The organism is Enterobacter sp. 03-F-07-AD-ECC (assembly GCF_047530935.1).
In the GTDB taxonomy this organism is placed as follows: Bacteria; Pseudomonadota; Gammaproteobacteria; order Enterobacterales; family Enterobacteriaceae; genus Enterobacter; species Enterobacter cloacae.
In genome coordinates this window covers 229,291-286,961 of record NZ_JBLKBZ010000006.1, presented here as the reverse complement: position 1 = coordinate 286,961, position 57,671 = coordinate 229,291, and the positions used below count along the sequence as shown (strand labels likewise).

Annotated in this window: 43 protein-coding genes and 2 pseudogenes (2 of these 45 only partly in view); 23 read left to right on the top strand and 22 right to left on the bottom strand. The window is 56.5% G+C overall.

Annotated elements, in window-relative coordinates; translation table 11 throughout:
• From ACMWKA_RS12390 to ACMWKA_RS12380, 3 genes and pseudogenes are all read left to right on the top strand, one after another.
• A pseudogene (locus tag ACMWKA_RS12390) lies at positions 1–12,711 on the top strand (Ig-like domain-containing protein) (its annotated part extends 4,947 nt beyond the left edge of the window); the annotation flags it as partial.
• Between the two features lie 71 nt (positions 12,712–12,782).
• A complete protein-coding gene (locus tag ACMWKA_RS12385) occupies positions 12,783–14,963 on the top strand; it encodes a type I secretion system permease/ATPase (protein WP_414760290.1) in 2,181 nt (726 codons plus the stop codon).
• Positions 14,960–16,135 carry an HlyD family type I secretion periplasmic adaptor subunit gene (locus tag ACMWKA_RS12380; RefSeq protein ID WP_028027873.1) on the top strand — a complete coding sequence of 392 codons (1,176 nt, stop codon included), beginning with the start codon at positions 14,960–14,962 and terminating at the stop codon, positions 16,133–16,135. The genes ACMWKA_RS12385 and ACMWKA_RS12380 overlap by 4 nt, the downstream gene beginning before the upstream one ends.
• 40 nt (positions 16,136–16,175) lie before the next feature.
• Here ACMWKA_RS12380 and ACMWKA_RS12375 read toward each other — a convergent pair whose 3' ends face one another.
• A complete protein-coding gene (locus ACMWKA_RS12375) occupies positions 16,176–17,060 on the bottom strand; it encodes a MarR family transcriptional regulator (RefSeq protein ID WP_414760289.1) in 885 nt (294 codons plus the stop codon).
• Between the two features lie 327 nt (positions 17,061–17,387).
• Between ACMWKA_RS12375 and ACMWKA_RS12370 the strand changes: the two genes are divergently transcribed.
• Positions 17,388–18,851: an EAL domain-containing protein gene (locus ACMWKA_RS12370; protein WP_414760288.1), complete on the top strand. Its 1,464-nt coding sequence runs from the start codon at positions 17,388–17,390 to the stop codon at positions 18,849–18,851.
• A 28-nt stretch (positions 18,852–18,879) separates the two neighbouring features.
• On the opposite strand, the gene ACMWKA_RS12365 is transcribed toward ACMWKA_RS12370, so the two are convergent.
• From ACMWKA_RS12365 to ACMWKA_RS12355, 3 genes are all read right to left on the bottom strand, one after another.
• Positions 18,880–19,152, bottom strand: coding sequence for a DUF883 family protein (locus ACMWKA_RS12365; RefSeq protein ID WP_013096686.1), 273 nt, complete (start codon positions 19,150–19,152; stop codon positions 18,880–18,882).
• A 106-nt stretch (positions 19,153–19,258) separates the two neighbouring features.
• Positions 19,259–19,927: an epoxyqueuosine reductase QueH gene (locus ACMWKA_RS12360; RefSeq protein WP_058651353.1), complete on the bottom strand. Its 669-nt coding sequence runs from the start codon at positions 19,925–19,927 to the stop codon at positions 19,259–19,261.
• A gap of 83 nt (positions 19,928–20,010) precedes the next feature.
• On the bottom strand, positions 20,011–20,487 hold the full coding sequence (locus ACMWKA_RS12355; protein WP_029883812.1) for a GNAT family N-acetyltransferase: 477 nt from the start codon (positions 20,485–20,487) through the stop codon (positions 20,011–20,013).
• 82 nt (positions 20,488–20,569) lie between these two features.
• Here ACMWKA_RS12355 and ACMWKA_RS12350 point away from each other — a divergent pair, with 82 nt between their 5' ends.
• Positions 20,570–21,496 carry a LysR family transcriptional regulator gene (locus tag ACMWKA_RS12350; RefSeq protein ID WP_414760287.1) on the top strand — a complete coding sequence of 309 codons (927 nt, stop codon included), beginning with the start codon at positions 20,570–20,572 and terminating at the stop codon, positions 21,494–21,496.
• A 168-nt stretch (positions 21,497–21,664) separates the two neighbouring features.
• Here ACMWKA_RS12350 and iraM read toward each other — a convergent pair whose 3' ends face one another.
• Positions 21,665–22,033 (bottom strand): anti-adapter protein IraM, encoded by a 369-nt coding sequence (gene iraM / locus ACMWKA_RS12345; protein ID WP_414760296.1) that lies wholly within the window; start codon positions 22,031–22,033, stop codon positions 21,665–21,667.
• A gap of 575 nt (positions 22,034–22,608) precedes the next feature.
• Between iraM and ACMWKA_RS12340 the strand changes: the two genes are divergently transcribed.
• The 3 genes from ACMWKA_RS12340 to ACMWKA_RS12330 all read left to right on the top strand — a co-directional run bounded on the left by ACMWKA_RS12340 (position 22,609) and on the right by ACMWKA_RS12330 (position 25,886).
• A complete protein-coding gene (locus ACMWKA_RS12340; protein ID WP_013096678.1) occupies positions 22,609–22,884 on the top strand; it encodes a metal/formaldehyde-sensitive transcriptional repressor in 276 nt (91 codons plus the stop codon).
• Between the two features lie 31 nt (positions 22,885–22,915).
• Entirely contained in the window at positions 22,916–24,034 is a 1,119-nt protein-coding gene (locus tag ACMWKA_RS12335; protein ID WP_023619503.1) for an S-(hydroxymethyl)glutathione dehydrogenase/class III alcohol dehydrogenase, read from the top strand.
• A 160-nt stretch (positions 24,035–24,194) separates the two neighbouring features.
• Entirely contained in the window at positions 24,195–25,886 is a 1,692-nt protein-coding gene (locus ACMWKA_RS12330; protein WP_414760286.1) for a methyl-accepting chemotaxis protein, read from the top strand.
• Between the two features lie 81 nt (positions 25,887–25,967).
• Here ACMWKA_RS12330 and ACMWKA_RS12325 read toward each other — a convergent pair.
• From ACMWKA_RS12325 to ACMWKA_RS12310, 4 genes and pseudogenes are all read right to left on the bottom strand, one after another.
• Positions 25,968–28,352, bottom strand: a pseudogene (locus ACMWKA_RS12325) (glucose/quinate/shikimate family membrane-bound PQQ-dependent dehydrogenase).
• Positions 28,353–28,618: 266 nt separating this feature from the next.
• Positions 28,619–29,542 carry a LysR substrate-binding domain-containing protein gene (locus ACMWKA_RS12320; RefSeq protein ID WP_014831860.1) on the bottom strand — a complete coding sequence of 308 codons (924 nt, stop codon included), beginning with the start codon at positions 29,540–29,542 and terminating at the stop codon, positions 28,619–28,621.
• A 165-nt stretch (positions 29,543–29,707) separates the two neighbouring features.
• Complete coding sequence (locus ACMWKA_RS12315) at positions 29,708–30,592, bottom strand: SDR family oxidoreductase (protein WP_013096673.1); 885 nt, start codon at positions 30,590–30,592, stop codon at positions 29,708–29,710.
• 62 nt (positions 30,593–30,654) lie between these two features.
• On the bottom strand, positions 30,655–31,044 hold the full coding sequence (locus ACMWKA_RS12310) for a YdeI family stress tolerance OB fold protein (protein ID WP_414760285.1): 390 nt from the start codon (positions 31,042–31,044) through the stop codon (positions 30,655–30,657).
• A 138-nt stretch (positions 31,045–31,182) separates the two neighbouring features.
• Here ACMWKA_RS12310 and ACMWKA_RS12305 point away from each other — a divergent pair, with 138 nt between their 5' ends.
• The 4 genes from ACMWKA_RS12305 to ACMWKA_RS12290 are packed head-to-tail and all read left to right on the top strand — an operon-like array spanning position 31,183 to position 33,664.
• Positions 31,183–31,686 (top strand): hypothetical protein, encoded by a 504-nt coding sequence (locus ACMWKA_RS12305; protein WP_161657185.1) that lies wholly within the window; start codon positions 31,183–31,185, stop codon positions 31,684–31,686.
• Positions 31,687–31,695: 9 nt separating this feature from the next.
• Entirely contained in the window at positions 31,696–32,142 is a 447-nt protein-coding gene (locus ACMWKA_RS12300) for a DUF421 domain-containing protein (RefSeq protein ID WP_013096670.1), read from the top strand.
• An 11-nt stretch (positions 32,143–32,153) separates the two neighbouring features.
• Positions 32,154–32,660: a 2-oxo-tetronate isomerase gene (locus ACMWKA_RS12295; RefSeq protein WP_414760295.1), complete on the top strand. Its 507-nt coding sequence runs from the start codon at positions 32,154–32,156 to the stop codon at positions 32,658–32,660.
• 17 nt (positions 32,661–32,677) lie between these two features.
• A complete protein-coding gene (locus ACMWKA_RS12290; protein WP_414760284.1) occupies positions 32,678–33,664 on the top strand; it encodes an SDR family oxidoreductase in 987 nt (328 codons plus the stop codon).
• Here ACMWKA_RS12290 and ACMWKA_RS12285 read toward each other — a convergent pair whose 3' ends face one another.
• The 8 genes from ACMWKA_RS12285 to ACMWKA_RS12250 all read right to left on the bottom strand — a co-directional run bounded on the left by ACMWKA_RS12285 (position 33,665) and on the right by ACMWKA_RS12250 (position 40,196).
• The gene (locus tag ACMWKA_RS12285; RefSeq protein ID WP_038980610.1) at positions 33,665–35,290 is read right to left on the bottom strand and encodes an alpha-amylase family protein; all 1,626 of its coding nucleotides are present in this window, start codon (positions 35,288–35,290) and stop codon (positions 33,665–33,667) included.
• 8 nt (positions 35,291–35,298) lie between these two features.
• Positions 35,299–36,309 (bottom strand): cytochrome d ubiquinol oxidase subunit II, encoded by a 1,011-nt coding sequence (gene cydB / locus ACMWKA_RS12280; protein ID WP_045293996.1) that lies wholly within the window; start codon positions 36,307–36,309, stop codon positions 35,299–35,301.
• Positions 36,309–37,712, bottom strand: coding sequence for a cytochrome ubiquinol oxidase subunit I (locus ACMWKA_RS12275; RefSeq protein WP_013096665.1), 1,404 nt, complete (start codon positions 37,710–37,712; stop codon positions 36,309–36,311). The genes cydB and ACMWKA_RS12275 overlap by 1 nt, the downstream gene beginning before the upstream one ends.
• 67 nt (positions 37,713–37,779) lie before the next feature.
• Entirely contained in the window at positions 37,780–38,652 is an 873-nt protein-coding gene (locus tag ACMWKA_RS12270; protein WP_020688584.1) for a manganese catalase family protein, read from the bottom strand.
• A gap of 15 nt (positions 38,653–38,667) precedes the next feature.
• Positions 38,668–39,174: a ferritin-like domain-containing protein gene (locus tag ACMWKA_RS12265; protein WP_013096663.1), complete on the bottom strand. Its 507-nt coding sequence runs from the start codon at positions 39,172–39,174 to the stop codon at positions 38,668–38,670.
• Between the two features lie 25 nt (positions 39,175–39,199).
• Complete coding sequence (locus ACMWKA_RS12260; protein WP_013096662.1) at positions 39,200–39,403, bottom strand: hypothetical protein; 204 nt, start codon at positions 39,401–39,403, stop codon at positions 39,200–39,202.
• A gap of 23 nt (positions 39,404–39,426) precedes the next feature.
• Complete coding sequence (locus tag ACMWKA_RS12255) at positions 39,427–39,921, bottom strand: ferritin-like domain-containing protein (protein ID WP_014831873.1); 495 nt, start codon at positions 39,919–39,921, stop codon at positions 39,427–39,429.
• An 89-nt stretch (positions 39,922–40,010) separates the two neighbouring features.
• Positions 40,011–40,196 carry a general stress protein gene (locus ACMWKA_RS12250; protein ID WP_004150795.1) on the bottom strand — a complete coding sequence of 62 codons (186 nt, stop codon included), beginning with the start codon at positions 40,194–40,196 and terminating at the stop codon, positions 40,011–40,013.
• A gap of 528 nt (positions 40,197–40,724) precedes the next feature.
• On the opposite strand from ACMWKA_RS12250, the gene ACMWKA_RS12245 reads away from it, so the two are divergent.
• Positions 40,725–42,068 carry a VOC family protein gene (locus ACMWKA_RS12245; RefSeq protein ID WP_020688588.1) on the top strand — a complete coding sequence of 448 codons (1,344 nt, stop codon included), beginning with the start codon at positions 40,725–40,727 and terminating at the stop codon, positions 42,066–42,068.
• A gap of 42 nt (positions 42,069–42,110) precedes the next feature.
• Positions 42,111–43,616, top strand: a complete 1,506-nt coding sequence (locus tag ACMWKA_RS12240; RefSeq protein ID WP_251109255.1) for a carboxylesterase/lipase family protein — start codon at positions 42,111–42,113, stop codon at positions 43,614–43,616.
• Here the strand turns inward: ACMWKA_RS12240 and ACMWKA_RS12235 are convergent.
• The gene (locus ACMWKA_RS12235; protein ID WP_020688590.1) at positions 43,603–44,445 is read right to left on the bottom strand and encodes a LysR family transcriptional regulator; all 843 of its coding nucleotides are present in this window, start codon (positions 44,443–44,445) and stop codon (positions 43,603–43,605) included. The genes ACMWKA_RS12240 and ACMWKA_RS12235 overlap by 14 nt on opposite strands.
• Positions 44,446–44,558: 113 nt before the next feature.
• On the opposite strand from ACMWKA_RS12235, the gene ACMWKA_RS12230 reads away from it, so the two are divergent.
• The 4 genes from ACMWKA_RS12230 to rimL all read left to right on the top strand — a co-directional run bounded on the left by ACMWKA_RS12230 (position 44,559) and on the right by rimL (position 49,005).
• Positions 44,559–45,728, top strand: coding sequence for a pyridoxal phosphate-dependent aminotransferase (locus ACMWKA_RS12230; RefSeq protein WP_040020829.1), 1,170 nt, complete (start codon positions 44,559–44,561; stop codon positions 45,726–45,728).
• 10 nt (positions 45,729–45,738) lie between these two features.
• Entirely contained in the window at positions 45,739–46,512 is a 774-nt protein-coding gene (locus ACMWKA_RS12225; protein ID WP_014831878.1) for an ABC transporter substrate-binding protein, read from the top strand.
• A gap of 243 nt (positions 46,513–46,755) precedes the next feature.
• Complete coding sequence (locus ACMWKA_RS12220; RefSeq protein ID WP_013096654.1) at positions 46,756–48,411, top strand: glucan biosynthesis protein D; 1,656 nt, start codon at positions 46,756–46,758, stop codon at positions 48,409–48,411.
• Between the two features lie 45 nt (positions 48,412–48,456).
• Positions 48,457–49,005 carry a 50S ribosomal protein L7/L12-serine acetyltransferase gene (gene rimL / locus ACMWKA_RS12215; protein WP_047024790.1) on the top strand — a complete coding sequence of 183 codons (549 nt, stop codon included), beginning with the start codon at positions 48,457–48,459 and terminating at the stop codon, positions 49,003–49,005.
• Here rimL and ydcK read toward each other — a convergent pair.
• On the bottom strand, positions 49,000–49,980 hold the full coding sequence (ydcK, locus tag ACMWKA_RS12210; RefSeq protein WP_414760283.1) for a YdcK family protein: 981 nt from the start codon (positions 49,978–49,980) through the stop codon (positions 49,000–49,002). The genes rimL and ydcK overlap by 6 nt on opposite strands.
• A gap of 122 nt (positions 49,981–50,102) precedes the next feature.
• On the opposite strand from ydcK, the gene tehA reads away from it, so the two are divergent.
• Both tehA and tehB read left to right on the top strand, forming a co-directional pair.
• A complete protein-coding gene (tehA, locus tag ACMWKA_RS12205) occupies positions 50,103–51,104 on the top strand; it encodes a dicarboxylate transporter/tellurite-resistance protein TehA (protein WP_029883797.1) in 1,002 nt (333 codons plus the stop codon).
• Positions 51,104–51,697 (top strand): tellurite resistance methyltransferase TehB, encoded by a 594-nt coding sequence (gene tehB, locus ACMWKA_RS12200; RefSeq protein ID WP_013096650.1) that lies wholly within the window; start codon positions 51,104–51,106, stop codon positions 51,695–51,697. The genes tehA and tehB overlap by 1 nt, the downstream gene beginning before the upstream one ends.
• Here tehB and pepT read toward each other — a convergent pair.
• Positions 51,694–52,923 carry a peptidase T gene (pepT, locus tag ACMWKA_RS12195; RefSeq protein WP_414760282.1) on the bottom strand — a complete coding sequence of 410 codons (1,230 nt, stop codon included), beginning with the start codon at positions 52,921–52,923 and terminating at the stop codon, positions 51,694–51,696. The genes tehB and pepT overlap by 4 nt on opposite strands.
• A 110-nt stretch (positions 52,924–53,033) precedes the next feature.
• On the opposite strand from pepT, the gene ACMWKA_RS12190 reads away from it, so the two are divergent.
• Together ACMWKA_RS12190 and ACMWKA_RS12185 are read left to right on the top strand one after the other, a co-directional pair.
• Positions 53,034–54,629 (top strand): ABC transporter substrate-binding protein, encoded by a 1,596-nt coding sequence (locus tag ACMWKA_RS12190; RefSeq protein ID WP_058678515.1) that lies wholly within the window; start codon positions 53,034–53,036, stop codon positions 54,627–54,629.
• 134 nt (positions 54,630–54,763) lie between these two features.
• On the top strand, positions 54,764–55,438 hold the full coding sequence (locus ACMWKA_RS12185) for a DUF3313 domain-containing protein (protein ID WP_013096647.1): 675 nt from the start codon (positions 54,764–54,766) through the stop codon (positions 55,436–55,438).
• Positions 55,439–55,470: 32 nt separating this feature from the next.
• On the opposite strand, the gene ACMWKA_RS12180 is transcribed toward ACMWKA_RS12185, so the two are convergent.
• Entirely contained in the window at positions 55,471–56,367 is an 897-nt protein-coding gene (locus ACMWKA_RS12180) for a DMT family transporter (protein ID WP_414760281.1), read from the bottom strand.
• Between the two features lie 175 nt (positions 56,368–56,542).
• Here ACMWKA_RS12180 and ACMWKA_RS12175 point away from each other — a divergent pair, with 175 nt between their 5' ends.
• Complete coding sequence (locus ACMWKA_RS12175; protein WP_013096645.1) at positions 56,543–57,415, top strand: helix-turn-helix domain-containing protein; 873 nt, start codon at positions 56,543–56,545, stop codon at positions 57,413–57,415.
• On the opposite strand, the gene ACMWKA_RS12170 is transcribed toward ACMWKA_RS12175, so the two are convergent.
• A protein-coding gene (locus ACMWKA_RS12170; protein WP_414760294.1) for a benzoate/H(+) symporter BenE family transporter crosses the window boundary here: on the bottom strand, positions 57,395–57,671 show its 3' end. Its footprint extends 983 nt past the window's final position; the window shows 277 of its 1,260 coding nt (coding positions 984–1,260); the start codon falls outside the window, past its right edge — the gene reads right to left on this strand; the stop codon is at positions 57,395–57,397. The two genes, ACMWKA_RS12175 and ACMWKA_RS12170, sit on opposite strands and share 21 nt — an antisense overlap.

The window sequence follows — 57,671 nt, the reverse complement described above, 5'->3', positions numbered from 1 at the left end:
CTGACCGCGCCGGTTATCGCCATCAACACCCTTGCGGGCGATGACGTGATTAACGCGATCGAAAAGGGCGACGATCTGCTGCTCTCCGGCACCAGCAATCAGCCGGACGGCACCGCCATCACCGTAACCCTGAACGGTATCAGTTATACCGCCACCACCGACGCCAGCGGCAACTGGAGCGTGACCGTTCCGGCAGCCAACGTCGCTGCACTGGGCGAAGCGAGCTACACCGTGACGGCGAGCGTGACCGATACGGCAGGCAACAGCGCGAGCGCAAGCCATAACGTGCTGGTGGACAGCGCGCTGCCGGTTGTCACCATTAATGCGGTTGCCACCGACGACGTCATTAACGCTGCGGAAGTGGCGTCTGGCCAGACGCTGAGCGGGAAAGTGAGCGGTGCCGCGAGCGGTGACACTGTCACGATTTCCATTGGCGGCAACAACTATACGACAACCGTTCAGGACGATTTAAGCTGGTCGGTGAATGTGCCGTCTGACGTGTTAACCGCCATTGGCAACGGGGACCTGACCGTGACGGCCAGCGTCACCAACGGCCACGGCAACACCGGTTATGGCGAGCGTGACATCACCATTGATGCCAACCTGCCGGGCCTGCGCGTGGACACCGTGGCGGGCGACGATGTGATTAACAGCATCGAGCACGGGCAGAACCTGATTATCACCGGTACCAGCGAGGGGCTGAGCGCTGGCTCGGCGTTGACGGTCACCGTCAACGGTAAAACCTACGCGGCCACGGTGCTGGCAGACGGCACCTGGACGGCAGCGATCCCTGCCGCAGACGTCAGCGCGCTGAATGCGGGCACGGTCACCGTGACCGTTGACGGCCAGAGCAGCGCCGGTAACCCGGTGACTATCAGCCATGACGTGACTGTGGATCTGGCGGCGGTGGCTATCAGTATTGACGCCATCGCCACCGACGACGTGATCAATGCGGCAGAAAAAGGCGCGGATCTGGTGCTCTCCGGCTCCACCACTAACGTGGAAGAAAACCAGACGGTTTACATCACCTTCGGCGGTAAGTCTTACACCGCCACCGTAGATGCCAGCGGTAACTGGACGGCCACCGTACCATCGGCTGATTTGGGTAGCTTGAAAGATGGCGACGCCAGCGTGCAGGTGAGCGTCACCAACGTCAATGGTAACAGCGCGTCGGCAGGCCGCGAATACAGCGTGGACGCTACCGCGCCGACGGTTTCCATTGAGATTGTCAGCGATAACAACATCATCAACGCGCTTGAAGCGCAGCAGGATCTGGACATCAACGGCGTGACCAACGCCGAAGCGGGCCAGACCGTCACCGTGACCCTGAACGGCGTGGATTACACCACCATCGTACAGGCCAACGGCAGCTGGAGCGTCACCGTGCCGTCTGCGGACCTGAGCAGCATGGTGGACGGCAACTACACCATCAGTGCCGCCGTCTCCGATAAAGCGGGCAACCCGGCCTCTGCGGATCGCGACGTGCTGGTGGATATCACGGTTCCGCAGTTGACCATTAACACCGTGTCCGACGACGACGTGATCAACAGCGCCGAGCATGCGCAGGCCCTGATGGTGACCGGTTCCGTGACCGGCGCCGAAGCGGGCGATGTGGTTACCGTCACCATTAACAACAAATCGTATACCGCCACCGTGGATGCCTCAGGCAACTGGAGCGTGGGGGTACCTGCGGCGGACGTCAGCGCGCTGACCGCGGGCGATTACACCATCACCGCCGCGTTGACCGATAAAGCCGGTAACAGCAATAGCGCGACCCATGACGTGGAGGTGAACCTGACCGCCCCGGTGCTGACCATCTATACCGTGTCCGGTGATGATGTGATCAACAGCACCGAGAAAACGCAGGATCTGACCATTACCGGTACGGCCACCGGCCTGACGGCAGGTGCGGTTGTTACCGTGATGCTCAACGGCAAAGCGTATAGCGCGACGGTGGATGATAACGGTCTCTGGAGCACCACCGTTCCGGCGAGCGAGGTGGGGCAACTGGGTGAAGCGCTTTACAGCGTCACCGCGTCAGCCACGGACAGCGTTGGCAACAGTGCCAGTACCTCGCACACTGTGAACGTGGAATCCGTTCTGCCGGGCGTGATCATCAATACCGTCGCGGGTGACGACGTCATTAACGCGGCGGAGCTGGCAACCGGGCAGACCCTCAGCGGTACCGTGGTGAATGCCGAAGCGGGCAATACCGTGACCGTGACGTTGGGCGGCAACACGTACACGGCCACGGTGCAGAGCGATCTCACCTGGTCTGTCAACGTGCCGGAATCCGATCTGACGGCGCTGGGCAACGGCGAACTGACGGTGAGCGCCAGCGTGACCAACAATGTGGGCAACAGCGGCTCCGCTGAGCGCGATATTGCCATCGACGCCAATCTGCCGGGCCTGCGTGTGGACACCGTGGCGGGCGATGACGTGATCAACACCATCGAGCACGGACAGAACCTGATTATCACCGGCTCCAGCGACGGTCTGACGCCGGGTACGGGGTTAACCGTCACCGTGAACGGCAAAACCTACCCGGCGACGGTGCTGGCCGACGGCTCCTGGAGCGCAGCGGTTCCGGCGGCGGACGTCGGGGCGCTGGCTGCAGGCACGGTCACCGTGACCGTTGAAGGTCAGAGCAGCGCGGGTAACCCGGTCTCCATCAGCCACGATGTCACGGTGGATCTGGCAAGCGTCGCCATCAGCATTGACGCCATTGCCACCGACGACGTGATTAATGCGGCCGAGAAGGGCGCGGATCTGGTGCTCTCCGGCAACACCTCGAACGTGGAAGCGAACCAGACCGTCACGATTACCTTCGGCGGCAAGAGCTACACTGCCACCGTGGGGACAGACGGTAAATGGACCGCCACCGTGCCAGCGGCGGATCTTGCCGGTCTGAAAGACGGCGACGCCAGCGTGCAGGTGAGCGTTACCAACGTCAACGGCAACAGCGCGTCCGCAGGCCGCGAGTACAGCGTGGATGCCACCGCGCCATCCGTGACCATCAACACCCTGGCGACGGACGACATTCTTAATGCGGCAGAAGCACAGGCCGACCTGACCGTCTCCGGCACCAGTACCGCGGAAGCGGGCCAGACGGTGACCGTGAGCCTGAACGGCAAGGACTACACCGCAACGGTCGGTTCAGACGGTCACTGGACGCTGAACGTCCCGGCGGCGGATTTGGCAGGTTTAGCCGACGGCAGCGTGACCGTTACCGCATCGGTCAGCGACAAGGCGGGTAACCCGGCGTCGGTTGATCATAATCTGACGGTGGACATGACCGTGCCTCAGGTGACCATCAGCACCATCGCGGGCGATGACGTCATTAACATCGCAGAACACGGCCAGGCACAAATCATCAGCGGCATTGCCACCGGCGCGGCGGCGGGTGATAAGGTCACCGTGACGATTGGCGGCCAGAGCTACACCACCGTGCTGGACGCGGCGGGTAACTGGAGCGTGGGGGTACCGGCCAGCGTCATTTCCGGCCTCAGCGACGGCAGCGTGACCGTGACTGCGTCCGTCACTGACGCGGCGGGCAATACCGGCACCGGCACCCATAGCGTGACCGTCGATACCGGTCTGCCTTCGGTTAATTTCAACACTATCAGCGATGACAACATCCTGAATGCGGTGGAGAAAGGCCAGGATCTGAACGTCAGCGGCACCAGCGCCAACCTGGCAGAAGGCACCGTGGTGACCGTGACCCTGAACGGTAAAAACTACACGGCCACCACGGCGGCAGACGGTACCTGGAGCCTGACGGTTCCGGCCGCCGATCTGGCGGGTCTGGGTCAGGCGAACTACACCCTGAACGCGATCGCCACCAACGGCGTGGGCAACAGCGTGAGCAATACGGCGAACCTGCTGGTCGACACTGCGCTGCCAACCGTCACCATCAACACCGTGGCGGGCGACAACGTGATTAACGCGGCGGAAGTGGCGGCAGGCCAGACCATCAGCGGCAGCGTGGCGAATGCCGAAGCGGGCAACACCGTAACCGTGACGATTGGCGGCAACAGCTACACCGCGACGGTGCAGAGCGATCTGAGCTGGTCCGTAAGCGTGCCGTCCGACGTTCTGACCGCGCTCGGCAACGGCAGTCTGAGCGTGAGCGCGACCGTCACCAACGGCCACGGCAACACCGGTACGGGCGAACGTGACATCACCATCGACGCTAACCTGCCGGGCCTGCGTGTGGACACCGTGGCGGGCGATGATGTGATCAACACCATTGAGCACAACCAGAACCTGATTATCACCGGCTCCAGCGACGGGCTGACCCCAGGCACCGCACTGACCGTGACCGTCAACGGGAAAGACTATTCCGCAACGGTGCTGGCGGACGGCACCTGGAGCGCGGCGGTCCCGGCGGCGGACGTGAGCACGTGGCCGGAAGGCACCGTGAAGATCAGCGTCACCGGCGACAGTACGGCGGGTAACCCAATTACCATCAGCCATGATGTCACCGTGGATCTGGCAACGGTGGCCATCAGCATTGACACCATTGCCTCCGACGACGTGATTAACGCGGCGGAGAAGGGCGCGGATCTGGTGCTCTCTGGCGCCACCACCAACGTGGAAGCCGGGCAGACCGTCATCCTGAGCATGGGCGGTAAAATCTATACTGCGCAGGTCGATGCCGATGGCAACTGGATCGCTACCGTGCCAGCGGCGGATCTTGCCGGTCTGAAAGACGGCGACGCCAGCGTGCAGGTGAGCGTTACCAACGTCAATGGCAACAGCGCGTCGGCGGGTCGCGAGTACAGCGTGGATGCCACCGCGCCGTCCGTGACCATCAACACCCTGGCGACGGACGACATTCTTAATGCGGCAGAAGCACAGGCCGACCTGACCGTCTCCGGCACCAGTACCGCGGAAGCGGGCCAGACGGTGACCGTGAGCCTGAACGGCAAGGACTACACCGCAACGGTCGGTTCAGACGGTAACTGGACGCTGAACGTCCCGGCGGCGGATTTGGCAGGTTTAGCCGACGGCAGCGTGACCGTCACCGCATCGGTCAGCGACAAGGCGGGTAACCCGGCGTCGGTTGATCACAATCTGACGGTGGACGTGACCGTGCCTCAGGTGACCATCAGCACCATCGCGGGCGATGACGTCATTAACATCGCAGAACACGGCCAGGCACAAATCATCAGCGGCATTGCCACCGGCGCGGCGGCGGGCGATAAGGTCACCGTAACGATTGGCGGCCAGAGCTACACCACCGTGCTGGACGCGGCAGGCAACTGGAGCGTGGGCGTACCGGCCAGCGTCATTTCCGGCCTCAGCGACGGCAGCGTGACCGTGACTGCGTCAGTCACTGACGCGGCGGGCAATACCGGCACCGGCACCCATAGTGTGACCGTCGATACCGGTCTGCCTTCGGTTAATTTCAACACTATCAGCGATGACAACATCCTGAACGCGGTGGAGAAAGGCCAGGATCTGAACGTCAGCGGCACCAGCGCCAACCTGGCAGAAGGCACCGTGGTGACCGTGACCCTGAACGGTAAAAACTACACGGCCACCACGGCGGCAGACGGTACCTGGAGCCTGACGGTTCCGGCCGCCGATCTGGCCGGTCTGGGTCAGGCGAATTACACCCTGAATGCGACCGCCACCAACGGCGTGGGCAACAGCGTAAGCAATACGGCGAACCTGCTGGTCGACACTGCGCTGCCAACCGTCACCATCAACACCGTGGCGGGCGACAACGTGATTAACGCGGCGGAAGTGGCGGCAGGCCAGACCATCAGCGGCAGCGTGGCGAATGCCGAAGCGGGCAACACCGTAACCGTGACGATTGGCGGCAACAGCTACACCGCGACGGTGCAGAGTGATCTGAGCTGGTCCGTGAGCGTGCCGGAGTCGGTCCTGACCGCGCTGGGCAACGGCGATTTAACGGTATCAGCGACCGTCACCAACGGCCACGGCAACACCGGTACGGGCGAACGCGATATCACCATCGACGCCAACCTGCCGGGTCTGCGTGTGGACACCGTGGCGGGCGACGATGTGATCAATAGCATCGAACATGGTCAGAACCTGATCGTCACCGGCTCCAGCGACGGGCTGGCGGCGGGCACAACGCTCACCGTGGCCCTGAATGGCAAAACCTATGCGGCTTCCGTGCTGGTAGATGGTACCTGGAGCGCGGCGATCCCGGCCGCAGACGTCGGGGCGCTGGCTGCTGGTACGGTCACCGTCACCGTTGCAGGCCAGAGCGCAGCAGGCAACCCGGTGACCATCAGCCATGACGTCACGGTCGATCTGACCGCGGTCGCCATCAGCATTGACACCATCGCCACCGACGACGTGATTAACGCGGCGGAGAAAGGTGCGGATCTGGTGCTCTCCGGTAGCACCAGCAACGTGGAAGAAAACCAGACCGTTACCATCACCTTTGGCGGCAAGTCTTACACCGCCACCGTCGATGCCGACGGCAACTGGACCGCCACCGTGCCGTCCGCGGACCTCGCGGGCCTGAAAGACGGCGATGCCAGCGTGCAGGTGAGCGTCACCAACGCGCACGGGAACAGTGCGTCCGCAGGGCGTGAGTACAGCGTGGATGCCACCGCGCCAGGCGTCACCATTGATACGGTTGCTGGCGATAATGTCATAAACGGCAGCGAAGCATCCGCTGGTGTGACTGTCTCCGGCACGACCACGGCAGAAGCCGGGCAGACGGTTACCGTGACGCTGGGCGGCAACAGCTATACCGCCCAGGTACAACCGGATGGCACCTGGAGCGTCAACGTACCTTCTGCCGATCTGTCCGCACTGGCTGATAATGGCTATACGGTGCAGGTGAGCGTCAGCGATACGGCGGGTAACCCGGGCAGCGCGAACAAAGCGATTACGCTGGATACCACACCGCCGACCGTCAGCTTTAACGTGGTGGCGGGCGATGATGTCATCAACAGCGTGGAACATGCGCAGGCGCAGATCGTCAGCGGCACGTCCACCGGCGCGAACGTGGGCGATAAGGTCGTCATCACCTTGGGTTCAAACCAGTACACCACCACCGTTGATGCCAGCGGTAACTGGAGCGTGGGCGTACCGGCGAGCGTGATTTCTGCGCTCAATGACGGCACCGTGACCCTCAGCGCAACCATCACCGACAGCGCGGGCAACAGCAGCACCCAGACCCACGACGTGGTGGTCAATACCGCCTCCGTGGCGCTGACGGTTAATACCCTCAGCGGCGATGACATGATCAACGCAGCAGAAGCCGCTACGTCTCTGGTGATTAACGGCTCCAGTGCCCAGTTTGCCAGCGGCACGGTGGTGACCGTGACCCTGAACGGCAAGAGCTATACGGCCACCATTCAGAGCGACGGCAGCTGGAGCACCACCGTACCGGCAGCCGATGTGGGTGCGCTGGCCGATGGCGCGAACTATCAGGTAGCGGTTTCGGCGCAGGACAGCGCGGGCAACAGCGCTTCGGCAACGCACAGCATCAGCGTGGACACCACTGCGCCGGTGGTGAGCATTGCAACGCTGTCGGGCGATGACGTGCTGAACGCAGCGGAAGCGCAGCAGCCGCTGACCGTGCACGGCTCCTCCAGTGCAGAGGCGGGCCAGACCGTCACCGTGACGCTGGGCGACAAAACCTACACTGCCACCGTGGCGAATGACGGCACCTGGACGCTGGATGTTCCGGCCACTGACCTGGCTGCACTCAGCCAGGGCGCGCTGACGGTGACCGCGTCGGTCAATGACAACGCCGGTAATCACGGCCAGACCACGCACACCTTAACGGTGGACACCGTCGCGCCGGCCGTCACCATCAGCACCGTGGCCGATGACGATATTGTCAACAACGCCGAGCAGCTGGCCGGCCAGACCATCCGCGGCACCACTACGGCGGAACAGGGCCAGACAGTGACCGTCTCCTTTAACGGCCACAGCTATCAGGCGACCGTCGCGGCAGACGGTACGTGGTCGGTCTTCGTACCGGGCCGAGATTTCCTTGGCCTGAGCGACGGGGATTACACCCTTACCGCCTCGGTGAGCGATAAGGCGGGCAACCCGGGCAGCGCCACGCACGACGTGACGCTGAACGGCGATGTACCGACGATCGTTATTAACACCTTTGCCCAGGACGACATCGTCAGCGCCGCCGAACACGGTACGCCGCTGGTGATCAGCGGTACTACCGACGCGCCAGCGGGCCAGACGGTGACGGTGACCCTGAACGGCAAGTCCTATACGACGACCGTGCAGAATGACGGCAGCTGGAGCTATACGCTCGGCAGCGCAGATGTTTCCGCGCTGGCAGACGGCGGCGCGTATGTCATTAACGCGCAGGTGAGCAACACCATCGGCAACAGCGCCAGCGACAACCACACCGTTACCGTGGATCTGACTGCGCCGTCGATGGGGATCAGCATTGATTCCCTGCAAAACGACACCGGTCTGAGCGCGAGTGATTTCATCACCAACGACAGCCAGATTATCCTCAACGGTTCCCTGACCGCGCAGCTCGGCAACAACGAGAAGGCGCAGATCAGCCTGGACGGCGGGGCCACGTGGAGTGATCTGAGCGTCACTGGCACGACCTGGCGCTACACCGATAGCCGCACTCTGACGGACGATACGTACCAGTACCAGGTGCGGGTGATCGATAACGCGGGCAACGTGGGGGCAACGGACAGCCAGGACGTGGTGATTGATCTGACCGCGCCTGTGGCAACGAGCATTACGGTTGACTCCATCTCCCAGGATACCGGTCTGTCCGACAGCGACTTTATTACCAGCGATACGCAGATCAGCCTGAAAGGGACGCTGGGCGCGGCGCTGGGCAGCGGTGACCACGTCCAGATCAGCCTCGACGGCGGCCAGAACTGGACCGATGTTAGCGTCAGCGGTTTGAGCTGGACCTATGTGGATGGCCGTACGCTGGCCGACGGGGATTACAACTACCAGCTGCGCGTCATTGATGATGCGGGGAATATCAGCGCTACCGTAAGCCAGGTAGTGACCATCGATACCGTTGTGCCGGACGCCAGCAAAACGATCGCCATCGACAGCATCAGCGATGACACTGGCCTGAGCAGCAGCGACTTTATCACCAGCGATACCTCGCTGACGCTGCACGGCTCGCTCGGCGCGACGCTGGCCGACGGGGAATATGCCCAGATCAGTATCGACGGCGGCGTGACCTGGCAGAACGTGATTGTCACCGGCAACAGCTGGTACTACGTGGATGGCCGCACGCTGGCTAACCAGACCTACGACTACTACGTTCGCGTGGTGGATGCCGCGGGTAACGTGGGTGCCAGTGCTCATCAGCAGGTCACCGTTGACACGGTGGCCCCGGATGCGGCGATTACGGTGAGCGTGGATAACATCACCGTGGATACCGGCTTCGACAATAACGACTTCCTGACCAGCTCGACATCCTACACCCTGCACGGCACGCTCGGTGCTGAACTGGGGGCGGGTGAGTACGTTCAGGTGAGCATGGATGGCGGCACCACCTGGGTCTACGCCACCGTGAGCGGCACGCAGTGGAGCTATAACGACACGCGCACGCTGACCGACGATAGCTACAGTTACCAGGTACGTGTTGTCGACCAGGCGGGGAACGTCGGGGCTACCACGTCGCAGGTGGTAACGGTGGATACGCAGGCGCCGCAGTACGGCGTCACTATCGACAGCATCAGCGACGATACCGGACAGTCCGGCAGTGATTTCATCACCATGGACACCACGCTGACCATTAACGGTTCGCTCGGTAGCGCGCTGGCTGGCGACGAGCGCGTGCAGATCAGCCTCGACGGCGGGAATACGTGGGTTGACACCACGGTCACCAACCAGCGCTGGAGCTACACCGATACCCGCGATCTGGATGACGGGGATTATACCTACCAGGTGCGGATTATCGACCAGGCGGGTAACGTTGGCTCCACCGCGTCGCAGGTGGTGACGGTCGATACTACGCCGCCAACCACCGTGGGTACCGTGGTGAGCTACACCGACGGTGAAGGCGAGCGTCAGGGCACTTACGGTACGTCGGTGGCGACGGATGATACCTCACCGCTGATCAACGGCACGCTGAACCGCGCCCCGGACGACGGCGAAATTGTGCAGCTCTATCGCGACGGCATTCTGCTTGGTCAGGTAACCATGAACGGCAGCGCCAGCTGGTCCTTCCAGGACAACGGCCTGAGCGATGGCAACCACACCTACATTGTGCGCGTCACCGATAAAGCCGGTAACTACACGGAATCGGACGGGTTTGTGCTGAACGTCGATACCAGCGTGCCGACCACCACGGCGGCAATTACCGCCCAGACCACCTCCGATACCACGCCGATTGTCAGCGGTACGGTATCCGCAGACCTGGTGAACGGTGAATACCTGGTGGTGACGGTGAACGGGAAAACCTACACCTCCCAGACCGGCGGTGCGGTAGTGGTCGACCCGGATCACAACACCTGGTATCTGCAGATCCCGGACAGCGATGCGCTGGGCGTGGCGAGCTATAACGTCACCGCTCAGGTGAAGAGCAGTGCGGGCAACGGTAATACCACCGGTATTGCCAACGGCAGCCTGGTGATTGATACCACCACCGTGAATACCGACTGGGCGACCACGGCGGGGAACAGCAATAACTCGACCATGACCGTCGGCACGAACAGCAGCGGCCTGTGGAATATCATTGCTAACGGCCAGTCTTACTCCAGCAGCGATAGCTCCACTTATGCGGGTAATGCGCTGACCAACACGCGTTCCTACTACGTGGTCAGCCAGACGGCCGCAGACTTTGACCGAAACGGCACACAGGATGTGTTCGGTACTGAAACCGGCTACGCAGGCTCCACGCAGGTCATGTGGACCTACGATGGCAGCACCTATAACGCCAGCCAGCTGGCGATGGGGACCACCATCTGGTACGGCGGCGTGGTGGCGTACGACAAAAACGGGGATGGTTATCTGGATCTGGCATACGGCGATGCGGGTGCGGACTCCATAACCTATCTGATTAACAACAATGGCGTGCTGACACCAGACGGTACCAACGGCGGGGCAGGCTTCTGGGGACAATTCACCACCATGCGTGAAATCTCCGGCGTCGACCTGAACAACGACGGCACCGTAGACATTGTGCAGCACACCAACCGCAGCGGCGCGTACTCGTTAACCGTGATGAACAACAACGGCAACGGCACGCTCTCCATTGGCCAGAACCTGACCAACGTGTTTGTCGCGAACGCCTCGAATACCACCACGGCAGCCTCCATGACGTGGGCGGACTTCAACGGCGATGGCTACATGGATCTGTACCTGGGCAGCAGCTACAACAACACCGGCGGGGTGATCTACTACAACAACGGTGCAGGGCAGCTGTCCACGACCAAGAGCGCGGTAGAAGCTTCTAACGCCACGGCGGGGTATCTGTCGGTGGCGGTGGACTGGAACGGTGACGGGCAGATGGACATCATCAAGCTCAGCACCTACGGCGCGTCACAAACCGCAACCCTGTTCACCAACAACGGTTACGGTTCCACCTGGACCTCGAGCCAGTTGGCGTCTGGGCTTGCCAACGTCACCGGCGTGGCCGCGGTGGATTACAACTGGGACGGCGCACAGGATCTGCTGGTGTCGCAGCAAAACGGTAAGGTGGTGCTGGTGCAAAACAGCAAAACCATTGCCGACGGCACCGCGATGCACCTGCACATTGTCGACAGTGAGGGTATCAACGCTTACTACGGCAACACGGTCAATCTGTATAACGCCGCGGGTGTGCTGGTGGCCTCGCAGATCATCAACGCCCAGTCCGGTATCGGCTCGAACGATACCTCTGCGCTGGTGAGTTTCTACGGGCTGGATCCGAATGAGACCTACTCGGCCGAGATCGTCAAGATCACTAACGGCGTGTCGGATAACGTCACCTGGAGCGGCCTGGAGGCGGGCAACGGTAAGGAGGGCTACGTGCTCACTGCCGAAGCGGCCACCGGCGGCCACAGCGGAACGATTACCGGCACCGGGTATAACGACACCTTTATCGCAGAGGACGGCACCTATACCTATAACGGTTCCGGCGGCTGGAATATCCATTCCGACTATGACACCTGGAGCAACACCGGTGGGATGGACGTGGTGGATTACCGTAACGCGACGTCCGGCATTACCGTTGATTTACGTCTCTCCACGGCGCAGGACACCGGGTTTGGCACCACGCGGTTGTTGAACATTGAAGGGATCAACGGCTCGGACTTCGACGATGTCATTACCGGCAACAGCGGTGATAACCAGTTCGAGGGCCGGGGCGGAAACGACACCTTCAATATCGGCAGCGGCGGCCACGACACGTTGCTCTATAAGCTCATCAACGCGTCGGATGCCACGGGTGGTAACGGTCACGATGTGGTGAACGGCTTTACCGTCGGCACCTGGGAAGGCACGGCGGATACGGACCGTATCGACCTGCGCGATCTGCTCTCCGACAGCGGCTATACCGGCACGGGCTCGGCGAGCTATGTGAACGGGGTGGCAACGCTGGACAGCAGCGCGGGGAACATCACCGATTACATCCGCGTGGTGCAAAACGGCAGCAATACCGAAATCCAGGTTGACCTCGACGGTACGGGCGGTCAGTTCTCGCCTACCACGCTGGTGACCCTGAACGGCGTCCAGACGGATCTGGCGACGCTGCTGGCCAATCATCAACTGTTAATTGCGTAAAACCCTGCCGCGGGGAGCGATCCCCGCGGCCTTTTGCGTTTCTTTAGACGACTTGCGTTAACCCGGAGATTATGAAGACACATCCACAGTACGAACCCTGGTTGCAGGGCATGCTCATCATCGCGAAGCACTATCGGCTGGATTTTTCGGCGGAGCATGTTCGGGTCACGATTAACCATGAAAGCCAGTCCCCGCGCCAGCTGGTGCTGGAGGAGATGGCGCGCCAGCTTGGGCTTGGGATGCGTAAGGTGGAAGCAGACGCCGTCTCCCTCGACCCGTGGCGTTTACCGCTGCTGGCGGAGTTCACTGGCGGACAGATCGCGGTTATTAACCGCATGGACAACGACGGCAACGTCAGCCTGCAGTTCAGCGGCGATGGCGGGCTGGAGACAACATTAACGCTGGAAGCGCTCGGCGCACGGCTGAAAACACTGCTGGTGTTGCGCCCGCTCGAATCCACGCCGGATGCCCGCGTGGATGATTACATCAAACCCTATGAGAAAAACTGGTTCTGGCAGCTGGCGCTGAAAGACTGGCGACGCTACAGCGACATCATGCTGGTGGCGCTGGTCGCGAACGTGCTGGCGCTCTCCGGCATGGTCTTCTCCATGCAGGTGTACGACAGGGTGGTGCCCTCGCAGTCTGAAGCCACGCTGTGGGTGCTGTTTGGCGGCGTCATGCTCGCCATCGTGTTCGAATTCATTATGCGTATGCTGCGCGTGCATATTTCGGATGTGGTGGGTAAGCGGGCGGATCTGCGGATCTCCGAGCGGGTGTTTGCTCACGCGCTGCGGATCAAAAACGGCGCCCGCTCTAAATCGACCGGGTCGTTTATCGCCCAGATCCGCGAGCTGGAGTCGGTGCGCGAGCTGATTACCTCCACCACCATTGCGGCGATTTCCGATCTGCCGTTCTTCCTGCTGTTTGTGTTCATTCTGTGGATGATTGGCGGTCCGCTGGTGCTGGTGGTTCTGCTTGCCGTGCCGCTGCTGCTGATCCCGGGCCTGCTGGTACAGCGCCCGCTGGGAAAACTCTCCAGCGAAGGGATGCGCGAATCCGCCATTCGTAACGCCACCCTGGTGGAGGCGGTACAGGGCATTGAGGACATCAAGCTGATGCGCGCCGAACAGCGTTTTCAGAATCAGTGGAACAACACCAACGATGTGGCGGCCACCGTCGGAATGAAACAGCGCTGGCTGACCGGACTGCTCCTGACCTGGACCCAGGAGGTACAGTCGATTGTTTACGCGGTAGTGTTGCTGGTGGGGTGCTATCTGGTCATCAGCGGCGACATGACGACCGGTGCGCTGGTGGGGACCTCGATTCTGGCCTCGCGCACCATCGCGCCGCTCTCACAGATTTCGGGCGTGCTGTCCCGCTGGCAGTCGGCGAAGGTGGCGAGAAAGGGTCTGGACGACCTGATGCAGCGCCCGATTGACGATCCTCAGCAGGGTAAAAAGGTGCATAAAGCCCATCTGCGCGGGAACTATACCCTCGACGACGTGGGATTCTGGTACGACGACGAGGAAAAACTGACCGTGCTGCACATCAGCAAATTGCAGATCCGCGCCGGCGAAAGGGTGGCGGTGCTGGGGCGCAACGGCTCCGGCAAAAGTACCTTGCTGCAGCTTCTGGCCGGGATGCAGGAACCGCAGCAGGGAAGCATTCTGCTGGATGACATTGCCTTAAATCATCTCGACACCGCCGATGTGCGCCGGGATATGCAGCTGCTCAGCCAGCAGGCGCGGCTGTTCTTTGGCTCTGTGCGCGACAATATCCTGATGGGTAACCCGCTTGCCACCGACGAGGAGATCCATCAGGCGCTGGTTAACAGCGGTGCGCTGGAGTTCATGCGTAAGCAGAAAATGGGGCTGAACTACCTCATCAATGAAGGGGGGGCCGGGTTATCCGGCGGCCAGCGACAGGCGCTGTTGCTGGCGCGCGCCCTGATCACGTCGCCCAATATTCTTCTGCTGGACGAGCCTACCGCCTGGCTGGATGAGATGAGCGAAAAGCAGTTCATTCAGCACTTACAGCAATGGCTGGGCAAGCGCCGGACGCTGGTGGTGGCAACACACCGGCTGCCGATTCTGGATCTGGTTGACCGCATCATCGTGCTGGAAAACGGCAAGGTGGTGATGGATGGCCCGCGCGACGCGATCCTGCGTCAGCACGGTATGGCGCCGCAAAAGGGAGCGCAGCGTACCGTGACCATGAAACCGGCGGCCGTGGCCGAGGAGGGAATGGCATGAATGATCTATCCCGCTATAACAGCCGCCTGAAAGAGCCGCGCCTGCCGCGCTCAACGTGGGTGGCCTGGTCGCTGTTCGCGCTGCTTGCGGCGTTTATCGCCTGGGCGAGTCTGTTCCAGCTTGATGAAGTCACCACCGGCAACGGCAAAGTGATCCCGTCTTCTCACGAGCAGGTCATTCAGTCGCTTGAGGGGGGCATTATCCATAGCCTGCTGGTGCGCGAAGGTGACATCGTTGAACGTGGGCAGCGGCTGGCTCAGCTTGACCGCACCAAAACAGAATCCAGCGTGCTGGAGAGTGAGTCTCGTCTGAATGCCGCGTTGGCCACGGCTGCACGCCTGAAAGCGGAAGTCAACGACACGGAACTGACGTTTCCGGAAGAGCTGGATGACGACGTTGAACTGGTCAAACAGGAAACGGCGCTCTTCCAGTCCCGTCGCGAAAGCCTGGAAAAAGGGCTGGCCGGTTTGCGTCAGGGGGCTGAACTGGTCCAGCGCGAGCTGTCGTTAACCCGTCCGCTGGTCACTCAGGGGGCGGCGAGCAAGGTGGAGGTGTTACGTCTGGAGCGGCAAAAAAACGAGCTTGAGAACAAAATCACCGAAATGAAAAACCAGTATTACGTGCGCGCCCGTGAAGAGCTGGCGAAAGCGAATGCGGAGATTGAAGCCCAGCGCTCGGTCATGAAAGGGCGCGAGGATTCCCTGACCCGTTTGACCTTCAACGCGCCGGTGCGCGGGATTGTGAAGGACATCGACGTCACCACCGTCGGCGGCGTTATCCCCCCCAATGGGAAACTGATGAGCCTGGTGCCTCTTGACGATCAGATGGTGGTTGAAGCGAAAATTTCACCGCGTGATGTGGCGTTTATCCACCCCGGACAAAAAGCGCTGGTGAAAATCACCGCCTATGACTACTCGATTTATGGCGGACTGACGGGTGAGGTGACCATGATTTCACCCGATACCCTTCAGGATGAGGTCAAAAGAGACGTGTACTACTACCGCGTCTATATCCGTACTGACAGTAACCACTTGACCAATAAACAGGGCAAGGAATTTCCGGTATTCCCGGGGATGATTGCGACGGTGGATATTAAAACGGGCAGTAAATCCATTCTGGATTATCTGCTGAAACCACTCAATAAGGCGAAAGAGGCGTTGCGGGAACGCTGACGAACAGAAAAGGGCGCTCGGGAAACCGAACGCCCCAGGATTATACCGGGGAGGTTACGTCACCCCCCTGGCGTCGCTCCTTCGGAACCACGTTGATGTAATGCGTGACATAGGCAAAATATAACCCGGCATAATTTTCGACGAGCTGCATAAATGCAGGATAAATGGTCATGCGGCCATCCCCTCTGTCTTTAAGATAACCTGCTTCTTGCGCGGATTTAATAATGCGCGCCACGTGGATACGTGAGACAAAAAACGCTTTCGCCAGCGTGCCGGGCGAATAATCAATTATCGCGCCATGTGCGGTTTTGTTTTTAATAGCCTGCAAATATAAATACAGCATAATCATTCGCCCTCCATCTTTATCAATAAATAACCCCACTTCCGGTAACACGGCTTTGAAGGTTAATCCGCGAAACAGATACTCAGCCGCCCGGCGGAAAAAGTTATTTCTCAGAATATCGTTATCTAACAGGTTAAGGTCGATGTTAAATGTCGGGTAAAGAATACTGACGGGTATAAATGCGCCGCTCATGTAACGTTTTAGTTCATCCAGTCCTTTTTGCGTGGGGACGATGCGCGTCTTTCGGCGATCCTCCATACAGCGCCAGGTCTTAATCCGCCCGGTAGTTCTTAGTAAGGTGATGATAGCAATAACGCTGTTGGGACTGGCGATTTTGTATCGCGAACATAATGCTTTTATCTCTGAAACAGATTCGGCCTGATTGCCGAATATAAAACAACACATGGCAAGAATAATATTGAACCGTGATTCCTGGAGCATTGTTTTGTAGAACAAGGGTTGTTTTTTATAGATGCTGTCATTGATTTTGTAGTGTTCTATTATTGCCTCGCTAAACCGCGGGTTGTTCTTAATAACATCCCTTCGATGTAGCAAGGCCCTGGATGAGATATGATTATCCATAGCATTTTCTCTTTTTGAGCAAGCCGACGTAATGAAGTGTCCAGACTTCTTTTTCGGAATTTTCATTATACCTTGCGGGGAAAACATTTTCCGTCGTTATTTGCAAAGATTGTTATATTTGCACAGCATATGGATCCAGGCGGTGATTAACGCAAAGATGTTGCAGGGCGAGACGTTGATAACGGTTTATTAACCTACGGGGGTAAGATAAAATTAACCTGTTACGCAGGTTATATTCAGGCTTGTGACATTTCCGCATGTTTTTAGTCTCGATGTGCTGGTCATTATTGACCAGGGCAACGGTGTTTTTGTACCCAGGAGCGCATTATGATTCAAAACAATTCTCACAATAATCATGATTGTCATGCACAGGAATTTGTTATTTCAGCCTGCAGTTTTACGTTCCAGGGGTACCGTCTGTTACTGAAAGAGCAGGGAGGGGTGGCGTCACAGGTGCGTTTTGAGGATGACATCGCAAATCGGGAAGATGTCTACACTATTATCAAAAATCAGGACGCTAAAATTACGGTCTTTCTCGGGGAAGAGATCGTGGATCTTTTGCAGAGCCTCAGGCACCTTGCCGATCTTCTTAACACGCTTCCCGTCATCCGCCCGGTCACTCTGTATGGCAATATACCTGACAGTTGGCTGTACGGGACTTTGCGTAGTTTATTGAATAACAATCAAAAATTATCTCTGATCCGCATCGCCAACAGCGGCGATATTATTGCGCGTGTCCAGAAAAAAAACGACGCATGCAGGGACAGATCTCGTTCATTGCAGGATCATCATGCGGACTGTAGCTTTAAAGATCGTCAAAAAGGGCTCACAAACAGAGAACTTGATGTCTTATTAAATTTCTACCGGGGCATGTCGGTAAATAAACAGTGCAAAAAATTTGGGCTGACGAATAAAACGGTATATACACATCGCAAGGCCGGTTTAAGAAAGTTGCAATTAATCCAGTTGTGGTATAAAAATTCTCAGGGTTTTTCTGTACCAGGGAGTGGGGAACGGCAGGGAAAAATAGAATCACTGTCCAGTACTGAGGTGGATGTCTTTAATGCGCTGCTTAAAATGGAGATATTTCCTGCGTATCAAATCATCACCGATGAAAATAAAAAAGGTGTTGGGTTTGAGATTTTATTACGCTGGAACAAGAACGGTAAAATTATCAAGCCTGCCAATTTTCTTACCGGGGTGAAAAATCGTGAGCTATGGTTGAATATCACGGCGCTGGTGCTGCATGCCGCTGTTTCTGGCATCAACAAATATAACGGGAAATATTATTTTTCGGTGAATATACCGCCGGAACTCGCGGCCGGAAATGCCTTGCCCGAGATGGCCAAAAAAGCCATCAAGATGCTGCTCAAACCCCAGTGGGCCGGGAACCTGGTCTTTGAATTTGCTGAAGAAATTGATGTGACCAAAGATAAAACCATCCCAGAAACCATGCGTCGCCTGCGCAGTACGGGGTGTCGGTTATTCCTGGATGATTGCTTCTCCAGCCATCAAACCATGTTTCCGGTGAGGCAGGTTCATTTTGATGGTTTAAAGCTTGACCGGGATATTGTCGGAAAGTTTGTCGCTAATGACAATGATTACAAACTTATCAAAGCGATTCAGATATACAGTGACATGACCGGCAGCGAATGTATTGCAGAGGGGGTGGATAGCGAAGAGAAATTTGAAAAGCTGGTGGCGTTAGGCGTAAAAAGTTTCCAGGGATATTATCTTTCCCACGCCGTGAAGGAAGAGGAGTTAGATCGCATGGTAAGATTGTTTAGCTAATAAAAATAAGGCCCCGTGGGGCCTGAGATTATTTACGGCCGAGTAACAGGCCCAGAACAATACCCACTGCACCAGCCGCAATCAGGCCGGTTAACGGGTTATTTCTGACTGCCTCAGTGACATCAGAAACGGCATCACTGGCCTGCGCAGCATATTTTCGTGCTGCCCCTTTCACCTGATGTTTAGGGGAGTCAACGAATTCACCAAACTGCTGCTGAGCAGAGCCCGTCAGTTCGTCGAGTTTATTTTTGGCTTTATCACCAGCATACTGTGCGTTTTTATCAGCGTCGAAATCAGACATTGTTACCTCCTTTTGTGGATAATTAAAGGATAGCCGCTATTTCAACATCTGAGAGCCGTAATGCGGATTCAGGCGCGTTTTAGGATATGTCTCCCTTCGCGCCGCCTTACTCTTCAGACTCGTCTTTGCCGTAAAACAGTTTGCCAATTTTGATGAGAGGACGCCCCTGCGACTTACGGTGAAGGTTGCTGTCACGCAGGGAATATACGCATCCGCAGTACTCCTGCTGATAAAACTGTTCGCGCTTGCTGATCTCAATCATCCGCGACGATCCGCCTTGCTTGCGCCAGTTATAATCCCAGTAGACCATGCCCGGATAGTGGGCTGCCGCGCGCTGACCACAGTCGTTGATCTGCTGCATATTCTTCCAGCGCGAGATGCCAAGGGAGCTACTGATCACACTGAAACCATTTTCCGCCGCGTATAACGCCGTGCGTTCGAAACGCATATCGAAACACATGGTGCAGCGGATCCCACGTTCAGGCTCCCATTCCATCCCTTTTGCGCGTTCAAACCAGTTGTCCGTATCGTAATCCGCATCAACAAAGGGCACGCCGTGTTTTTCCGCAAAACGAATATTCTCTTCCTTACGGATGAGATACTCCTTTTGCGGGTGGATATTGGGGTTATAGAAGAAGATGGTGTAATCAATGCCTGAGGCCTGAATGGCCTCCATTACCTCGCCGGAGCAGGGCGCGCAGCAGGAGTGCAGCAGCAGTTTGTCAGCGCCGTTTGGCAGGGTAAGTTGAGGACGAATGAAGGGGGCTGTGCTCATGGTATTCAACAATATGTTAATGAAATTTATGGAATTGTAGCATAGATCCCGCACAGCCGGGATCTCTGCACAGCGCGCGCCGTTTACCCGGCAAATTTCAGCAGCGCTTCTCCATCCAGGCGATAGCGCACCCACTCGGACTGCGGGAGCGCGCCAATGCTCAGATAGAAGTCGATTGCCGGCTGGTTCCAGTCCAGTACGCTCCATTCCAGACGACCACACTGGCGTTTTACGGCGAGCTGCGCGATATGTTTCAGCAAGGCTCTTCCCGCGCCTTTACCGCGATAATCCGGGGATACATACAGGTCTTCCATATAGATACCGTTGCGGCCAAGCCAGGTTGAATAGCTGGTGAAGAACACGGCATACCCAGCGATCTTACCTTCATACTCCGCGATCAGCGCTTCGGTTTTACTGTCTGCGCCAAAGAGGGTTTCGCGGATCTCGTCCGGCGTGGTGATCACTTCTTCCGGTGCTTTTTCATAGACCGCCAGCTCATAAATCATGGCGTAAATGGCCGCCGCATCCTCGGGGCGGGCCTGACGAATGGTAATGCTCATGGTATTTCCTGCATGTTTTGCGATTGATGGCGCTAAGCATACGGAGTATTGTCCGAAGAATTAAGTGCAATGAAATCAACAAATGATGAATATTATGCATCCGGCCCTGAGACGCCTTGATTTAAACCTGCTGCCCGTTTTCGACGCCATTTACCGTCACCGTTCGGTTCGCCTGGCCGCCGATGAGTTAGCGATGAGCACATCGGCACTGAGCCATGCGCTGTCACGTTTGCGAACGACGCTGAATGATCCGCTATTTTTCCGGGAAGGGCATCGCATGTCACCCAGCGTGTATGCCACACAGCTCGCGCCGTCCATTGCTTCTGCTTTGTCGTTTCTTAATCATGAGCTTACACCGCAGCCGGAGTTTGAAGCGGACAAAAGTAGCGAGAGCCTGCACATTGCGATTACGGATTTTACCGCGCTTTGCATATTCCCGGCCCTGATGTACACGTTGCAGGATGCCGCGCCGGGTTTGCGTTTTGAACTGCGCTATCTGCCACACAGCCCCGCACTGACGGAGCTGCTGGCAGGCGAAGTGGATCTGGCGCTCGGTTTCAGCACGGCGGAGGAGATCCGCCATCCTGAACTGGAGGAGATAAGCTGGTTTGAAGATGAGTATGTGGTCATCAGCAACGCAAGCCGGACGCGTCTGACGCTGGAGGATTATCTCGCGGCCCGCCATCTGGTGGTCACCCCCTGGAATGAGAAGCAGGGCGTGCTGGATTTACGGCTGGAGGAGTTGGGCTATACCCGGCACATTGCAATCAAAACCCCGTCAATGCTCAGCGCGCCGTTTATCGTTGCGCAAAGCGATCTGCTGATGGCCATTCCCCGGTATGCAGCCGAAAAGCTGAAGGCGGCAGTGAATCTCAACATTTTTACCTTACCGTTCGCCATTCAAAAATTTGACGTGAAAATTTACTCCCATAAACGCAGCGGTCAGCGGGGCGCAACCCGCTGGCTGAAAGAAGAGTTGCAAGCGCTGGCGCAACAGGGTGATAAATGATTAATGAATATATTATCTGAGATATGAACGCGCGCCTGCCGCAAGTCATCGACAGGCGCGCGGGGGCCGTAACTGATAGGTTTCAGTTGGTATCTCAATAAAATATATGTTAAGCATGCGGTCCCTGTAACAGGGGACAGCGGATCCAAAAGCTAACTTATTAAATGATTAGCTATCGCGGGGCACTCTTATTATCAACGGGGTTGTCTCAAATCCGTGCGGGCATTTGCGCGCATTGCAATGCTCAGCGTATGAGCAGTCTTCAGAATCCAGGTTTTTATTAAAAGGACAGGCCATTTTGTTTTTTATTTCGTCCCACAGGTTCTCATTGTATGGCGAGACGTTATAAAGGGATATTTGGTTGAACACCCCATTTACAAAAATTCCATTTTTTGTTGTATGTATTCTGTCTCCGGGCAAAAGATAGATGTCACTCTCGTACCAAATTATTAATGTTAATAATTTCAAACCAACAATGTGCGAATAAACGATTCCTGTGTTAGGGCAAATGACAGAACTTAATACTCGCCACGACATCATACTCTTCTCCATAAGATATTTTTACCTGGATTTAGGTTTAGCACGTGATCAGACATCGATCAATATTGTAACTCATTGATATTGATCGTTATTTTAAAGTGTTGTGATTTTTCTCTATATATAACAATGGCTTGCGCAATATGGTTTCGATAATTATTTTGAATTATATATCTTACATCAAAGAGGAGTGGTTTGATTTTGACCGTTTACAGGTTCTGAACGCCAAAAAATAAGATTCCGTAGAAGCCTTTATTATTAAGGAAAATTTAATCATGGCGGAAACCATTTCATTTCAACCTGTTACCAGGTTTAAGGTTTAGAAGGTTTTTTGAATTATTATCAATGCTGCTTATCGATTCCAGCGAATAAAGGGTACTGGTGACGCTTTTTTTTGGCTTAGCCATAGAAAATGGCTGAATTCGAATGTAGAGGCCAGCATTTCAAAGAGAAATTATTCAGAATTACTTATGTATGATAATGCGATTCAAGAGCCTGATAACCCTATGAAAGCTGTTGTTTACATAATGTTGCTTTAAGGGGTACCATACCCCCCTATAGTATCAGGAGGCCGTATGCCGCACTCACCCGAAGATAAAAAACGTATCCTCACTCGCGTTCGTCGCATTCGGGGCCAGGTTGATGCCCTTGAACGCGCGCTGGAGTCGGGCGACCCCTGTCTGGCCATCCTGCAGCAAATTGCCGCCGTGCGCGGCGCTGCCAATGGCCTGATGGGCGAAATGGTTGAAATTCACCTCAAAGATGAGCTGGTAACGGGGGAAACCACGCCGGATCAGCGAGCCGTGCGCATGGCAGAAGTCGGCCATTTACTGCGCGCTTATCTAAAATAAACCCACACACCACACAATAAGGGAAGACACTATGAAATCTCGCGCAGCCGTCGCATTTGGCCCTGGCCAGCCGCTCAAAATCGTTGAAATCGACGTTGCACCGCCGAAGAAGGGCGAAGTGCTGATCAAAATTACCCATACCGGGGTGTGCCATACCGATGCCTTTACGCTGTCGGGCGACGATCCGGAAGGCGTTTTCCCGGCGGTGCTCGGCCATGAAGGGGGCGGTGTGGTGGTGGAAGTGGGCGAAGGCGTGACCAGCCTGAAGCCGGGCGACCACGTAATCCCGCTCTACACCGCAGAATGCGGCGAGTGTAAGTTCTGTAAATCCGGTAAGACCAACCTCTGCCAGGCGGTTCGCGCCACCCAGGGCAAGGGGCTGATGCCGGACGGTACCACCCGTTTCTCCTACAACGGCGAGCCGGTTTACCACTACATGGGCACCAGCACCTTCAGTGAATACACCGTTTGCGCGGAGATCTCACTGGCGAAGGTGAACCCGCAGGCGCCGCTGGATAAAGTCTGTTTGCTGGGCTGCGGCGTCACCACCGGGATTGGTGCAGTACACAATACGGCGAAAGTGAAAGAGGGCGACACCGTGGCGGTGTTCGGTCTTGGCGGGATTGGTCTGGCGGTGATTCAGGGCGCGGTCCAGGCGAAGGCCGGGCGGATCATCGCGGTGGATACCAACCCGGAGAAATTCAAACTGGCGGGTGAAATGGGCGCGACCGATTTCGTGAACCCGAAAGATCACGAAAAACCGATTCAGGAGGTCATTGTTGAGATGACCGACGGCGGCGTGGACTTTAGCTTCGAATGTATCGGTAACGTGAACGTGATGCGTTCTGCGCTTGAATGCTGCCACAAAGGCTGGGGCGAGAGCATTATCATCGGCGTGGCCGGTGCGGGCCAGGAGATCAAAACCCGTCCGTTCCAGCTGGTAACCGGGCGCGTATGGCGTGGCTCAGCGTTCGGCGGCGTGAAAGGGCGCACGCAGCTGCCGGGGATGGTTGAAGATGCGATGGCCGGGAAAATCCAGCTCGATCCGTTCATCACCCACCGTTTACCGCTTGAGCAGATCAACGAGGCGTTCGATCTGATGCATGAAGGTAAATCCATTCGTACCGTCATTCATTTCGGCGACAAGTAACTCTTCTGCCAGCGGTTTTTCGCCGCTGGCGTTTCTTTAATAATCTTCTCTAAAGTGTGACCAGTGCGGCGTTTTTAGCCGTAATCTAAATCTCAGCCGTGCCGATGACTATTTAACAGGCGTGTTTTTACGCATCTTACCTACAAGAGAGTCGACGGTCATGGACAACACTACTTCGATGCCAGCGCAGCGCAAGCTGGGCTTCTTGCATCACATCAGGCTGGTTCCGCTGTTTTCCTCCATTCTCGGTGGCATTATTCTGCTATTTGCCTTGAGCGCAGGTCTGGCGGGGTATTTCCTTTTACAGGCCGACACCGATCAGCAGGATGTCACGTCTGAAATTCAGGTGCGTATGGGGCTGTCGAATAGCTCAAACCATCTGCGAACCGCGCGTATCAATATGATCCACGCCGGGGCGGCGAGCCGTATCGCGGAAATGGATGCGATGAAGCAAAACATCGCTGAGGCGGAAAAACGGATCAAACAGTCTCAGGAAGGGTTTAATGCATACATCAATCGCCTGGTTCGTACGCCTGAGGATGAAGCGCTGGATGCCGATCTGAAAACACGCTATGACGCCTATATCGCAGGCCTGCAGCCGATGCTTAAGTTTGCTAAAAACGGCATGTTTGAAGCCATCATTAACCATGAAAACGAAAGCGCCCGCCCGCTGGATGACGCCTACAACGCCGTGCTGCTGAAGGCGATAAAGATCCGCACCGAGCGCGCGAACGCCCTGACGGTTAAGGCACACAGCCGCACCCAGCTGGGCCTGATGTTTATGGTGGGGGCGTTTGCCCTGGCGCTGGTGCTGACGGCCATGACCTTTGTCGTGCTGCGTCGCACGGTGATCACCCCGCTGCAGCGCGCCGCGAAACGCATTGAAAATATCGCCAAAGGCGATCTCACCATGCCGGACGATGTGGCCGGACGCAGCGAAATTGGCCGCCTGACGCGCGACCTGCAAACCATGCAGCACTCGCTGGAGAACACCGTTGGAACCGTGCGTCAGGGGGCGGAAGAGATCTATCGTGGCACCAGCGAAATCTCCGCAGGCAACACCGACCTCTCTTCCCGTACCGAGCAGCAGGCGGCTGCCATTGAGCAGACGGCAGCCAGCATGGAGCAGCTCACCGCAACGGTGAAACAGAACGCCGATAACGCGCACCATGCCAGCAAGCTGGCGGAAGATGCCTCCGGTAAAGCCAGCCGTGGCGGCCAGATGGTCTCCGGGGTGGTTAAAACCATGGGCAATATCTCTACCAGTTCGAAGAAGATCTCTGAAATTACCGCCGTGATTAACAGTATCGCCTTCCAGACCAATATTCTGGCGCTCAACGCGGCGGTAGAAGCGGCGCGTGCGGGTGAGCAGGGGCGCGGGTTTGCCGTAGTGGCAAGCGAAGTTCGTACTCTGGCAAGCCGCAGTGCGAATGCCGCCAAAGAGATCGAAAGCCTGATCAACGAATCCGTTTCGCTGATTGACCAGGGCTCGGGCGAAGTCGTCGCCGCCGGTAATACCATGAATGAAATCGTCGAAGCGGTTAAACGCGTGACGGACATTATGCTGGAGATCGCTGCCGCGTCTGATGAACAGAGCCGTGGTATTGAGCAGGTGAGCCAGGCGATTTCTGAGATGGATAAAGTGACCCAGCAGAACGCCTCGCTGGTGGAAGAGGCTTCCGCCGCGGCGGCGTCGCTGGAAGAACAGGGCGCGCGTCTGACCGAGGCGGTGGGTGCGTTTCGACTGAGCGGCGCGAAGCAAGGCCGGGCGGCAACGTCTGCGCCAGTGGCGAAGAATGCGCCGCTGCGTCCGGCGGCAGCGGTTTCCGGGGATAACTGGGAGACGTTCTGAGTGGCGTGTTGTGTCGGGTGGCGGCTTCGCCTTACCCGACCTACAAATAAAAAGGGACCTTTCGGTCCCTTTTTTCATCGCTTACTTTTTATCGGGTAACGCATACGCGATAACGTAATCACCGCGATCCGGTGACTGGCGGGCGCCGCCAGCGTTAATAATGATGTACTGTTTACCGGTTTTCGGTGAAACGTAGGTCATCGGCCCGGACTGGCTGCCGACCGGCAGACGGTCTTTCCAGATCTCTTTTCCGGTGGCGGTATCGAACGCGCGCAGGTAGAAATCCTGAGTGCCGGCAAAGAACAGCAGGCCAGACTGGGTGGAGAGTGACGCGCCAAGGGTTGGCATCCCGATAGGGATCGGCATATGCATGCGAATACCCAGCGGGCCGGTATCTTCCACGGTGCCCACCGGAACCTGCCACACCAGCTTGCCGGATTTCAGGTCAACCGCGGACATCGTGCCAAACGGCGGTTTCTGGCACGGAATACCCAGCGGTGACAGGAAACGCTCGCGCATGGCGCCGAACGGCGTGCCGTCCATGGGCACAATACCCATCTCAATCCCGCTGGCGTCTTTCGCCACGCTGGCACGCGGTACCATGTAGTTGGCCAGACCCAGGCGCATATCGTTGACGAACATCAGCCCGTTGTTCGGATCGACTGAGACGCTGCCCCAGTTCATCCCGCCCAGTGAGCCAGGGAACTGCAGGGAACGATCGAGACCCGGCGGGGTAAAGACCCCCTGATGGCGCATCTCTTTAAACTGGATGCGGCACAGCAGCAGGTCGACAGGCGTCGCGCCCCACATGTCGGATTCGGTCAGGGTCTGGTTGCCAATCATCGGCATACCGACGGAATACGGCTGCGTCGGGGAGTAGCGTTCGCCCTGCACGTTACCCGCCGGGACCGGACGTTCTTCCACTTTCGCCACCGGTTTGCCGGTTTCGCGGTTGAGCATAAAGATCATGCCCTGTTTACTGGTCTGCACCAGAACCGGCGTGGTTCCGCCTTTACCGTCTGGCAGATCGTACAGCAGCGGTTGAGAAGGCAGATCGAAGTCCCACAGGTCGTGATGGGTGGTCTGGAAATGCCAGCGGACCTGGCCGGTGGTTGCGTCAACGGCAACGATGGAGGAGCTGTATTTATCATCCAGCGCGGTGCGTTCTCCGGCCCAGAAATCTGGCGTGGCGTTACCGGTTGGCAGGTAAATCAGGTTCAGTTTTGCGTCATAGGACATTGCAGACCAGACGTTCGGTGTACCGCGCGTGTAGGTCTGGCCTTCCGGCGGCAGGCCGGTCAGGTTCGGATTACCCGGATCCCACGCCCAGGCCAGTTTACCGGTATGAACGTCATAGGCGCGCACCACGCCCGGCGGTTCGCCGGTGGAGAAGTTATCCGCCACGCGTCCGCCGACCACCACCACGTTTCCTGCCACAAGCGGCGTGGAGGTTTGCTGATAGTAGCCCGGTTTAATCTCACCCATACCCACGCTCAGATCCACGGTACCTTTGTCACCAAAGTCTTCGCAGGCTTTACCGTTATCGGCGTTGATGGCAATCAGGCGGGCATCGGTGGTGGGCAGGAACAGACGGCGCGGACAGGCGGCGGGCTGCGCATCTTTCTGTGACGTTGTCACTTTTTGTGAATCTTCAAAATAGCCCAGCCCACGGCAGCGCTGCCAGTTCGGGGCCGTGGCTTTGGCGTCGTAACGCCACTTCTCTTTCCCGGAATCTACATCCAGCGCCAGCACTTTGCTGTACGGCGTACAGACGTAGAGCGTGTCGCCAATCTGCAGCGGCGTGTTCTGGTCTTCCGCACCGGAGCCGTTGCTCTGGGGGATATCCCCGGTATGGGCAACCCACGCGACTTTCAGCTCGTTAACGTTCTGCTTGTTAATCTGGTCAAGGGCCGCAAAACGATCCCCGTGGGTGGTGTTACCCCAGTGTTCCCAGTTCTTCTGCTGTTCGCCAGCCGCGACCGGTTTCACCGGCACCGGCTCATTCGCCGCCACCAGCGTTTGGGGTATAAACATCTAGCCCAGGCTGACCAGCATTGCCACGGCGAGCAGCGCCGCCACGCCAAAGGCCGGGCCTTTTTTCACTGGCGTCGCACGGTTTGCCGCACGCAGGAACGGCCAGACGAGGGCACACAGGAATGCCAGAACCGCAAAGGTGAAGAGGCGTGAGAAGAGCGGCCAGAAATCCCAGCCGGCATCGCTTACCGCCCAGAACAGCGACGCGATAAACGCGATGCCATACAACACAATCCCGCTGCTGCGGTTGATGAAAATCAGGATCGCGGCAATCACCATTACCACGCCCATGATCAGGAAGTATCCACTTCCGCCTACGGTGACGAGTTTAAAACCCAACCCGCCAACGGCCAGACCGACGATCGCCATCAGTCCGGCAAGGAGCCACTGCAGGATACGGGGTATCCCACGTGGCGCGCTGCCAAATGCCATCTCTTTCTCCTTAAGATCCCCCGCTGCACAGCACGACAACGTGCCGGAAGTGTACCAGGTGGGTAATAAATGCAGTGGGAATAATGATTAATACGCTTGAATTCGGGGTTGATAAAATATTTACGAACCATTTGGTGAATTCGTCGCTATGATAAAACTGTTAAATTGTTTTGCGCAATTGTTAATAAATGATTTCGCATTAAATGATTAGAACGCAGGAATGACCCTCGCCCCGGGGGGAGAGGGTCAGGGCAAGGGGAAAGGAATCAGGCAGGCATCGATTTACGTATCGCGCTCAGCAGCGTCTGTGCACCTGAGGAGAGCGGCGTATCAACGCGGGTTAAAATGCCAATCGGTTCGCCGGCGCCGGGCGAGGTCACCGGCAGTGCGGTGAGCGTGCCCTGGCGTAAATCATCTTTGACCGCGCCGGAGGGGACGAACCAGACGTAGTCATAATCCACGGTAAGCTGGCGTGACAGGGAAGCGGACAGGGTTTCAATACAGCCTGTCGGCAGCGTACAGCCCTGCATCTGCAGTAACGTTTCGGCATTTTGCCGTGGAACCGTACCTTTTGGTGACACGACCACCGGCCACTCCATCACCCGGCTTAGGGTTACCGTATCCTGCAACAGAGGATGGTTGGGGCGTACCACCAGCTTCAGGGATTCCAGGAACAGCAGTTCATAATTCAGACCCACCATCAGTTCAGGATCTGACATCCGTCCGATACCCAGATCCAGCTCGCCGGATTTCAGCCCCGCAAGCAGCATGGTGTTATTCATGGTGGCGACCTGCAGGGTCGTATGTTTTTGCTGTTTGTGAAACTGACCGATCACCGGCGGCAGAATGCCCAGCGCCGCCGTGGGCAGGGCACCCACACGGACAATCTCGTGCGTCTGCTCTTCTTTACGGTTTAGCGCCTGTCCGGCGGTATTGAGCGCATCAAGCACTTTGACTGCATGGGTCAGAAACTGCTCCCCGACCAGGGTCAGTTGTGCGCCCAGACGGCCGCGATCGAACAGACGGGCACCGGTCAGTTGTTCCAGCTCGTTAAGCGTTTTTGAGAGAGCAGGCTGGCTCAGGTTAAGGGTTTCAGCCGCACGCCCCAGCGTTCCCTGTTGAGCGACGGCCACAAATGTATGCAAATGGCGCAAGCGTATGCGCTGACTGAACAGACCATTTTTTTCCATAGGCGATGTTAAAAACAGAGCGATGCGGGTGACAAGCTAAGTTGTTTAATTTTGATAACTTGATAGCAAAATATTTTTAACATTTGATCTGTTTGAGTTACAACATGTTTTTGGCGGGGGGCTGAACGTCCTTGTTCATTTATTGCACATTCGGGGAGGGAAACGTTAAATCACGCCATCACCGCCGTCGGAACACCATACCTGGCCGGTCGTAAAGGAACACTCATCTGACGCCAGAGTGACGTATAAAGGTGCAATCTCCACCGGCTGGCCCGGACGGCCCAGCGGTGTGTCACCCCCAAACTGCTTCACTTTCTCCATCGGCTGGCCGCCGCTGGATTGCAGCACCGTCCAGTAAGGCCCGGGAGCCACGGCATTAACGCGAATGCCCTTCGGCCCAAGCTGTTTGGCAAGGGATTTGGTAAACACCGCCAGACAGGCTTTGGTCTGGGCATAGTCCAGCAGGACAGGGCTGGGTTTTACCGCCTGCACTGAGGAGGTGTTAATAATTGCCGCAGGGGCTTTCAGATGGCGAAGCGCCGCTTTGGTGATCCAGAACGGGGCATAAACGTTGGTTTTAAACGTGGCATCGAAATCTTCGGTAGTGAGTTCTTCCAGCGATTCCCGATACTGCTGGCGACCGGCGTTGTTCACCAGAATGTCCAGCCCGCCAAGTTTAGCTACCGCTTCTTCCACCAGGTTCTGGCAGAAGGTTTCATCCCGGACATCCCCCGGCAGCGCGACGGCGTTGCGGCCTTCGGCCTTGATCAGGTCGATAACCTCTGCGGCGTCTTTCTCTTCTTCAGGCAGATAGTTAATGGCGACATCGGCGCCTTCACGGGCGTAGGCAATGGCCACCGCGCGGCCGATACCGGAGTCACCGCCGGTAATCAGCGCTTTTTTGCCCGCCAGACGGCCGTGGCCTTTATAGCTCGTTTCCCCGTGATCGGGAACAGGTTGCATCTCAGAAGCCAGTCCTGGTGGCGTCTGCGGCTGTTCCGGGAAAGGGGGTTGCGGATAAGCGTTCGTACGTTGTTGAGTATCACTCATAGCTGACTCCTTAAGCCAATAGGTGAGTTAGGATGAAAATACAGCGTTAACGCTTCGCTGAGTTATTTCTGCAGATGATCGACACGCACCACGGAAGGCGATGACTTTTTATCAAGCGAACCGTTAATGCTGATCATCTGGTCTGGTTTGACTGTTCTGCCGTCAAAGACTGCTTTTGGGATAATAACGTCGATTTTTCCGGATTTATCCTGAAATACATACTTATCGCCGCTACCGTCAATAAGGTTGCCGCGCAGTGAAATGGTCGCGCCATCATGCATTTGTTTCGCCTGGTCGATGGTCATAATACGGGCATCATCCGTGCCGCGATAACCGCTATCCAGCGCATGCGGAGGAGGCGTCGCTTCACCCTTTTGTAACCCGCCGTTATTATCAGCCCATGCGGTTGGCACCATAAATATTAAAAAAGCGGAAATAAGTGATAATTTCATCTGATATCCTTCATTTAAGGTGTCTTGACTTATTAAGTATTGTTGCTATTCCTTTATGTGGCAAATGTGATAAGTCTTAAAAACATTCGCCATACAAAACAGAACGTTTGGTAAATAAGCGAAACGGTGATGGCTGCCATGAATGATAAAAATGAAAAGGTACCCGGGATAAATGAGAGTTATCGCTTGCTGAGGTTTGAATATGCATTTCGCCAGGTCGGATTTATTGTGTTACTGAGTATTATCATCGCGGCGATTGCCGGTCTGTTTTCAAGTGGGATAGTGAGTGACACGGAGAAAACCAATTCTGCAAAATCCCTGACCCTCAACTATGAGCGCTTTGCGCGTCGCCAAACGGAGTCGCGACTTCAGCTGACCTTTCCGGTCAACAGCGAGGGCAAATACACTGTGAGCATGACCAGCGAGAGCAGCGACGCCTACGAGCCGGGCAGCGTCTGGCCGCAGCCAGACAGCATGTACAGCCGCGGGAACACGCTCTATTTTGTCTATAATCATCTTGAAAAATCGCCACATTTTTCGGTCTGGCTGTTCATTACCCCGACCAGAGGCGGTAAATGGCACAACGTCATTCGTGTAAACAACCTGCCGGATATTCCTTTCTGGCAATTTATTTACCCTTAGGAGGCTGCCATGGATATGGTTTTTAGGGCGTTGGCGATTTACCTGTTTCTGGTGGTGGTCTTCAAAGTGGCCGGACGACGTGCGTTGCTGCAGATGACCAGCTTTGACCTTATTCTCCTGTTAATTATCAGCGAAGCAACCCAGCAGGCCCTGCTGGGGGAGGATTTTTCGGTCACGGGCGCAATGATAACCATCACCACGCTGGTGGTTGTGGATATTATTTTTGGACTGATGAAAAAGTATTTTTCGCCGGTGGAGAATATCCTGGATGGCACGCCGGTAATTCTGGTTGAGAACGGCGTGCCCTTAGCAGATAAACTCAAAAAGGTCGATGTTTCATGTGATGATATTCTGGTTTCAGCCCGGCAGAATAATGGTATTACAAAGTTAAGTGAAATTAAATATGCCATTCTGGAACGCAATGGCCATATTTCCATTATTCCTGAGAAAAAATGAGAGGCCTGATGATGAGCAATCTATACCACGACAACACCATTACCGTGGCTGAACTGACCAAAAAACTGGCGAGCAGGTTAATCGATGCAGGGCTTCGCTTAACAACCGCAGAATCCTGCACCGGCGGGAAGCTTTCGGTGGCGCTCTGCGCGGAAGAGAACACTGCCGATTTTTATGATGTGGGGCTGGTCGTCTTCAGCGATAGCGCGAAGGAGAGGATCCTGGGCGTAAGCCCGGAAACCCTCGCGCGGTTTACCGCCGTCAGTGAACAGACCGTCAACGAGATGGCGGCCAGCATCCGCGACATTGCCCAGGCCGATGTCAGTATTGCAATCAGCGGGTATGCCGGGCCGGAAGGGGGAGAAGACGGCACGGCGGCGGGGACCGTGTGCTTCGCCTGGAATATCGGCGGAAAGACGGAAACGAGCAGGGTGCTCTTTTCCGGCGACTGTCAGGACGTGGTGGAAAAAGCGGTGCATTACTCGCTGGCTGAATTAGTGACGAAATTATCGGGCTGAAATAACGCGGAGGTTTTATGGCTGTGATGGTCATTACTGGCGGGACGGCGGGCGTGGGGAAAGCCACGGCGCTGCATTTTGCAAAAGCGGGCTACGCTGTGGGCATTATTGCGCGCGAGGAGACAAGCCTGCACTCGACACAGGAAGAGCTACGCCGTTTTGGCGTCAATGCATTGGCCGTGCAGGCGGATGTGGCCGACAGTCAGGCGGTGGTGGATGCCGCCAACGAAATTGAGTATCGCCTTGGGGCGATAGATGTGTGGGTCAATAATGCCATGGGAGCGGTGCTGGCGCCGTTTCGGACCATGACGCCGGATGAATTTCGCCGCGTCACAGAAGTCACCTACCTTGGCTACGTGAACGGTACCCGTGCCGCGCTGGAACTGATGGTGCCGCGCGATCGGGGCGTGATTATTCAGGTTGGCTCCGCGCTGGCCTACCGCTCCATTCCTCTGCAGTCCGCCTACTGCGGCGCCAAAGCCGCGATCCGGGGCTTTACCGATGCGGTGCGTACCGAGCTGATGCATGAGAACAGCCGGGTGCAGCTCGCCATGGTCCAGATGCCGGGGCTGAATACGCCGCAGTTTGAATGGGCACGGAATAAGTTTGCCTGGGCGATGCGCCCGGTTCCGCCGGTGTTTGAGCCGGAAGTGGCCGCGAGTGCCATTTTCAGGGTGGCGCAAAAACCGGTGCGCGAGCTGTGGGTGGGCAGCAGTACCATCCAGTCGATTGTCGGCCAGTTCCTCTTCCCCGGCTTTCTTGACCGCATGATGGTGAAAAAGGCCTGGGAAGGGCAGATGACCGACACCCTGAACGCAGAAGACCGGCGGGATTACCTCGACCAGCCGGTCAACGACCTGCACAAAATCCACGGCCATTTCTCCGCTGAGGCGAAAACGCGCGCCAGCGCTGTCTCCTCTGGCGCGCCCGGGAAAGTGCTGCTGGGCTCCCTGGCCGTCGCAGGGATCGTGCTCACACGCCTGATGCGCGGCCGCAAAAAGTAGTCAGCGCAGCGCGCTACGGTTTGTCCAGAACCAGCGATAGCCGTAGCCGCCTATATCCAGCTCAACGGTTTTGCCGCAGACCAACGCATCCTCGTAGCGTTTGTCTGCCAGACAGGCGGTCCAGGTGGCGTGGCGGATCCCTCTGGCGGTGAAGGTCACCGGTTTATCGCTGAAATTAACAAAGGTAAGAATGCTGCGATCTTCAGCCTCGTAGTAAATCCCCAGCACTGCATCATTATCGATGGCGATAAGATGAAACGGCGCCACGGCAATCTCCGGGAATTCAGACCGCGTGTTGGCGATATCGATAATCCGGTGCAGCAGCGAGTTGCGGTGCAACAGCGAATCCGCCACGTTAATTTTCTGATAACGATAGGGCCCGTGGTCAATGATGGGCGCGATAAAGCTCTGCGGGTCTGCGTCAGAGAAGCCACCGCCCTGAGAGGGCGCCCACTGCATGGGCGTACGCACGGCGTAACGCTCTTCTAAATCCAGATCATCACCCATGCCGATTTCATCCCCGTAGCGCATAACGGGCACCCCGGGCAGGGAGAACAGCACGGCGTGGCAGAGCGCCAGCCGCTTCTGGTCGCCATTCAGCATCGGCGCCAGGCGACGGCGGATCCCACGCTGGTACACGTTCATCTCTTCATCCGGGGCGAACGTGTCGAGGACGAACTGTTTGTCCTTTTTACCGATCCCCTCCAGATCCAGCTCGTCGTGGTTACGCAGCCAGTTGGCAAAGCAGCAGGAGTCCGGCGGGACGATCATTTTCTTCACCGCATTGCGCAGCGGGCGGGCGCTTTTCCTGGCCAGGCTCACGTAGAAATATTTATTAAGCCAGAAGTTAAGCACCAGATTCAGGCGGTCGTTATTGCCGAAATAATCCTTGTAGGCTTCCACTTCTACGTCAACTTCACCGAGCAGGATCGCCTGCGGGTTATGTTGAGTAATCAGGCGGCGCAGGTGCTCCAGGATCCACAGCCCCTTTTTCTCGTCACCGCCTCCGGCCTGGGTGGTGAGATGCGACGCGGCATCCAGACGGAATCCCGATACGCCGAGCTTAAGCCAGAAGAGGATAATGTTCTCTATCTCTTTAATGACCGCAGGTGAGGTGAGGTTGAGATCAGGCTCGTGGCGATAAAACATATGCCGGTAGTATTGACCTGCCTCGTCATCCCATGTCCAGATGCTCTTTTCCACGCCGGGGAACATCGGAGGCGTATCGTCATCGTCATTATCTGACCACAGATAATAGTCGCGAAAGGGGGATTTCGGGTTGCGCCGGGCTTCCTGAAACCAGGGGTGGGCGTCTGACGTATGCTGGATCAACAGCTCGATAATGACCTGCATCCCCAGCTCACGTGCCTGCTCAATAAAAGCGATAATATCCGCCAGTTTGCCGAACCGGGGATCGACCTGCAGGTGGTCGCTGACGTCATACCCTTCGTCCAGAAAAGGGGTAAGGTAAAACGGAGTGATCCAGATTACTGTCGCCCCCATGCGGCGTATATATCGCAATTTGGCCGTTATTCCGGCGATGTCTCCGCAGCCATCGCCGTTTAAATCGTAAAACAGTGCCGTATCAATTTGATAAATAATGGCCCGTGTATGCCATCCTGCCATCCTGCACCTCAGTGGTAACCTTCTGTATCAGAAACTTTTCCCCGAAAGACGTAGTAACTCCAGGCGGTGTACACCAGGATCACCGGAATAATCAGTAACGTCCCCACCAGCATAAAGAGCTGACTGGCGGGCGGGGCCGCGGCATCCCACAGGCTAATGCGCGGCGGAATAATGTTCGGCCACAGGCTGATGCCCAGTCCGCTAAAACCGAGGAAGATAAGTCCAAGCGTCAACAGGAACGGACGCGCGTGGCTGGCCGGGTTGCGGGTCAAGCGCCAGATCCACAGGCTAAATATGCCCACCAGCAGAGGCACCGGCAGGAACCAGAAGAAGTTAGGCAGGGTAAACCAGCGCTCGGCCACGTACTGCCAGCCGAGTGGCGTCCAGATGCTCACCACCGCGATGACGACAATCAGCGCCAGCAGCACGTGGCGGGTCAACTCGCGCATGCGGTTTTGCAGTGCACCTTCGCTTTTCATGATAAGCCACGTGGTGCCCAGCAGCGTGTAGGCCACCACCAGCCCGATACCGCAGAAGAGGTTGAAGGGGGTCAGCCAGTCGAGGGCAGACCCCACGTAGCGTCGGCCTTCTACTTCAAAACCGTTGATCACCGCGCCGACCACCACGCCCTGGCTGAAGGTGGCGAGTAGCGAGCCTCCCGCAAAGGCGTAGTCCCAGAACTGGCGGTGAGAGGGCGTCGCTTTGAAGCGGAACTCAAAGGCGACACCGCGAAAGATAAGACCGATCAGCATGGCGGTAAGCGGAATGGTGAGCGCATCGATGATCACCGCATAGGCCAGCGGAAAGGCGCCAAACAGCCCTGCGCCGCCCAGCACCAGCCAGGTTTCGTTGCCGTCCCAGACGGGGGCCACGCTGTTCACCATCGCGTCGCGCTCTTTAGCATCGCCCACGAAGTTAAACAGCAGACCGATCCCCAAATCAAAGCCATCCATGATGATGTACATCAGGGTGGCGAAGACGATGATGGCAAACCAGATAACCGAGATATCGACGCCCATCAGATTCTCTCCTCTTCCGGAACAGACTCAGCGGCAGACAGCGGACGGGCGGGAGTGCCCGAGGTGTTCGAGGTTAGCGTGTCCACCGGCTGTGGTCCTTTCTTAATCAGACGCACAAGGTAGACATAGCCCACGCCAAACACCGAGCAATAAACGACGATGAAGGCCAGCAGGCTGATGCTCATCTGCAGCGTGCTATGCAGAGAGACCGCGTCGATGGTGCGCAGATAACCGTAGACCACCCACGGCTGGCGACCCACTTCGGTGGTTACCCAGCCAGCGAGCAGCGCCAGCAGACCGGCTGGCCCCATACAGAGGGCAAACCAGTGGAACGGGCGCGAGTGATACAGCCGGTGGCGATAGCGTAGCCACAGGCTCAGGACGCCGAGGGCGATCATCAACAGCCCCATGCCAACCATGATGCGGAACGACCAGAAGACAATGGTGGAATTAGGGCGATCTTCTTTCGGGAAATCTTTCAGCGCGGGGACCTGTTTATCCAGACTGTGGGTAAGGATCAGGCTGCCGAGAGCCGGGATCTCAAGCCCGTATTTGGTGCGCTCCTCCTCCATATCAGGCAGACCAAACAGCAGCAGCGGGGTGGCTTCCCCTGGCGGATTTTCCCAGTGCCCCTCGATGGCGGCGATTTTGGCAGGCTGATGCTCAAGCGTGTTCAGGCCATGCATATCCCCGACTACGGCCTGAATGGGGGCGACCAGCAGGGCCATCCACATGGCCATCGAGAACATTTTGCGAATGGCGGGCGTGTCGTTGCCGCGCAGCAGGTGCCAGGCCCCCGACGCGCCCACAAACAGCGCGCTGCACAGGAACGCGGCAATGGACATATGGATCAGCCGGTACGGGAAAGAGGGGTTGAAGATGACGGCCAGCCAGTCTTCAGGGATCACCTGGCCGTTCTCAATGGTGAAGCCCTGCGGGGTGTGCATCCAGCTGTTAGAGGCGAGGATCCAGAAGGTGGACATTAGCGTACCCAGCGCCACCATGCAGGTTGCGAAGAAGTGCAGTCCCGGTCCAACCTTGTTCCAGCCGAACAGCATTACGCCGAGGAAACCGGCCTCCAGGAAGAAAGCGGTTAATACCTCGTAGGTCAGCAATGGCCCGGTGATGCTGCCTGCAAACTGAGAGAACCCGCTCCAGTTGGTGCCGAACTGATAGGCCATGACCAGCCCGGACACAACCCCCATACCAAAGTTGACGGCAAATATTTTGAGCCAGAAATGGTACAGGGAGCGCCAGACGTCGTTTTTGGTACGCAGCCACATCCCTTCGAGCACCACCAGATAGCTGGCAAGCCCGATGGTGATCGCCGGGAAGAGAATATGAAACGAGACGGTAAAAGCGAACTGAATTCTCGCCAGATGAAATGCGTCGAGTTCGAACATGGTCCGTACCTCTGGAACGATGGGGCACGAGAATTACCAGGCAGCGGGAGCTGCCTGGCAAAACCGGTTACGGTTTTTTCTTACCGGCGCCTAGCTCGGCACCTGTTAACGGGTCGGCATTCGGATCGGATTTTGTGCGAGCAGACATCGCCTTGACGAGCGTAGCCTGTTCGGTCGAGAGCGTCACGCTTGCACTCCCGTCTCCACCGTCAACCGCAGGTTGGGGGGCCTCAACGTAGTCGAAATGCTTATCGCTGTTCCAGCTTCCGCGGACCTCGCCACCTTCAGACATATTGTAGTACTTGTTGGTGAATTCCTCGATTGGCGGCAATTTCCCCGGCGGGAAATTATTGCGAATAGACTGAAGCGCCTTCTCGAAGGAGAGCTGGTGCGCCGCCTCTCGCGTCATCAGAAACGCCAGTGCATCTTTCACCCCGGGATCGTCTGTCACGTTGATCAGACGCTCATAGATGATTTTTGCCCGCGCCTCTGCGGCCACGTTCGAGCGCAGATCCGCCGTGGGTTCACCAATGGTATCAACATAGGCCGCCGTCCAGGGCACACCCGCGGAGTTAGTGAGCGGGGTACCGCCGCCGTAGAGCAGGGAGGTGATATGGCTGTCGTTGCCGTTTTCGGTCATGGACCGGTATAGCTCGGCTTCGTTCTCTACCCCTTCCGCCAGCGCGCCTTTGGCCCCTTTATTCAGCATGCCGACCAGCGTCCCGATGATTTCGAGGTGGCTCAACTCTTCGGTCGCGATATCCATCAGCATATCTTTACGGCCAGGATCGTCATCACTCAGGCCCTGGGTGAAGTAGCGGCAGGCGGCCGCCAGTTCACCCTGCGGCCCGCCAAATTGTTCCAGCAGAAGATTGGCGAGGCCGGGATTCGGTTCAGCAACGCGAACCGTGTATTGCAGCTGTTTGACGTGTCGAAACATACACTCTCCTGTGGTTTATTTTTTCGCTTCGACACCTGATGCATCAGAACGCAGCAGGAACTGTTCCGTCGTTTGCGGAATATGACGAATTAGCCAGTCGGCCATCTCGCGCTCTTCGGCGAGAATGGTTTCAATGGCGGGTACAGAGGCGGTGTCGCCCGCTTTTTTGGCCGCGGCCAGCAGGGAGGTGTAGCAGGCAATTTCGAACTGTTCGAAAACATAGCCGCTGATGGAGCCTTTAACAATCTCATCGGACGGGAACATGCCGCCGATGGACTGGCCGAGCGCAGCCATTTTGCTCATTGAGTCTTTTAAAACCGAACGAGAAATATCATTACGATCGAGGATTTCCTCCAGCAATGTGATTTGCCGTTTTGTCTCATTAAGGTGCTGCTCAATACGGGCGCGAACATCAGGATAATTTTCAATACGGCTGGCCATCGATTCCAGCATTGATTCGGCTTGCTTTTCCATTGCATGGGCATCGCGTAGCCAGTCATGGTAGTGTTCTACGTGATTCATATTTCGTTCCTCATTATAGGTTCGCTTATTTGGTCTCACTTTCAGCAGCCTGATCGGCACGTGCGGCACTGTAGCCAGATAAATGGCCGACAATATTGGCGTAAATACTGATGATAATGACCCATAGTACGCTATTCTTCCACCATATTACGGAAGGGATAGCAAGAATGAACCATATTATAGCTGCCGTTAAATGGCACCGTTTAATTGTCCTGGGACTGATGCTCATTATATTTAACCTGTGTTATAGCGTCATTTTTGCGCTTTTTGGTTAATATTTCCTACGGCCAGGTCGGTGAGTTTAAGATCGGTTTCTTTTTCTTCTTCCAGTGTTTCGGCAAGAAGTTTAACGGCTTTTTTATAGCCAAGTTGTTCTGCTAATGTGGCAAGGGTACCGTAACTGGCAATTTCGTAATGTTCCACTTTTTGCGCTGCAGCAATTAATGCAGCATCACGGACTTCATTCTTTTCTGTGCTTTCGATGACCTCATTGGCCTCTTCAATTAAGCCTTCCATTGCCACACATTTCATTCGCTTAAGCTTAATACCGTCTTCCTGTTCGATGATCTGGTCGATACGCTCAATCTGACCCTGCGTCTCCTCAAGGTGGGCTGTGAAGGCCGCGCTGAGCTTTTCACTGGAGGCGGCACGGGCGAGTTTGCTCAGGGCTCGGGTAAGCTGTTTTTCCGCGCTGTAGGTATCGGACAGTAGATGAATAAAAACATCCTCGATACTTTTCATATTCATATATTTTGCTCCGGTTAAAACGTTAAGGGAACTGCGAGCCTTTCGGCCCGCAGCATGCTCTCTGGTATTACTGAGACAGCTTAATAAAATCAGGAGTTATCAGATTTACGGCCTCCGCCGTGACTATTCTGACCCCCTTTCTTACCTGCTTCAGATGCGCGTTGCGGATCGTTTTTGAAATTACCGCCGCTGTGCTGGCCGCCTTTACGCCCAGCTTCTGATGCTTTTTCACGGTCTTCAGCGAAATTACCGGAACCACCACGATGCTCTGCCATATTAAACCTCATAGTCATATATTGGTTATGTCAGTACGATACAGAAATATTCCGTATCACTCGTCGTTCGAGTAATAACTTTAGACGCTGTGCGGCATGCGTCAAATGCGTTTCGCCATTCACGGTTGCGTTATTTAAAAATATTGGTGGGTTTACGCTTCGTTTGGCGAAAAAATATGGATGAGTGGGAAGGACTTGTAAAAAAATGCTCGGATTAATCCTAAGTTGCCGCTAAAAACCTGAAAGGTGAGGATAAAAATTGTAGCGCCACAATTTCGTTCAATTTTTAGCCGGGATGGCCTCCAAAATTACTCCTTTATAGCTAGAAAACAGAATAATCATTAATTATAAGGAAACTCCTGCACGACGGGCCGGGGGGAAAGGAAGGGGGCCTGGTACGGCCGCGACAGGTTCGGGCAGCACACGGTTTGACCACTGTCGTCGTAAGATCACAAATCGTAAATTCTTCCCCCCGGAAGGAACGGGTTTCTCTACACTCCAGGTAATATTCACTGGAGGCATGACACCATGGCGAACACCATCACGGCTGATGATATTCGGGAACATTTTTCGCAGGCTATGTCGGCGATGTACCAGCAGGAAGTTCCGCAGTACGGCACCTTGCTTGAGCTGGTCGCGGACGTAAACCTGGCGGTTCTGGAAAACAATCCACTCTTACATGAACAACTGGCGAATGCAGATGAGCTGGCGCGCCTGAATGTGGAGCGTCACGGGGCTATCCGCGTGGGCACCGCAAAAGAGCTTTCTACCTTACGTCGTATGTTTGCCATCATGGGCATGTACCCGGTCAGCTACTATGATCTCTCTCAGGCGGGCGTTCCGGTTCACTCGACGGCATTTCGCCCGGTAGATGATGCGGCGCTGTGCCGTAACCCGTTTCGTATCTTTACCTCACTGCTGCGCCTTGAGTTGATTGAGAACGTTGCCCTGCGCGAGCGGGCGGCGGAGATCCTCTCTCACCGCAACATCTTTACGCCGCGCTGCCTGGCGCTCATCGAACTGCATGAAAAAGAAGGGGCGTTCACCGAGGCGCAGGCGCGGGAGTTTGTTCAGGAAGCGTTAGAAACCTTCCGCTGGCACCGTCATGCGACGGTCGATCAGGAGACCTATCTGGCGCTGCATAATGAGCATCGCCTGATTGCGGATGTGGTCTGTTTCCCGGGATGCCACATCAACCACCTTACGCCACGCACGCTGGATATTGACCGGGTGCAGGAGCTGATGCCGAAGTACGGCATTGAACCCAAAATTCTGATTGAAGGGCCGCCGCGCCGCGAGGTGCCGGTGTTATTGCGTCAGACCAGCTTCAAGGCGCTGGAAGAGCCGGTGCTGTTTGCCGGGGAACATAAAGGCACCCATACCGCGCGCTTTGGTGAAATTGAGCAGCGCGGGGTGGCGTTGACGCCGAAAGGTCGCGAGCTTTATGACAGTTTGCTCGCCGAGTCCGGCACCGGCAAAGACAACCTGACCCATCAGCTTCATCTGCGTGAAGTGTTCAGCGCCTTCCCGGACAGCGAGCTGATGATGCGCCGACAGGAGCTGGCGTATTTCCGCTATCGCCTGACGCCAGCGGGTGAAGCGCATCGTCATGCGTTTCGTCCGGGCGACGATCCGCAGCCGTTAATTGAACGCGGGTGGGTGGTTGCCCAGCCGATCACCTACGAAGATTTCCTGCCGGTCAGCGCCGCAGGGATTTTCCAGTCCAATCTCGGGAATGAAACCCAGGCGCGCAGCCACGGTAACGCCAGCCGGGATGCCTTCGAAGCGGCGCTGGGCTGCCCGGTCTATGACGAGTTCGCACTGTACGAGGAGGCGGAAACCCGCAGCAAACAGCGTTGCGGTTTGCTCTGAAATCGTTACTCTTCAGGGGTGTGATGGAAAAAGAAGGTAGTTATGCAATATCCCTCCGCCCCTGTGGTTGAAACGCGCTACGGCGCACTGGCTGGTTTTACGGATAATACTGTTCAGGCGTGGTACGGCATTCCCTACGCCGCACCGCCCGTTGGCAACTGGCGCTGGCGCTCACCGCGACCGCCCGAACGCTGGGATGGGGTTCGCACGGCAACGGCGTTTTCCGCCTCAAGCTGGCAAAGCAGCGAATATTGCCAGGAGCTGGGCGGCGGGGATCCCGGACAGTTTTCAGAGGATTGTCTTTATCTTAACGTGTGGTCGCCCGTTGACCGCGTTGAGCCGCTGCCGGTGATGGTCTGGCTGCACGGTGGTGGGTTCACGCTCGGCGCGGGTGGGTTACCGCCCTATAACGGCAGGGCGCTGGCGGAACGCGGCGTGGTGGTGGTCACCCTCAATTACCGTCTTGGTCATCTCGGCTTTTTCGCCCATCCTGCGCTGGAGGGGGAAGAAGATCGCGTGGTGCACAATTTTGCCCTGCTGGATCAGATCGCCGCTCTCGAATGGGTGCGGGACAATATCGCCGCCTTTGGCGGCAATCCCGAAAACGTCACGCTGTTTGGTGAATCAGCTGGCGCACGCAGCGTGTTGTCGCTGCTGGCCTCGCCGCTGGCGAAAGGGTTATTTCATAAAGCGATTGTGCAAAGTGGCTATACCTTGCCGGATACCCCGCGCGAGCAGGCCCTGCGAAAAGGGGAAGCGCTGGCCGCGCATTTTGGGCTGGAGAACGCGACAGCGGAGCAGCTGCGCGCTATTCCACCTGAGTCGTTCTGGCCGTTAACGGCACCGCTGAATATCGCCCCGGCGCCTGTCGCCGGAGATTGTGTGCTGCCGGAGGCAATGCTGGATGTTTTCTTCGCCGCCCGTCAGCAGCCTGTCCCCATCATGATTGGCTCCAACAGCGACGAGGCGAGCGTAATGGCGGTGTTTGGCATCGATCTCGCCGGACAAATTCAGAAGCTCCGCCGGGAGCGGCGCTTTGGTCTGGGGCTGATCAAGCTGCTCTATCCGGGCGTGAAAGGCGATGAAGAGCTGGGAAGGCAGGTGTGCCGGGATATGGCGTTCACCACCATGGGCTATGTGGTGATGCAGGCCCAGCAGCGCGTCGGCGAGCCGTGCTGGCGCTACTGGTTTGACTATGTGGCCGAAGCGGAGCACGCCACCTATATCAACGGTGCCTGGCACGGCAACGAGGTGCCGTATGTGTTTGATACGCTCGGAGAGGTGGAACCTTCACGGCAGTATGTGAACGCGCGTGATTTACAGTTCGCCGCCCACGTGGCCGACTACTGGGTGAGTTTTGCCCGCGATGCCGGGCATCGTGACAGCCTGCCAGGGCCGACGCACTGGCCAGCCTGCCGTAAAGGGCGTGACGTCCTGTTACGCATTGGTGTGAATAAGCATGCAGGTTTTAAGCTTGAAAACCGCTTTATGCGCGCCCGCATGAGCCTCTTTAAACGGGTGATGAAGCACCACGTTAACCTCGATTAAGCAAACAGGCACGAAATGCGGCCAGGCCGTTTTCCGTGCCTGGCGCTTCGCGCAGCACCAGCCGGTAGCTCGCACCGGTTTTGATACTGGTCGCAAAAGGCCGCACCAGCCTTCCTGCGCGGATGTCCTCTTCCACCAGCGTTTCATCGGCGATGGCGACGCCCAGCCCCTGAATGGCCGCCGTAATGGCGAGATCCATCGTGTCGAAGTGTTGATTTTTGTGCATAACAACGCCCGGCTCATCCTGTTTCGCCAGCCACAGTGACCAGTCGGTTTTATCCCGTGTCGGGTGAAGAAAGGTCAATGAACCCAGTCCGGTCCCCGCCCGCAGCGGGCTGAGCACCGGAGTTAACGCCTCTTCGAACAGCAGATCGCCCGCGCTCATGTGCGTGCCAAACACGATGGCGGCGTCGTAGGATTCGGTTTTAAAGTTGACGTTATGATCGGTGGTGGTGGTCAACGCGATTTGCAGATCGGGCTGTTCGCGCTCTACCTCCAGCAGGCGCGGCACCAGCCAGCGCATGGCGCAGGTGGGCGCTTTCAGCCGGATCACCGTATGCTGGGTGCGGGCCCGATCGGCCACGTTCAGCATCTGTTCGAAAGCGGATTGTAGCTCCGGCAGCAGGGCGCTACCCTGGGAAGAGAGGCGCAACCCGCGCGCGTGGCGCTCAAACAGCGGAAAGCCAAACCACGCTTCCAGAGCGGCGATTTTACGGCTCACGGCCCCCTGAGTCAGACAAAGCTCTCTGGCGGCATGGGTGAGATTCAGGTGACGCGCGGTCACCAGGAAGGCGTCGATGGCATTGAGCGGGAGCGAACGGCGCGACATAAAAACACCTCAGCTATGCATTTTTCTCATGGCTATTATGACAACAATTCGATTGTCCCGGCAACGGCGTTGTTGTTTGAATAGTTATGCAATCCCCATGAGAAGGATAAATGATGACCCTGAAGACCGCGGTACAAACCCGTTCCAAATTACCGGATGTGGGTACCACCATTTTTACCGTAATCGGCCAGCTTTCTGCTCAGCACAACGCCATCAATCTTTCTCAGGGCGCACCGAATTTTTCCTGCGACCCGAAACTGATTGCGGGCGTAACCCGCGCAATGGAGGCAGGGCATAACCAGTATGCCGCGATGACCGGCCTGCAGCCTTTGAAAGAGCGTATCGCGGAGAAAATTGCCACCCTTTACGGTACCACGTATGACCCGGGGCGCGAGGTGCTGGTTACCGCCAGTGCCAGCCAGGGGCTCTATTCCGCCATCAGCGGGCTGGTGCATCCGGGCGATGAGGTGATCTACTTCGAACCGTCATTTGATAGCTACGCGCCGATTGTTCGCCTTCAGGGCGCCACCCCGGTCGCCATCAAACTCACGGTGCCGGATTTTGCCGTGAACTGGGATGAGGTCCGCGCGGCCATCACCCCCAAAACGCGCATGATCATCATCAATACGCCACATAATCCAAGCGGGCAGGTGTTCTCCGCGAATGACCTGCAGCAGCTGGTGGCCGTGACGCGTAATACCGATATCATTATTTTGTCTGACGAAGTGTACGAGCACGTCGTTTTTGACGATGAGCCGCACCACGGTATGGCCACACACCCGCAGCTGGCGGAGCGTAGCGTCATTATCTCTTCCTTCGGAAAAACCTATCACGTTACCGGATGGCGCGTGGGGTACTGTGTTGCACCGGCGGCACTGATGGAAGAGATTTGTAAAGTGCATCAATTTTTGATGTTTTCTGCCGATACGCCAATGCAGCATGCGTTTGCCGAACATATGACCGATCCGCAAACCTGGCTGTCGCTGGCGACGTTTTATCAGCGCAAGCGCGATCTGCTGCAAACTCTGCTGGCTGAGTCGCCGTTTAAACTGCTGCCGAGCGCGGGCTCGTTCTTCCTGCTGGCGGATTACAGCCCATTCAGCGACGAGCCCGACAGCGAGATGGTGAAACGGCTGATCGTTGAGTGCGGTGTCGCGACCATTCCACTATCCGCTTTCTATACGGATGGTACGGACAATAAATTGATTCGTCTCTCTTTTGCCAAAGATGAGGCGACGTTACGGGCAGGTGCCCAGGCCCTGTGTCGGGTTAAACCACGCTAAGGAGTTTGAGATGAAATTACGCGCGTTAGTTGTCGGCATGGGACTGCTGTGTACGTTTTCGTCATTCGCGGCCACCGAACTGCGGTACGGACTGGAAGCGGAATATCCACCGTTTGAGAGCCGCAATGCCTCCGGCGAGCTGGAAGGGTTTGACGTTGAATTGGGGAATGCCATTTGCAAAGCCGCAGCGCTGAAATGCACCTGGGTGGAAACATCCTTTGATGCGTTGATTCCGGGACTGGTGGCGAAGAAATTTGATGCCATCAACTCGGCGATGAACATCACCGAACAGCGGCGCAAAAGTATCGATTTTACCCAACCTATCTACCGCATCCCCTCGCAGTTAGTCGGCAAGGCCGGAACCGCAGTAGAGGCGACACCTGAAGGGCTGAAGGGCAAAACCATTGGCGTGTTGCAGGGTTCCATTCAGGAAACCTATGCCAAAGAGCACTGGGAAAAGCAGGGTGTCACGGTAGTGTCGTATAAAGATCAGAATATGGCGTGGGGCGATTTGCTGAATGGCCGCATCGACGCCTCGCTGGTGATGTCCGCGGCCGGGCAGGCAGGGTTCCTGAGCAAGCCGCAGGGGAAAGGGTTTGGCTTTATCGGCAAACCGGTGTCTGACGACACCATCCTCGGCAGCGGGATCGGCTTTGGGCTGCGCAAAGGGGATGAGGCCACCAAAAAGCAGCTTGATGCCGCGATTGATAAAGTTCGTGCCGACGGCACGATCGCAAAACTCGCTGATAAGTACTTCCCGGGTATCGATGTCAGCGTAAAATAACCACCTCATTTCGCCCCGGTTGTCGATGTCGCACCGGGGCATTTTTCTTCACACTTTCCAGGCTTTCTTTACACCACTTTCGGGCCGTTCTGGTCGACAGAAAATATTTCTCACTTTGCTCATATAATCACCGGCCAACAATTGGATTCTTAACCGTTTTTGTTTAGGCTGTGCGTTCTTTCTTGCCGTCATTTCGCCGAGCGCGAAACACATTCACACGACCATAAGGACGTTTTTCCAGGCATGAATCGCAGACGTTTTTTACAAGGTTCGCTGGCAATGGCAGCCCTGAGCGGCACTTCTGGCCTTGCTTCACTGTTCTCCAGAGCGGCCTATGCCGCTGACTCTGACATCGCCGATGGCCAGAGCCGTCGTTTTGACTTCTCCGTACTGCAATCCATGGCCCATGACCTGGCGAAAACCCCGTGGGGTGGTGCGCCGCGTCCGCTGCCGGAAACGCTGGCAACCATGACGCCGCAGGCCTATAACGCCATCCGGTACGATGAAAAGCAGTCCCTGTGGAATAACATTGAAGGCCGTCAGCTTGACGTGCAGTTCTTCCACATGGGGATGGGCTTCCGCCGCCGCGTGCGGATGTTCTCCCTGGACCAGTCGACCTCTCAGGCGCGTGAGATCCACTTCCGCCCGGAGCTCTTCAGCTACGGGGATACCGGGGTAGATACCAAACAGCTGGAAGGGCAGAGCGACCTCGGTTTTGCCGGCTTCCGCGCCTTCAAAGCGCCTGAGCTGGCGCGTCGCGATATTGTCTCTTTCCTCGGCGCGAGCTATTTCCGTGCGGTAGATGACACTTACCAGTACGGCCTGTCGGCGCGTGGTCTGGCGGTGGACACCTTTACCGACACGCCGGAAGAGTTTCCTGATTTCACGGCCTTCTGGTTTGAAACCGTCAAACCGGGCGACACCACCTTTACCGTCTATACGCTGCTGGACAGCCCAAGCATTACCGGTGCCTATAAGTTCGTGATCCACTGCGAGAAGAGCCAGGTGATCATGGAAGTAGAAAACCATCTCTATGCGCGTAAAGACATCAAACAGCTCGGTATCGCGCCGATGACCAGTATGTTCAGCTGCGGCAATAACGAGCGCCGTATGTGCGATACCATTCATCCGCAGATCCATGACTCTGACCGTCTGGCCATGTGGCGCGGTAACGGCGAGTGGATCTGCCGTCCGCTGAACAACCCGCAGAAATTGCAGTTCAATGCCTTTGTCGATAAAAACCCGAAAGGGTTTGGTTTGCTGCAGCTTGACCGGGATTTCTCCCACTATCAGGACGTGATGGGCTGGTATAACAAACGCCCAAGCCTGTGGGTGGAGCCGCGTAACGACTGGGGTAAAGGTGCGGTTGGCCTGATGGAGATCCCGACCACGGGTGAAACGCTGGATAACGTGGTTTGCTTCTGGCAGCCGGAAAAAGCGGTCAAAGCGGGCGATGAGCTGGACTTCAAATATCGCCTGTACTGGAGCGCCATGCCGCCGGTACGTTCCCCGCTGGCCAACGTCTTCGCGACGCGTACCGGTATGGGCGGCTTCCCGGAAGGCTGGGCGCCAGGTGAACACTACCCGAAAGTGTGGGCCCGCCGCTTCGCCATCGACTTTGTCGGCGGCGATCTGAAAGCGGCCGCGCCGAAGGGGATTGAGCCGGTGATCACGCTCTCCAGCGGTGAAGCGAAGCAGGTGGAAATCCTCTACGTTGAGCCGTTTGACGGATACCGCATTCTGTTTGACTGGTACCCAACGTCCGATTCGACGGAGCCGGTGGATATGCGCCTGTTCCTGCGCTGTCAGGGCGATGCCATCAGTGAAACCTGGCTGTATCAGTATTTCCCGCCAGCGCCGGACAAACGTAATTACGTTGACGACCGGGTCATGCGTTAACGATCGATTCCCTCTCCCTTCGGGAGAGGGTTAAGGTGAGGGGCAATGACCGCAGCAAAATTCGAAATTATCCCGGTATCAGACGCTATCGAACTTCGCGCCGTCGAAGAGCGCTACACCGCCGATCTGCACTACCTCGTTGTCAAAAACCGCACCTTTCTGCAAACCGCGTTTGATTGGGCGCAGCACGTGGGAACGGAAGAAGACACCCGACGTAACGTGCAAAGCAACCAGATGCTACATCAGCGCGGCTACGCGAAAATGTTTCTTATTTTTCAGGCGGACGAACTGGTGGGCGTGCTGTCGTTCAATTCCATTGAGCCGGTTAATAAAACGGGCTACATCGGCTACTGGCTCGATGAAGCGCATCAGGGGAAGGGGATCCTCTCCTGCGCCTTGCAGGCATTTATGCGCTACTACGTTGAGCGGGGCGAGATCCGCCGTTTTGTGATCAAGTGCCGGGTGGCGAATCAGAACAGCAACAACGTTGCGCGTCGCAACGGCTTTACCCTGGAAGGGTGCCTGCGGGAAGCGGAATACCTCAATGGCCGTTATGACGATGTGAACCTTTACGGCAGAGTTTTCCCCCTATAGCGCGCCCAGCAGGGGCGTGCGGGTGATTCGACTCTCGCCGTTAACTACTTTTTCGCCGCGCAGATGAATGCTGTCGCCGTCGAAAGCCTCAATGACGGCATCGTCGGTGATTTCAACGTGGTGCTCAATCAGTACGTCGCCGCTGATCCGCGCCCGTCCCTGAATCACGACCTTATCATCAATCATGATCGGCCCCCCGCGTAGCCACGCCTGACCGCCAATCAGCACGTGGTGCTTAATTACGCAGTTGCCTTCCACCACCGCATTCTCAGCCACCTGAGAGCTGTAGCGCACGGTAGGGATGGCATCGTCGTCGAATCCGGCAATCAGGCGCGCGTTGCCGTACACTTTTGCGCAGTCGCAGACCCAGACGTTATTGATATCGTTCCCTTCAAGAATCGCCTTGTCGAACACCTCGGCACGGTGCTCGATAAACGCATAATTGACGATGGCCTCGCCGTAGATTTGCGCCTGATGCACCACGCGCGACTGGCTGACGGTCGCGTTGTCGTAGATTTTAAGGATCTGCTCCTGGTCTGGGGTTAAGCCTTTGGCGGCGATAATCATGCTGTTATGCAGCACCCGGGCATCACCAAAAATATGGCATTCCCCCCGTACGGTGGAGTTTTGAATGGTGACGTTGTCACTTATTCGCGCCCCATGGCTCACGTTTGCCCCGTCCAGCCAGCTGTTGCCGCTAACATGGGCATGGTCGCTGACGACGCACGGCAGGGTCAGACGGGCATTACCGGAGACGGTCGCACCGGCGAAGACCACGCTGTTTTCGTCGTAGATCCAGCAGTTCCCCTCCTGAGACAAGGTGCGTTCATCCTCAATCCAGCCGCCTTTCGTCCCGGCGGCGACGTCATTAAAATCTGTCGTGGCGATAATCTGCTTTAACGTAGCCGAGTGGGGCGTTTCGCCGTTTTTCCAGTGCCAGAGCCGGGTTTCATCGCTGAGCCGATACTTTTTCATCGTGTTATCCCTGGTGAGCGTCTTCACTAAACGTAGCAAACTTTCAGCTTTGCGTTGTGCTGGCATCCGAGGCGGAAACACCTTAAAATGGCATTTCAAATACATTTTAAAATTTAAAATTAATGAATAAAAATGACGAAACCCGGCAGGTACTTAACCTGCCCGCAGGTTATTTTGGCATGGTCCTTGGCATTATCGGCATGGGGTTCGCCTGGCGATACGCCAGCACCCTCTGGCCGGTTACGCGCTGGCCGGGTGAGGGGTTGGTTGCCCTTGCGGTGGTATGTTGGTTTTTACTGACGGTGGCGTTTATTACGCGCGCGGTGCGTTTCCCGCGTAGCGTGCTGGCGGAAATGCGACACCCGGTAATGAGCAGCTTTGTCAGCCTTTTTCCGGCCACCACGATGCTGGTTGCCATTGGGTTTGTCCCCTGGTACCGCCCGGTTTCGCTGGTGTTATTTGCCGTGGGCGTGGTGGTGCAGCTTGCCTATTCCGCCTGGCAAAGCGCCGGGCTATGGCGCGGTAACCATCCTCAGGAGGCGACAACGCCGGGGTTATATCTGCCTACGGTGGCAAACAATTTTATCAGCGCGATGGCGTGTGGTGCGCTGGGGTTTAACGATGCAGGGTTAGTCTTCCTCGGCGCAGGTGTCTTTTCCTGGCTCAGCCTGGAACCGGTTATTCTCCAGCGCCTTCGCAGCGCGGGTGAACTGCCCACCGCACTGCGTACGTCGCTGGGTATTCAACTGGCCCCGGCGCTGGTGGCCTGCAGCGCATGGATTAGCGTCAACGGCGGGGAAGCCGATACCTTTGCCAAAATGCTGTTCGGTTATGGCCTGTTGCAACTGCTGTTTATGTTGCGTCTGTTGCCGTGGTATATGTCTCAGCCGTTTAACGCATCGTTCTGGAGCTTCTCGTTTGGCGTGTCGGCACTGGCAACCACCGGTCTGCATCTGGGGCACAGCAGCGCGTCAGGCTTTTTCCACGCCATTGCCGTGCCGCTCTTTATCTTCACTAACTTCATCATTGGGATGCTGTTGGTTCGTACATTCATCCTGCTGATACAGGGCAAACTTCTGGTGCGCACTGAGAAAGCACGGCTTATGCAATCTGAGGAACAATAATGGCTGTCGACGAAAACTACTTCACCGAGAAATATGGACTCACCCGTACCCATTCAGAGGTGCTGTACAGCGCAGAGATCGTTAAGCCCGGTAAAACGCTCGATCTCGGCTGCGGCAATGGCCGCAACAGCCTCTATCTGGCCGCTAACGGTTACGATGTGACGGCGTGGGATAAAAACCCCATGAGCATCGATAACATCGAACGCATTAAAGCGGCGGAAGGGATAGCAAACCTACAGACGGCGATCAAAGACCTGAACAGCCTGAGCTTTGACGGGGAATACGATTTCATTCTCTCCACCGTGGTGCTGATGTTCCTTGAAGCGAAAACCATCCCTGGTTTGATCGCCAATATGCAGCGCTGCACGAAACCGGGCGGTTACAACCTGATTGTGGCCGCCATGGATACTGCGGATTATCCTTGTACCGTCGGCTTCCCGTTTGCATTCAAAACTGGCGAACTGAGCCACTATTACGAAGGCTGGGATCTGCTTAAGTACAACGAAGATCCCGGCGAACTGCATCGCACCGACGAGAACGGCAACCGCATCAAATTGCGCTTCGCGACCCTGCTGGCACGTAAACCCGCTTAACGGGCGGCCAGCAGACAGAGTTGCAGGGCTGTGTGGTAAGAGGCCTCGAACGACGACAGCGGCAGAAACTCAAACCGTGAGTGGAAATTGTGCGCGCCGGTGAAGAAGTTCGGGGTTAACAACCCTTTGGCTGAAAGCGCCGCGCCGTCTGTTCCGCCGCGCATCGGGGTGGGTTTGGGGGTGATGCCAAGGGATTCCATTGCCGCAAACATCAGGTCAATGGCCCGGCGATCTTCCCCAATCGCATTGCTGATATTGCTGTAGGTATCCTCAATCTGGTACTCCACCTTTGCGGTGGGGTGTCGGGCGGCAATCAGCGCCGCGACGTCGGCAATCTGCCGCTTACGGGCGGTAAAGCTTGCCTGATCGAAGTCGCGGATATTCGCTCTCAGTATGGCCTCGTTTTGCCCGGCCTGAATGCCGTTGAACCAGATATAGCCCTCACGCCCCTCGGTGCACTCCGGGGTTTGCTGGCGGTCAAAATGGTTAATAAAATCCGTCGCCATCAGCAGCGGGTTCACCAGCACGCCTTTGGCAGACATGGGGTGCGCGGTGACGCCGGTAAAACGGATTTCTGCCGCCGCCGCGTTAAAGTTTTCATAGACAATTTCGCCCAGCTCACAGCAGTCAATCGTCCAGGCAAAATCAACGTCGAAGCGCTTCAGATCCAGCGCTTTTGCCCCCTTCAGGCCAATCTCCTCATCCGGCACAAACGCAACCACGATATCCCCATGCTGATGCGCCGACGTCAGGTTTTCCAGCAGGGTCATCACCACAGTCACGGCGGCTTTATTATCTGCGCCTAATACGCTGGTTCCATCGCTGAAAATAATCTCTTCGCCGGGATAGGCCAGAATTTCCGGGTGCTCGTTGACGCGAAGCCAGATCTCTTTCTCTTTATTCAGACAGAGGTCTTCACCATTAAAGGTTAATATTTGTGGATGAATATCCGGTGATAATCCCACGTCAACGGTATCAATATGGGTAATAAATCCAATCCGCGGCGCGCCGGGCACATTGCCTTTTTTTACCGCGGTGACCGTGGCAAATTCATCGATGACAATGTCGTCTAAGCCCAGCTGTGTCAACTCTTTGGCCAGTTCTCGCGCCATCTCATGCTGGCCCGGAGTGGAAGGGAGAGTGCTGACTTTTGCATCGCTCTGGCTGGTGATGGCGAGATAACGGAAAAAGCGTTGCGTTAATTGTCTGGAAAGCGGCGAGCCCATAGTGTTTTCTTCCTTATTTATTTTTCGGGTGTTTGCTCCCTCACTTTAATGTTATTTATGAAATGGCAAAAGAATTAATTAGCCGTCGAATTAAAAGACAGGAATAAATGATGAAAAGCAAACTCACAACATTAACCCTGGCACTCGCCGCGCTCACGGTCAGTTCCACCGTAGCCGCGAAAACGCTGGTGTATTGCTCCGAAGGGTCTCCGGAAAATTTTAATCCTCAGTTATATACCTCGGGTACCAGCGTGGACGCCAGCGCGGTGCCGGTCTATAACCGGCTGGTCGATTTCAAACCTGGCACCACGGAGCTGGTGCCGAGCCTCGCGGAGCGCTGGGAGGTGAGCGAAGACGGCAAGGTCTATACCTTCCATCTGCGCAAAGGGGTGAAATTCCAGAGCAATAAGTCCTTTACGCCAACGCGCGACTTTAATGCCGATGATGTGATTTTCTCGTTTATGCGCCAGAAGGATGTTAATCATCCGTACCATAACGTCTCTAACGGCAGCTATTCCAACTTTGAAAGTCTGGAGTTTGGCAGTTTAATCACCGCGATTGATAAAGTGGATGACCATACCGTGCGCTTTACCCTGGCGCACCCGGAAGCGCCATTTGTCGCCGATCTGGCGTGGTATTTTGCCTCCATTCTTTCGGCGGAATATGCCGACGCGATGCTCAAGGCGGGCACGCCGGAGAAGGTGGACATGGAGCCCATCGGCACCGGCCCCTTTAAGCTGGCGCAATACCAGAAAGACTCCCGCATCCTGTTCACCGCCTTCCCGGACTACTGGCAGGGGAAATCGAAGCTGGATCGGCTGGTGTTTACCATTACGCCGGATGCGTCGGTCCGTTTTGCCAAAATCGAGAAAAACGAATGTCAGGTGATGCCGTTCCCGAACCCGGCCGATCTGCCGCGGATGAAGGCGAACAAGGATATCAATCTCATGAGCAAGGCGGGGCTGAATACCGGCTTCCTGGCGTTCAATACCCAGAAGCCTCCGCTGGATAATGTGAAAGTGCGCCAGGCGCTGGCGATGGCCATCAACAAACCGGCCATTATTGACGCCGTGTTCCACGGCACTGGCACGGCGGCGAAGAACCTGCTGCCGCCGGGGGTATGGGGGGCCGACAGCGAGCTGAAGGATTACGAATACGATCCCGAAAAAGCCAAAGCGCTGTTAAAAGAGGCCGGTTTTGCCAACGGTATCAGCATCGATTTATGGGCGATGCCGGTGCAGCGCCCCTATAACCCGAATGCGAAACGCATGGCGGAGATGATTCAGGCGGACTGGGCGAAGGTGGGCGTACAGACCAAAATCGTTACCTACGAATGGGGCGAGTACCTGAAGCGAGTGAAGGGCGGCGAACATCAGGCCGCGCTGATGGGCTGGACCACGGCGACCGGCGATCCGGACAACTTCTTTGGTCCGCTCTTTACCTGCACCTCGGCGAACGGCGGTTCAAACTCGGCCAAATGGTGCTACAAGCCGTTTGATGACATCATCGCCGAGGCAAAATCGATAACCGATCATGACAAACGCGTGGCGCTGTATAAACAGGCTCAGCAGATGATGCACGATCAGATGCCCGCGGTGATGATCGCGCATTCCACGATTTTTGAACCGGTCCGTAAGGAAGTCACGGGGTACGAAATCGACCCGTTTGGCAAACATATCTTCTGGCAGGTTGATATCAAACCATGATTTTTCACTGCCCGTCGTCTGGCGGGCAGACTTTTCGCAAATTGTGCTCCCGGCATCATTTTTTGTCACAACAAACCCGCCTGACTTTTGCTATAACTTCAAATGCATACTTGCAGATAACATGGAAAACCATCATGCGTACTCACACTTTTTTTAAAGTTGCAGTGCTTTCTGGTCTGTTGGCGCTGGCGGGGTGTTCATCCAAGGTCGCCGCGCCTGAACAATACTCCGGCTTTTTGAAAGATTACTCAGGCTTGCAGCAAACGACATCCGCAACGGGTAAACCAACCCTGCGTTGGGTCGATCCTTCTTATAACGAAGCAAATTACGACAGTATCATCTGGACGCCGATTACCTATTATCCGGCACCTAAACCGACCACCCAGATTGGTCAACGTACGCTTGATGAGCTGTTAAATTACACCAATAACAAAATGAAAACCGCGATTGGCCAACGCAAGCCAATTGTGACGACGCCGGGCAAACACAGCCTGATTTTCCGCGGGGCGATCACCGGGGTGAGCTCGCAGAAAGAAGGTCTGCAGTTCTATGAAGTGGTGCCTGTTGCGCTGGTGGTGGCAGGTACGCAGATGGCAACCGGCCATCGCACCATGGATACCCATCTCTTTTTCGAGGGTGAGTTGATTGATGCGGCGACGAACAAACCGGTAATCAAGGTTGTTCGTAAAGGTGAAGGTAAAGAGCTGAACAACGAAAATTCACCAATGACCTTCGCGACGCTGAAGCAGGTTGTTGATGACATGGCGACGGACGCCACCATGTTTGATGTGCATAAAACAGCGAAATAATCATGTACGGCCTGCAAGCGTAGGCCGTTTTTTTATGCCGTACGCAGGCGTCTGAACCAGATTTCCGGTCTGGTAAACATCACCATATTCCCGCCCAGAATCAGCAGTAACCCGATAATGCCGTTAATGTGCCAGACGTAGCCTTCATACACCGTGGAGATGGACAGCGCCACCAGCGGGAAGAGCAGCGTACTGTAGGCCGCTTTGCCCGGACCAATGCGTCCGACCAGGGTGAAGTAGGCGCCAAAGGCAATCACCGAGCCAAACAGGGCCAGATAGACCAGCGCCCCCATGTAGCTCATCGTCCATTGCGGCGCGAAGCTGTCGCCTCTGAACAGCGCGATGCAGCCTATCACCAGCGTGCCGTAGAGCATCGCCCACGCATTGGTGGTCATCGTCTCTAGCCCTCTGCGCTGATGCCGCATGCTGATCATGTTGCCCAGCGAGAAGCCGTAGGTCCCGAGTGCGGAAAGGCCAATGCCCGTCAGCAGCGATACGCTCCAGCCGCTGGCCAGCAGATCGTCCCAGAAGAGGGTGATGATCCCCACCAGACCCAGGGCGGCGGCTGTCCAGAAACGCGTGGGTGGACGCTGTCCGAAGAAAATAAAACTGTTGATGGCGTTATAGAGCACCGCCATGGAAAATATCACCGACTCCAGGCCAGTGTTAATATGCGCCGCTGCTGTGTAAAAGCACCAGAAGTTGAAGCAAAACACGCAGCATCCTTGCAGCACGCAGAACAGATGATCCCGCAGCGCCAGTTTACGCAGGCGGCCAAGCGCCAGGAGCACCACCATCATCGTGGCGCTGGCCAGCGCAAAACGCCAGAAAATGGACACCGGGGCCGCCACAGGACCCTGCTGCAGGAAAATTGCAATCCAGGTGGTTCCCCAGATAACCACCACCAGTCCGTATAACAATGCGTTCATATTGTCTCTCTTCTCAAACCACGGAAACCCACAGTATGGCGACGAGGGCGTTGGCAGGCTTTCACCGTCCTGCGGCGGACTTGCAAAATCTTGCGCTTTTTTCTGTTCCGGGGTCTGGCAACGTGAAGCAACAATTCTTAGACTGACATTCTGATTCACAGACGCGCTAACGGTTATGTCACACGCTTACGATACCTTTGAAACGCTACGCCAACAGAACGCCGTGCTGCGGGAAACCGTTGCGCTCAATTCCGGTATCCAGCTGGCGGCGTGGTACAACAAGCGCGACACGATCACTGTAAAAAGTAATCATCACACCCTGAGCCTGTACGTGGCGGACGGTTATGAGAGCTATCAAAAAACGCCGGGCGGCTGGAAAAACGGCGGCGGGCCGGATCGTTTTTGTCTGATGCCGAAAGAGAGTGAATCGACGTGGGATATTCGCGATGACCTGTCGTTTGTCCACCTCTACTGCACCGATGACCATCTGCGCGATGTGGGTGAAAAAATCTGGGACAAACGCCCGCTGTCGTTGACGCTGGATGAAAAAATCTTTGGCAGCGATGCAAAAATCACTGCGCTCTATCGTCAGTTTTTGCTCGGCTGTGACTGGCAGCAAAAAGCCAACCAGCTGACGCTCAGCACGGCCTCGACGCTGCTGCTGACCCATCTGCTGCAGAACTATTCGAATGTGCAGTGGAAACTGCCGGTGGTCACCGGCGGGCTATCGCCGTTTGTACTGCGCAACGTGCTGGCCTTTATCGAAGAGAACCTTGCTCAGCCGCTCACGCTGGCTGAACTGGCGGCGCAGGCCGCGCTCAGTGAGTACCATTTTGCCCGCATGTTCCGCCAGTCGACGGGGCTGGCACCGCACCAGTACGTGATGCAGCGCCGCATGGAGAAAGCCAAAACGCTGGTGCAGCATACGGCGACGCCGCTGACGGATATTGCACTCGCCTGTGGATTTAACTCCGCCAGCCACTTCAGCAACCGCTTTCGCAGCGTTATGGGGATGACGCCTTCACAGCTACGCGCGGCGAAGGCGTGATAAAACGGCGAAGCACACGCCTCCCAGCACCAGCCCCCAGAATGCAGAGCCAATCCCGAGCAGCGTCACGCCGCTGGCGGTCATCAGAAACGTGACAATAGCCGCGTCACGCTCCGTTTCGTTATGCAATGCCTGATACAAACTCCCGCTGATGGTGCCCAGCAGCGCCAGGCCTGCCAGCGTCTGGATCCAGCTCGGCGGCAGGGCCGCCATCAGCCCGGTAAGGGATCCCCCGAATACGCCCGCCAGCAGGTAA

Coding starts and splice junctions, on each gene's coding strand:
- ACMWKA_RS12385 (WP_414760290.1), top strand. CDS start 12,783: ATGAAGACACATCCACAGTACGAACCCTGGTTGCAGGGCATGCTCATC.
- ACMWKA_RS12380 (WP_028027873.1), top strand. CDS start 14,960: ATGAATGATCTATCCCGCTATAACAGCCGCCTGAAAGAGCCGCGCCTG.
- ACMWKA_RS12375 (WP_414760289.1), bottom strand. CDS start 17,060: ATGGATAATCATATCTCATCCAGGGCCTTGCTACATCGAAGGGATGTT.
- ACMWKA_RS12370 (WP_414760288.1), top strand. CDS start 17,388: ATGATTCAAAACAATTCTCACAATAATCATGATTGTCATGCACAGGAA.
- ACMWKA_RS12365 (WP_013096686.1), bottom strand. CDS start 19,152: ATGTCTGATTTCGACGCTGATAAAAACGCACAGTATGCTGGTGATAAA.
- ACMWKA_RS12360 (WP_058651353.1), bottom strand. CDS start 19,927: ATGAGCACAGCCCCCTTCATTCGTCCTCAACTTACCCTGCCAAACGGC.
- ACMWKA_RS12355 (WP_029883812.1), bottom strand. CDS start 20,487: ATGAGCATTACCATTCGTCAGGCCCGCCCCGAGGATGCGGCGGCCATT.
- ACMWKA_RS12350 (WP_414760287.1), top strand. CDS start 20,570: ATGATGAATATTATGCATCCGGCCCTGAGACGCCTTGATTTAAACCTG.
- iraM (WP_414760296.1), bottom strand. CDS start 22,033: ATGTCGTGGCGAGTATTAAGTTCTGTCATTTGCCCTAACACAGGAATC.
- ACMWKA_RS12340 (WP_013096678.1), top strand. CDS start 22,609: ATGCCGCACTCACCCGAAGATAAAAAACGTATCCTCACTCGCGTTCGT.
- ACMWKA_RS12335 (WP_023619503.1), top strand. CDS start 22,916: ATGAAATCTCGCGCAGCCGTCGCATTTGGCCCTGGCCAGCCGCTCAAA.
- ACMWKA_RS12330 (WP_414760286.1), top strand. CDS start 24,195: ATGGACAACACTACTTCGATGCCAGCGCAGCGCAAGCTGGGCTTCTTG.
- ACMWKA_RS12320 (WP_014831860.1), bottom strand. CDS start 29,542: ATGGAAAAAAATGGTCTGTTCAGTCAGCGCATACGCTTGCGCCATTTG.
- ACMWKA_RS12315 (WP_013096673.1), bottom strand. CDS start 30,592: ATGAGTGATACTCAACAACGTACGAACGCTTATCCGCAACCCCCTTTC.
- ACMWKA_RS12310 (WP_414760285.1), bottom strand. CDS start 31,044: ATGAAATTATCACTTATTTCCGCTTTTTTAATATTTATGGTGCCAACC.
- ACMWKA_RS12305 (WP_161657185.1), top strand. CDS start 31,183: ATGAATGATAAAAATGAAAAGGTACCCGGGATAAATGAGAGTTATCGC.
- ACMWKA_RS12300 (WP_013096670.1), top strand. CDS start 31,696: ATGGATATGGTTTTTAGGGCGTTGGCGATTTACCTGTTTCTGGTGGTG.
- ACMWKA_RS12295 (WP_414760295.1), top strand. CDS start 32,154: ATGAGCAATCTATACCACGACAACACCATTACCGTGGCTGAACTGACC.
- ACMWKA_RS12290 (WP_414760284.1), top strand. CDS start 32,678: ATGGCTGTGATGGTCATTACTGGCGGGACGGCGGGCGTGGGGAAAGCC.
- ACMWKA_RS12285 (WP_038980610.1), bottom strand. CDS start 35,290: ATGGCAGGATGGCATACACGGGCCATTATTTATCAAATTGATACGGCA.
- cydB (WP_045293996.1), bottom strand. CDS start 36,309: ATGGGCGTCGATATCTCGGTTATCTGGTTTGCCATCATCGTCTTCGCC.
- ACMWKA_RS12275 (WP_013096665.1), bottom strand. CDS start 37,712: ATGTTCGAACTCGACGCATTTCATCTGGCGAGAATTCAGTTCGCTTTT.
- ACMWKA_RS12270 (WP_020688584.1), bottom strand. CDS start 38,652: ATGTTTCGACACGTCAAACAGCTGCAATACACGGTTCGCGTTGCTGAA.
- ACMWKA_RS12265 (WP_013096663.1), bottom strand. CDS start 39,174: ATGAATCACGTAGAACACTACCATGACTGGCTACGCGATGCCCATGCA.
- ACMWKA_RS12260 (WP_013096662.1), bottom strand. CDS start 39,403: ATGAGCATCAGTCCCAGGACAATTAAACGGTGCCATTTAACGGCAGCT.
- ACMWKA_RS12255 (WP_014831873.1), bottom strand. CDS start 39,921: ATGAATATGAAAAGTATCGAGGATGTTTTTATTCATCTACTGTCCGAT.
- ACMWKA_RS12250 (WP_004150795.1), bottom strand. CDS start 40,196: ATGGCAGAGCATCGTGGTGGTTCCGGTAATTTCGCTGAAGACCGTGAA.
- ACMWKA_RS12245 (WP_020688588.1), top strand. CDS start 40,725: ATGGCGAACACCATCACGGCTGATGATATTCGGGAACATTTTTCGCAG.
- ACMWKA_RS12240 (WP_251109255.1), top strand. CDS start 42,111: ATGCAATATCCCTCCGCCCCTGTGGTTGAAACGCGCTACGGCGCACTG.
- ACMWKA_RS12235 (WP_020688590.1), bottom strand. CDS start 44,445: ATGTCGCGCCGTTCGCTCCCGCTCAATGCCATCGACGCCTTCCTGGTG.
- ACMWKA_RS12230 (WP_040020829.1), top strand. CDS start 44,559: ATGACCCTGAAGACCGCGGTACAAACCCGTTCCAAATTACCGGATGTG.
- ACMWKA_RS12225 (WP_014831878.1), top strand. CDS start 45,739: ATGAAATTACGCGCGTTAGTTGTCGGCATGGGACTGCTGTGTACGTTT.
- ACMWKA_RS12220 (WP_013096654.1), top strand. CDS start 46,756: ATGAATCGCAGACGTTTTTTACAAGGTTCGCTGGCAATGGCAGCCCTG.
- rimL (WP_047024790.1), top strand. CDS start 48,457: ATGACCGCAGCAAAATTCGAAATTATCCCGGTATCAGACGCTATCGAA.
- ydcK (WP_414760283.1), bottom strand. CDS start 49,980: ATGAAAAAGTATCGGCTCAGCGATGAAACCCGGCTCTGGCACTGGAAA.
- tehA (WP_029883797.1), top strand. CDS start 50,103: ATGAATAAAAATGACGAAACCCGGCAGGTACTTAACCTGCCCGCAGGT.
- tehB (WP_013096650.1), top strand. CDS start 51,104: ATGGCTGTCGACGAAAACTACTTCACCGAGAAATATGGACTCACCCGT.
- pepT (WP_414760282.1), bottom strand. CDS start 52,923: ATGGGCTCGCCGCTTTCCAGACAATTAACGCAACGCTTTTTCCGTTAT.
- ACMWKA_RS12190 (WP_058678515.1), top strand. CDS start 53,034: ATGAAAAGCAAACTCACAACATTAACCCTGGCACTCGCCGCGCTCACG.
- ACMWKA_RS12185 (WP_013096647.1), top strand. CDS start 54,764: ATGCGTACTCACACTTTTTTTAAAGTTGCAGTGCTTTCTGGTCTGTTG.
- ACMWKA_RS12180 (WP_414760281.1), bottom strand. CDS start 56,367: ATGAACGCATTGTTATACGGACTGGTGGTGGTTATCTGGGGAACCACC.
- ACMWKA_RS12175 (WP_013096645.1), top strand. CDS start 56,543: ATGTCACACGCTTACGATACCTTTGAAACGCTACGCCAACAGAACGCC.